52 protein-coding genes, 4 tRNA genes and 4 pseudogenes (2 of these 60 cut by a window edge) are annotated in these 56,308 nt (G+C 56.4%); 35 read left to right on the top strand and 25 right to left on the bottom strand.

Annotation, left to right across the window (positions count from 1 at the left end; genetic code table 11):
- The 7 genes and pseudogenes from ACTG2W_RS15665 to ACTG2W_RS15635 all read left to right on the top strand — a co-directional run.
- Nucleotides 1-387 carry the 3' portion of a site-specific integrase gene (locus ACTG2W_RS15665; protein ID WP_206525791.1) on the top strand. It extends 939 nt beyond the left edge of the window, so 387 of the gene's 1,326 nt are visible here — the last part of the coding sequence; the start codon falls outside the window, past its left edge; the stop codon is at nt 385-387.
- Nucleotides 380-1,948, top strand: a complete 1,569-nt coding sequence (locus ACTG2W_RS15660; protein ID WP_206525790.1) for a site-specific integrase — start codon at nt 380-382, stop codon at nt 1,946-1,948. The genes ACTG2W_RS15665 and ACTG2W_RS15660 overlap by 8 nt, the downstream gene beginning before the upstream one ends.
- Nucleotides 1,949-1,957: 9 nt before the next feature.
- Entirely contained in the window at nt 1,958-3,835 is a 1,878-nt protein-coding gene (locus tag ACTG2W_RS15655; protein WP_164535989.1) for an integrase, read from the top strand.
- The gene (locus ACTG2W_RS15650) at nt 3,823-4,302 is read left to right on the top strand and encodes a hypothetical protein (protein WP_164535988.1); all 480 of its coding nucleotides are present in this window, start codon (nt 3,823-3,825) and stop codon (nt 4,300-4,302) included. Before ACTG2W_RS15655 ends, ACTG2W_RS15650 begins: the two co-directional genes overlap by 13 nt.
- Nucleotides 4,299-4,739: a VPA1267 family protein gene (locus ACTG2W_RS15645; RefSeq protein ID WP_201909211.1), complete on the top strand. Its 441-nt coding sequence runs from the start codon at nt 4,299-4,301 to the stop codon at nt 4,737-4,739. Before ACTG2W_RS15650 ends, ACTG2W_RS15645 begins: the two co-directional genes overlap by 4 nt.
- Complete coding sequence (locus tag ACTG2W_RS15640; protein ID WP_164535987.1) at nt 4,736-6,898, top strand: AAA family ATPase; 2,163 nt, start codon at nt 4,736-4,738, stop codon at nt 6,896-6,898. The genes ACTG2W_RS15645 and ACTG2W_RS15640 overlap by 4 nt, the downstream gene beginning before the upstream one ends.
- Before the next feature lie 217 nt (nt 6,899-7,115).
- A pseudogene (locus tag ACTG2W_RS15635) lies at nt 7,116-7,277 on the top strand (IS5/IS1182 family transposase); the annotation flags it as partial.
- Nucleotides 7,278-7,386: 109 nt separating this feature from the next.
- On the opposite strand, the gene istB reads toward ACTG2W_RS15635, so the two are convergent.
- Together istB and istA are read right to left on the bottom strand one after the other, a co-directional pair.
- Complete coding sequence (istB, locus tag ACTG2W_RS15630; RefSeq protein WP_059296348.1) at nt 7,387-8,142, bottom strand: IS21-like element ISAs29 family helper ATPase IstB; 756 nt, start codon at nt 8,140-8,142, stop codon at nt 7,387-7,389.
- A 14-nt stretch (nt 8,143-8,156) separates the two neighbouring features.
- Complete coding sequence (gene istA, locus ACTG2W_RS15625; RefSeq protein ID WP_164535986.1) at nt 8,157-9,698, bottom strand: IS21 family transposase; 1,542 nt, start codon at nt 9,696-9,698, stop codon at nt 8,157-8,159.
- Nucleotides 9,699-10,053: 355 nt separating this feature from the next.
- Here istA and ACTG2W_RS15620 point away from each other — a divergent pair, with 355 nt between their 5' ends.
- Nucleotides 10,054-10,722 carry a hypothetical protein gene (locus ACTG2W_RS15620; protein ID WP_017780890.1) on the top strand — a complete coding sequence of 223 codons (669 nt, stop codon included), beginning with the start codon at nt 10,054-10,056 and terminating at the stop codon, nt 10,720-10,722.
- A gap of 87 nt (nt 10,723-10,809) precedes the next feature.
- Here the strand turns inward: ACTG2W_RS15620 and tet(E) are convergent, their stop codons facing one another.
- Nucleotides 10,810-12,027: a tetracycline efflux MFS transporter Tet(E) gene (tet(E), locus tag ACTG2W_RS15615; RefSeq protein WP_017780889.1), complete on the bottom strand. Its 1,218-nt coding sequence runs from the start codon at nt 12,025-12,027 to the stop codon at nt 10,810-10,812.
- Between the two features lie 80 nt (nt 12,028-12,107).
- On the opposite strand from tet(E), the gene tetR reads away from it, so the two are divergent.
- Entirely contained in the window at nt 12,108-12,743 is a 636-nt protein-coding gene (gene tetR, locus ACTG2W_RS15610) for a tetracycline resistance transcriptional repressor TetR (protein ID WP_017780888.1), read from the top strand.
- A gap of 331 nt (nt 12,744-13,074) precedes the next feature.
- Here the strand turns inward: tetR and ACTG2W_RS15605 are convergent, their stop codons facing one another.
- Nucleotides 13,075-13,266, bottom strand: coding sequence for a hypothetical protein (locus ACTG2W_RS15605; protein ID WP_017780887.1), 192 nt, complete (start codon nt 13,264-13,266; stop codon nt 13,075-13,077).
- 209 nt (nt 13,267-13,475) lie between these two features.
- On the bottom strand, nt 13,476-13,946 hold the full coding sequence (locus tag ACTG2W_RS15600; RefSeq protein WP_017780886.1) for a hypothetical protein: 471 nt from the start codon (nt 13,944-13,946) through the stop codon (nt 13,476-13,478).
- 98 nt (nt 13,947-14,044) lie between these two features.
- Between ACTG2W_RS15600 and ACTG2W_RS15595 the strand changes: the two genes are divergently transcribed.
- On the top strand, nt 14,045-14,353 hold the full coding sequence (locus ACTG2W_RS15595) for a helix-turn-helix domain-containing protein (RefSeq protein ID WP_047440196.1): 309 nt from the start codon (nt 14,045-14,047) through the stop codon (nt 14,351-14,353).
- 108 nt (nt 14,354-14,461) lie between these two features.
- On the opposite strand, the gene ACTG2W_RS15590 is transcribed toward ACTG2W_RS15595, so the two are convergent.
- Both ACTG2W_RS15590 and ACTG2W_RS15585 read right to left on the bottom strand, forming a co-directional pair.
- The gene (locus ACTG2W_RS15590; protein ID WP_113725460.1) at nt 14,462-15,208 is read right to left on the bottom strand and encodes a DinB/UmuC family translesion DNA polymerase; all 747 of its coding nucleotides are present in this window, start codon (nt 15,206-15,208) and stop codon (nt 14,462-14,464) included.
- 84 nt (nt 15,209-15,292) lie between these two features.
- Nucleotides 15,293-15,415, bottom strand: a pseudogene (locus ACTG2W_RS15585) (Y-family DNA polymerase); the annotation flags it as partial.
- A 474-nt stretch (nt 15,416-15,889) separates the two neighbouring features.
- Here ACTG2W_RS15585 and ACTG2W_RS15580 point away from each other — a divergent pair.
- Nucleotides 15,890-16,633 carry a substrate-binding periplasmic protein gene (locus ACTG2W_RS15580; RefSeq protein ID WP_106843531.1) on the top strand — a complete coding sequence of 248 codons (744 nt, stop codon included), beginning with the start codon at nt 15,890-15,892 and terminating at the stop codon, nt 16,631-16,633.
- 72 nt (nt 16,634-16,705) lie between these two features.
- Here the strand turns inward: ACTG2W_RS15580 and ACTG2W_RS15575 are convergent, their stop codons facing one another.
- On the bottom strand, nt 16,706-16,828 hold the full coding sequence (locus ACTG2W_RS15575) for a hypothetical protein (protein WP_005306071.1): 123 nt from the start codon (nt 16,826-16,828) through the stop codon (nt 16,706-16,708).
- A 464-nt stretch (nt 16,829-17,292) separates the two neighbouring features.
- Here ACTG2W_RS15575 and ACTG2W_RS15570 point away from each other — a divergent pair, with 464 nt between their 5' ends.
- The 8 genes from ACTG2W_RS15570 (at nt 17,293) to ACTG2W_RS15535 (ending at nt 24,976) form a co-directional block, all read left to right on the top strand.
- Nucleotides 17,293-18,195, top strand: a complete 903-nt coding sequence (locus ACTG2W_RS15570; protein ID WP_106843530.1) for a cation diffusion facilitator family transporter — start codon at nt 17,293-17,295, stop codon at nt 18,193-18,195.
- Nucleotides 18,196-18,341: 146 nt separating this feature from the next.
- Nucleotides 18,342-18,626 carry a DUF3811 domain-containing protein gene (yjbD, locus tag ACTG2W_RS15565; protein ID WP_005340165.1) on the top strand — a complete coding sequence of 95 codons (285 nt, stop codon included), beginning with the start codon at nt 18,342-18,344 and terminating at the stop codon, nt 18,624-18,626.
- A 595-nt stretch (nt 18,627-19,221) separates the two neighbouring features.
- A complete protein-coding gene (cspE, locus tag ACTG2W_RS15560; RefSeq protein WP_005316548.1) occupies nt 19,222-19,434 on the top strand; it encodes a transcription antiterminator/RNA stability regulator CspE in 213 nt (70 codons plus the stop codon).
- A gap of 303 nt (nt 19,435-19,737) precedes the next feature.
- A complete protein-coding gene (locus ACTG2W_RS15555) occupies nt 19,738-21,096 on the top strand; it encodes an NCS2 family permease (protein WP_005340164.1) in 1,359 nt (452 codons plus the stop codon).
- 238 nt (nt 21,097-21,334) lie between these two features.
- A complete protein-coding gene (gene dhaK / locus ACTG2W_RS15550; RefSeq protein WP_043822583.1) occupies nt 21,335-22,405 on the top strand; it encodes a dihydroxyacetone kinase subunit DhaK in 1,071 nt (356 codons plus the stop codon).
- 9 nt (nt 22,406-22,414) lie between these two features.
- On the top strand, nt 22,415-23,044 hold the full coding sequence (dhaL, locus tag ACTG2W_RS15545) for a dihydroxyacetone kinase subunit DhaL (RefSeq protein ID WP_236367707.1): 630 nt from the start codon (nt 22,415-22,417) through the stop codon (nt 23,042-23,044).
- Between the two features lies 1 nt (nt 23,045).
- Nucleotides 23,046-23,762 carry a dihydroxyacetone kinase phosphoryl donor subunit DhaM gene (gene dhaM / locus ACTG2W_RS15540; protein ID WP_421308486.1) on the top strand — a complete coding sequence of 239 codons (717 nt, stop codon included), beginning with the start codon at nt 23,046-23,048 and terminating at the stop codon, nt 23,760-23,762.
- Between the two features lie 131 nt (nt 23,763-23,893).
- Nucleotides 23,894-24,976, top strand: a complete 1,083-nt coding sequence (locus tag ACTG2W_RS15535) for a glycerol dehydrogenase (RefSeq protein WP_421308488.1) — start codon at nt 23,894-23,896, stop codon at nt 24,974-24,976.
- A gap of 93 nt (nt 24,977-25,069) precedes the next feature.
- On the opposite strand, the gene dhaR is transcribed toward ACTG2W_RS15535, so the two are convergent.
- Complete coding sequence (gene dhaR, locus ACTG2W_RS15530; RefSeq protein WP_421308490.1) at nt 25,070-26,971, bottom strand: dihydroxyacetone kinase operon transcriptional regulator DhaR; 1,902 nt, start codon at nt 26,969-26,971, stop codon at nt 25,070-25,072.
- 450 nt (nt 26,972-27,421) lie between these two features.
- Here dhaR and ACTG2W_RS15525 point away from each other — a divergent pair, with 450 nt between their 5' ends.
- Both ACTG2W_RS15525 and ACTG2W_RS15520 read left to right on the top strand, forming a co-directional pair.
- On the top strand, nt 27,422-28,309 hold the full coding sequence (locus tag ACTG2W_RS15525) for a hypothetical protein (protein WP_440016354.1): 888 nt from the start codon (nt 27,422-27,424) through the stop codon (nt 28,307-28,309).
- The gene (locus ACTG2W_RS15520; protein WP_139406951.1) at nt 28,293-28,706 is read left to right on the top strand and encodes a hypothetical protein; all 414 of its coding nucleotides are present in this window, start codon (nt 28,293-28,295) and stop codon (nt 28,704-28,706) included. Before ACTG2W_RS15525 ends, ACTG2W_RS15520 begins: the two co-directional genes overlap by 17 nt.
- 336 nt (nt 28,707-29,042) lie before the next feature.
- Here ACTG2W_RS15520 and ydiK read toward each other — a convergent pair whose 3' ends face one another.
- Nucleotides 29,043-30,128 (bottom strand): AI-2E family transporter YdiK, encoded by a 1,086-nt coding sequence (ydiK, locus tag ACTG2W_RS15515; protein ID WP_047437873.1) that lies wholly within the window; start codon nt 30,126-30,128, stop codon nt 29,043-29,045.
- Nucleotides 30,125-31,513, bottom strand: a complete 1,389-nt coding sequence (locus ACTG2W_RS15510) for a phosphatase PAP2 family protein (RefSeq protein ID WP_421308492.1) — start codon at nt 31,511-31,513, stop codon at nt 30,125-30,127. The genes ydiK and ACTG2W_RS15510 overlap by 4 nt, the downstream gene beginning before the upstream one ends.
- 185 nt (nt 31,514-31,698) lie before the next feature.
- Between ACTG2W_RS15510 and ACTG2W_RS15505 the strand changes: the two genes are divergently transcribed.
- From ACTG2W_RS15505 to ACTG2W_RS15465, 9 genes and pseudogenes are all read left to right on the top strand, one after another.
- On the top strand, nt 31,699-32,079 hold the full coding sequence (locus ACTG2W_RS15505; protein ID WP_005340143.1) for a hypothetical protein: 381 nt from the start codon (nt 31,699-31,701) through the stop codon (nt 32,077-32,079).
- Between the two features lie 256 nt (nt 32,080-32,335).
- Nucleotides 32,336-32,734, top strand: a complete 399-nt coding sequence (gene hslR / locus ACTG2W_RS15500) for a ribosome-associated heat shock protein Hsp15 (RefSeq protein ID WP_005340141.1) — start codon at nt 32,336-32,338, stop codon at nt 32,732-32,734.
- Nucleotides 32,735-32,811: 77 nt separating this feature from the next.
- On the top strand, nt 32,812-33,696 hold the full coding sequence (gene hslO / locus ACTG2W_RS15495) for an Hsp33 family molecular chaperone HslO (RefSeq protein WP_005340140.1): 885 nt from the start codon (nt 32,812-32,814) through the stop codon (nt 33,694-33,696).
- Nucleotides 33,697-33,845: 149 nt separating this feature from the next.
- On the top strand, nt 33,846-35,471 hold the full coding sequence (pckA, locus tag ACTG2W_RS15490) for a phosphoenolpyruvate carboxykinase (ATP) (RefSeq protein ID WP_005340139.1): 1,626 nt from the start codon (nt 33,846-33,848) through the stop codon (nt 35,469-35,471).
- A 193-nt stretch (nt 35,472-35,664) separates the two neighbouring features.
- On the top strand, nt 35,665-36,330 hold the full coding sequence (locus ACTG2W_RS15485; RefSeq protein ID WP_005340138.1) for a GntR family transcriptional regulator: 666 nt from the start codon (nt 35,665-35,667) through the stop codon (nt 36,328-36,330).
- Between the two features lie 33 nt (nt 36,331-36,363).
- Nucleotides 36,364-38,166, top strand: coding sequence for an aminopeptidase P family protein (locus tag ACTG2W_RS15480; RefSeq protein WP_005355029.1), 1,803 nt, complete (start codon nt 36,364-36,366; stop codon nt 38,164-38,166).
- A gap of 87 nt (nt 38,167-38,253) precedes the next feature.
- Nucleotides 38,254-38,658: pseudogene (locus tag ACTG2W_RS15475) on the top strand (nitrous oxide-stimulated promoter family protein).
- Nucleotides 38,659-38,770: 112 nt separating this feature from the next.
- On the top strand, nt 38,771-39,268 hold the full coding sequence (locus ACTG2W_RS15470) for a GNAT family N-acetyltransferase (RefSeq protein WP_005340127.1): 498 nt from the start codon (nt 38,771-38,773) through the stop codon (nt 39,266-39,268).
- Nucleotides 39,269-39,365: 97 nt separating this feature from the next.
- Nucleotides 39,366-39,833: a glycine zipper 2TM domain-containing protein gene (locus ACTG2W_RS15465; RefSeq protein ID WP_005340126.1), complete on the top strand. Its 468-nt coding sequence runs from the start codon at nt 39,366-39,368 to the stop codon at nt 39,831-39,833.
- A gap of 81 nt (nt 39,834-39,914) precedes the next feature.
- On the opposite strand, the gene amt is transcribed toward ACTG2W_RS15465, so the two are convergent.
- Entirely contained in the window at nt 39,915-41,342 is a 1,428-nt protein-coding gene (gene amt / locus ACTG2W_RS15460) for an ammonium transporter (protein ID WP_106843523.1), read from the bottom strand.
- Between the two features lie 505 nt (nt 41,343-41,847).
- On the opposite strand from amt, the gene ACTG2W_RS15455 reads away from it, so the two are divergent.
- Nucleotides 41,848-42,771 carry a GGDEF domain-containing protein gene (locus ACTG2W_RS15455; protein ID WP_106843522.1) on the top strand — a complete coding sequence of 308 codons (924 nt, stop codon included), beginning with the start codon at nt 41,848-41,850 and terminating at the stop codon, nt 42,769-42,771.
- Between the two features lie 90 nt (nt 42,772-42,861).
- Here ACTG2W_RS15455 and ACTG2W_RS15450 read toward each other — a convergent pair whose 3' ends face one another.
- Complete coding sequence (locus tag ACTG2W_RS15450) at nt 42,862-43,485, bottom strand: outer membrane beta-barrel protein (protein ID WP_106843562.1); 624 nt, start codon at nt 43,483-43,485, stop codon at nt 42,862-42,864.
- A gap of 252 nt (nt 43,486-43,737) precedes the next feature.
- On the opposite strand from ACTG2W_RS15450, the gene ACTG2W_RS15445 reads away from it, so the two are divergent.
- Nucleotides 43,738-44,376: an exopolysaccharide biosynthesis protein gene (locus ACTG2W_RS15445; RefSeq protein ID WP_181281619.1), complete on the top strand. Its 639-nt coding sequence runs from the start codon at nt 43,738-43,740 to the stop codon at nt 44,374-44,376.
- 6 nt (nt 44,377-44,382) lie between these two features.
- Here ACTG2W_RS15445 and ACTG2W_RS15440 read toward each other — a convergent pair.
- From ACTG2W_RS15440 to plsY, 7 genes and pseudogenes are all read right to left on the bottom strand, one after another.
- Nucleotides 44,383-44,556: pseudogene (locus ACTG2W_RS15440) on the bottom strand (helix-turn-helix domain-containing protein); the annotation flags it as partial.
- Between the two features lie 384 nt (nt 44,557-44,940).
- Complete coding sequence (locus ACTG2W_RS15435) at nt 44,941-46,113, bottom strand: CD0519/CD1768 family membrane protein (protein WP_106843520.1); 1,173 nt, start codon at nt 46,111-46,113, stop codon at nt 44,941-44,943.
- Between the two features lie 105 nt (nt 46,114-46,218).
- Nucleotides 46,219-46,294, bottom strand: a tRNA-Asn gene (locus ACTG2W_RS15430).
- A gap of 8 nt (nt 46,295-46,302) precedes the next feature.
- Nucleotides 46,303-46,378, bottom strand: a tRNA-Phe gene (locus ACTG2W_RS15425).
- A gap of 3 nt (nt 46,379-46,381) precedes the next feature.
- Nucleotides 46,382-46,457: transfer RNA gene (locus ACTG2W_RS15420), tRNA-Thr, on the bottom strand.
- Nucleotides 46,458-46,509: 52 nt separating this feature from the next.
- Nucleotides 46,510-46,585, bottom strand: a tRNA-Phe gene (locus tag ACTG2W_RS15415).
- A 47-nt stretch (nt 46,586-46,632) separates the two neighbouring features.
- A complete protein-coding gene (plsY, locus tag ACTG2W_RS15410; RefSeq protein WP_139428311.1) occupies nt 46,633-47,295 on the bottom strand; it encodes a glycerol-3-phosphate 1-O-acyltransferase PlsY in 663 nt (220 codons plus the stop codon).
- Between the two features lie 157 nt (nt 47,296-47,452).
- Between plsY and folB the strand changes: the two genes are divergently transcribed.
- From folB to ACTG2W_RS15395, 3 genes are all read left to right on the top strand, one after another.
- Nucleotides 47,453-47,824, top strand: coding sequence for a dihydroneopterin aldolase (gene folB / locus ACTG2W_RS15405; protein WP_040068960.1), 372 nt, complete (start codon nt 47,453-47,455; stop codon nt 47,822-47,824).
- Entirely contained in the window at nt 47,824-48,333 is a 510-nt protein-coding gene (folK, locus tag ACTG2W_RS15400) for a 2-amino-4-hydroxy-6-hydroxymethyldihydropteridine diphosphokinase (protein ID WP_128834305.1), read from the top strand. Before folB ends, folK begins: the two co-directional genes overlap by 1 nt.
- A 126-nt stretch (nt 48,334-48,459) precedes the next feature.
- The gene (locus ACTG2W_RS15395; protein ID WP_128834307.1) at nt 48,460-48,948 is read left to right on the top strand and encodes a YbaK/EbsC family protein; all 489 of its coding nucleotides are present in this window, start codon (nt 48,460-48,462) and stop codon (nt 48,946-48,948) included.
- Here ACTG2W_RS15395 and mdtD read toward each other — a convergent pair.
- The 5 genes from mdtD to acnB all read right to left on the bottom strand — a co-directional run.
- A complete protein-coding gene (mdtD, locus tag ACTG2W_RS15390; protein WP_128834308.1) occupies nt 48,920-50,332 on the bottom strand; it encodes a multidrug transporter subunit MdtD in 1,413 nt (470 codons plus the stop codon). The two genes, ACTG2W_RS15395 and mdtD, sit on opposite strands and share 29 nt — an antisense overlap.
- 68 nt (nt 50,333-50,400) lie before the next feature.
- A complete protein-coding gene (locus tag ACTG2W_RS15385) occupies nt 50,401-51,528 on the bottom strand; it encodes a CobW family GTP-binding protein (RefSeq protein WP_181281618.1) in 1,128 nt (375 codons plus the stop codon).
- Nucleotides 51,529-51,537: 9 nt separating this feature from the next.
- Entirely contained in the window at nt 51,538-52,932 is a 1,395-nt protein-coding gene (locus ACTG2W_RS15380) for a D-arabinono-1,4-lactone oxidase (RefSeq protein WP_335836902.1), read from the bottom strand.
- Nucleotides 52,933-53,094: 162 nt separating this feature from the next.
- Nucleotides 53,095-54,681, bottom strand: coding sequence for an EAL domain-containing protein (locus ACTG2W_RS15375; RefSeq protein WP_335836901.1), 1,587 nt, complete (start codon nt 54,679-54,681; stop codon nt 53,095-53,097).
- Nucleotides 54,682-54,961: 280 nt separating this feature from the next.
- Nucleotides 54,962-56,308 carry the 3' portion of a bifunctional aconitate hydratase 2/2-methylisocitrate dehydratase gene (gene acnB, locus ACTG2W_RS15370; RefSeq protein WP_139460945.1) on the bottom strand. 1,251 nt of this gene lie beyond the right edge of the window, so the window shows 1,347 of its 2,598 coding nt (coding positions 1,252-2,598); its start codon lies beyond the right edge, outside the window; its stop codon occupies nt 54,962-54,964.

Genomic DNA, 56,308 nt, shown 5'->3' with positions numbered 1-56,308 from the left:
ACACATAGGAAGGGAAAAACGCAAGGACTGCCAATCTCGACCAGTACATTTGATAGTATCATCGTGCCAACAATGAAATCTGTAGATGAGCGGTTCAAATCAATACACCCACATTATTTTAGGCATAACTGGAACCAGTGGTTCTCAGAAATAATTGACAAGAACAATGTTCTATCTAAAGACCCGAACAACAACCGTACTTTTATTTCACCTAGTGAAGAAGCAAAAAGCCGAATGCATCAAATGGGGCACACATCAGAAAGTTCTGCCAAACCATATGTTGAACGTCATATTCGCAAAAAAACAAACAAGCTCGTACTCGAAGAGCAAGAAGAACTACAGAGACAACTTATTGAATCTCAACGAATAGAGGGTACAAATGAATAAATATGATTACATTGAGGAAGAATATGACGATTTCCCATCAAGGTTTAGCTCAAAAAAATTAGTATCAAAAGATGGTTACAGCTTTGATTTTCACTCAGAGCGCTGGATGTTGAATAAAGATGTCAGCATTGCATTCATGCCGGATGTTTTATCTATGGAACCAGAACTACTGGATGGATTTAAAAAAACACTAGCAACTTATGCTGAAGAACAATCAGCACACCATACATCCAATATGTATCTATGCTTCCAACGACTATTGCGAGACACTAGATTCAAAAAACTAGATGAGGATGTATTACTCAATTGGCGAGCAATGCTTGATAAAAGTCATGAATGGTACTTAGGTTCACTCCGTGGCTTTCTTGTTAGCTGGAATGAATATGGCTATTATGGTGTAACAACAGAGATGGTGAAAACACTAGAAATACTAACTCTATCAGGAAACAAGAAAGGAGTGTCTGTTGCCAATCGTTGCCCTGAAACAGGTGCCTTTACTAACAATGAGGTACTTGCATTAAATCATGAACTTATTCGCTTATTCAGGGATAACTATATCTCATTTCAATGCTATGCATATGTGAGCTTATTGCAAGCTACAGCTAGACGCCCCACACAGTTACGACAAATAAAGGCTGTCGATTTATTTAAAGAACATGATCACAGTAAGAATGTGACAAATTTTTACCTCAATATACCGAGAGCAAAGCAGCGCGGTGGTGGATTCCGTTTCTCTTTTAAAAAATTTCCAATTACGGAAGAGCTCTATCTAACGTTGCGTAATTTAATCAGAGATGAAACAAAGAAGTTTGAATCAAAATTTTCAATAAAACTGACTGCTTCTCAAGCAACAAAAATTCCATTATTTATTGATTGGGAAATGGTTTTTGAGTTAGCGGCGCAAAGAACATCATTGACTGATGAGTTATTAGAAACTGACATTTTCAATATGTCATCAATAGATCTAAGAGAGCACCTGCTAAAAAATTTTCAAAGAAAACAAAAAGCTATTTCTGAAAGAACAGGAGACTATATTCATATAACGGCTCGGCGGTTTCGTCATACAAGAGGAACAAACCTTGGTCGAAAAGGTTTGGGGCCGTTGATCATAGCGGAGGCATTGGATCACAACGACACACAAAATGTTAAGGTCTATACAGAAAATACCGCAGATACCGTGACCTATATTGACAAGGCCATTGGCAAACAACTGGCTCCCTTTGCTAATGCATTCCTAGGTCGCATTATCGTTGACTTAGAGCAGGGTGAGCGAGGACATGACCTTGCTGCACGCATACCAAACAAGGATAACGATATCGTAGGAGCATGCGGCACCAATGACTTTTGCATTAAGGGGTATGAAAGTTGTTATACTTGTGAAAAATTCAGACCATTATTAGATGCTCCTCACGAGAAATTCTTATCCCATCTATATGCGGAGAAAGAGGTAAGGTTGAAAACGACAAAAAGTGAAGAGTACGCGGCAACAAAAGATAGGCTAATTTTAGCAGTTGAATGGGTTGTGCAGAAATGCTTTGAACTGAAACAACAACGAGCATGAGGATAATCAGTGGACAGTAACATTTTTCATTTTAAGCCTGCGATAGAACTGAATTCAGAAGCGAATCTAGAAAAATTCATTCAAAGTAGCAAAAACAAATTAACTGTTTTCGGTGAAGATTGCTGGGATCATAATTTATGGCACACTTTTCACAATACTCGCCGTGTTGTTGCCCGTTTCTCCACAAATTTAGAGCCATCAACTTCCTATAGTTTCTCTCCCCTAGGTGCACCATTTATTGATTTTGCAAAAGCATACATTCGCTACATTTACGCATTAAAACCCATAACAAATCTTCACAGACATTTCGAAGCTATTCGAATACTTGAAGAAGCATTGATTCTATCAAAACATAAAGCAGATATTCTGATGCTCGATGGCCTAGTTTTAGAAAGGCTAGGCGATATTTTTAATAGACGCATATCAAATCTGGCAGGTCGAAATAAAGCGGGCTATCAAATGGAGCTTCTTCTTAATTTCTGCCGTGACAACTTTATAACACCGAGTCTTCCTGGGTGGTCAAATCCATATCAAAAAGTAAAAGATTTAACTATTCAACTTGATGAGAATGGAAAAGAACATCGTAAAAATAAATTGCCCTCAGAAGAGGATATGATGTTATTTGCTAAGTTATTTCATGACGCACCTTCATTAGGTATTGAAGCAGAATATTTTACTTCTGTAATAGCATTGCTCATGCAAGCACCATCCCGATGCTCTGAGTTATTCTCATTGCCTATAGATTGTACTGTATGGGAGGAGAATCGCAGCGGAGAACTTAAACTTGGAATACGTTGGGTGCCAGCCAAAAATGGCAACGAAGGGATTAAATGGGTTCCTACTGTCATGCAAGATGTAGCTTTGGAAGCTATCGAACGATTGAAAAAAATTAGCATGCCTGCACGGGAGGCAGCGATGTATGCAGAAACGCATCCAGATAACAATGGGAGTATGGTGTATATCAGTAAATTGGTTAACTGGCCTTTTGTTGATAACGCAAAAAAAGTTAAGGCCTCAGAGGCTTTGTTACTATATAGAGACCGTGAGTTACATGCCGAACATGATGTTATTCAACACTCGTTTGTTATACCTACGGTGAACATAATTAATGCAAGGATTTCTAGGTCTGAGGCCAGAAAAGGAGTCCTCCTTTGGAAGAAACATAACATATTACGAGAGGATGGCTCACAACCCGATATAACATCCCATCAAGCTAGGCATTGGCTAAGTACCAAAGCTGAACGGGGTGGGATGGATGAGTTGACGCTTGCAAACTGGGCAGGGAGAGCAAGAGTTGCTGATAATGCCAGCTATGATCATCGCACAGAAGAAGAAAAGTCCAATGCAATTGCAGTTATTACTATCCCTGAAAATGCAAACACGTTGGACAAAATAAAATGTAACCTTCCAATTAGTTTCGAGGAAATCGGAAAGAACCTTACTGGTGCAGCGATAGTAACAGAGCTAGGCGTGTGTGAACATGATTTTGCCATGACTCCATGTCAGCGAAACGGTGACTGTGAAACCTGCAAAGAATTGGTCTGTATCAAAGGCCTCAGTAGCTCATTGGAGCTGTTGAAAGTACGAGAAGTTCAAGTGGCAGCTCAACTCGAAAAAGCACAGCAAAGCCATAAAATGGGGGCCTTTGGTGCTGACCGCTGGGTTAGCTCACACGGTTGGCGACTTGCTCATATTAGAACAAAGATCCGGCTATTAGAGGATGACAATATTCTTGATGGCACCCCCATTCGTATTCCTGATGTATATGATCCCTCGCCAGCCAAGGTTGTTCTTTTAGAGAAGGGGCTTAATATTGAAGTTCAATCGCCTGACTCTATCGATTCTAAAGCTTTTAATATTATGGGTGATTTGTTATGCCTAAAATAGTTATCACAGAAAAAAATCTGCCTAATATACTAGGTCTAATTAATACTTGGGAAGGAAAGTTAACTTGGGAGTTGCTCTGTCAAAAAGTTGCCATAATGATTGATGTTAAAGGTGGCGTCCAACGTCAATCATTATCCTCTTACAAAGATATTCAAGATGCATACTCGCGAAGGAAGACATTTTTAAAAGAACGTTCTTCTCAACCTGAGCCTACCAAAGAGCGTGATGTAACGCTTGAGTATCTTATAAAAAAGGTTGCTCTTTTAGAGAATGAATTGGCCAGATTAAATAGTTTGAATGATGCATACAAACAGCGTTTCATAGTATGGCAATATAATGCTTACATGCATGGTGTCAGAATGACATCAATTGATAACTTCCCAACAGATAGTACCGATCTAAAAAAATTACAGGATATGCTTGGAAAGCCGCTTATAGAAGTTAAACGCCGAACAGGAGGTCAATGATGGGGAGCGGTGCGGAGAAAGCCAAGGAAACCGTCAGGGCATTCGAACTATGGAAAGCAACACAAACCGATGATAGCTATCGACAGATAATTCATAGAGGAAATCTCAGTCGTGGTGAAATCGCCAAGGCGATCGATTGTGGTCGCTCCGCCTTGGTTCAAAATCCCGAGCTTCGTAAGAAACTACAGCACTTGGAAGACAGCTTGAGAGAGAAAGGGGTGTTGCCGCCAATAACCGCCCAAGTCAAAAAACATGCAGATGCTCCCAAGACTTACGACCCTACGACTCATCGACGCCTACTTGATACCAAACGGGTATCAATATTGGAGCAGGAGAATATTGAACTGAAAGCGCAGCTAAGGGAGCTAAAAGCCAGACTGGAGCGCTTCGGTGAGCTATCTGAGACATTGGCCGAAATGGGGATCTTGCCACGATGAACCAATCTCTCCATTCCGAACTATTTCGTGTTACCAGTATCCCATATAGCTCATCCAGCTACGTGATTTTCTCTGGAATACCACTTAATGACGAGACCAACCAGATCAAGGATGGCAAATACTATGTGACCATTAAGGCGCGGCCTGACACCCTTCCGGCACAACCGTCACAGGGCCAGCAATGGACAGTCCATGGAATACCCCTCATTGAGAGGGTCGAGATTGGTGATGTTGTTATGCAGCAGCATACCTACGAATCACCTGAGCATGTGATATGCACCCTGCCAGAGACCGGAGAGCAGTTGATCCAATTCATCGCCAAGGAGCCCGATTTCAAGGGGATTGGCCTTGGCAAGGCCAGAGCGCTCTGGCAGCGACTGGGTACACAATTTCACGCCACCCTGCGCACCGACACGCCAGAGTCTAGAGAGCGCCTCAGGGGCATTCTGAGTGATGTATCTATCGATGCCCTGTTCAATGGATACGCCAAATACAAGAACTTGAGCCATTGTAACTGGATGGCCGAATGCCGGATCCCCTCGTCCATTCAGCAGCGCCTATTGAAGTTCCATGGCGAAGGATCCGTTGAAGCAATCAAAGATAATCCCTACTTGTTGGTCGGCTTCGGAATGGAGTTTGAAGAAGTGGATACCCTTTCTCAAACGAAGTTTGAGGTAGAACTAAAAGATCCGAAGAGACTGAGTGCCGCCCTTGAGTTTGCCATCCATAAAGAAGTTGAAAAGGGCCACACCTACACGACTCAAACCAGACTTTTCCCCCTCCTGATCAAGCTGCTTGGCGATAAAGAGTTGGCTGCACAGGCATTTCAAGCGGGTTACAACCAAGCGCAATTTGTCCTAAATCCTCAGACAGGAACCTATCACCCTACCGCACAATTGCTGATGGAGACTGTTGTTGCCAAGCGGCTGTTGAAACTTGCTAAACAGCAAAATCGTTACGATGAGTCCACCAATGCTGCGTTTCTCGCAGCGGTTAATGAGCTGCCCTATGAATTGACCGCGATGCAAAATGAAGCGGTGCTCACCGCGCTAAACAATGCGGTGAGTTGCATCACGGGGGGCGCAGGAACTGGCAAAACCACAGTGCTCAGAACGGCACTGCGGGCCTATGGCAAAATGGGCTTTGAGGTGCATGCTGTCGCCCTTTCTGGACGCGCAGCAATGCGCCTATACGAGTCGATAGGCTTTAGGACGATGACCATTTCCGCCTTGTTGCGGCAAGAGCCCATAGAACCATCTGATGGGTTTCCCAGCCATCTGCTGGTAATCGATGAAGCATCCATGATCGACCTGCCCACCATGTATCGGCTCACCAACCATCTGCACCCCACCGTGCGGATCATATTCACGGGTGACCCAAACCAGCTACCTCCGATAGGATGTGGCAAGGTGCTAGCCGATATCGTTGCATCACAGGCCATTGCGAACGTGACCCTGGACATCGTTAAACGCCAGAAGGGAGCCACAGGCATTCCTGAATACTCTATGCAGGTCAATCAAGGTCTCATACCGGAGCACTTGAGCATGGGTAACGTCTATTTCCACGAAACATCCAAAGAGAGGATCGCCCAAGTCTGTGCCGAGTTATATCAGCAATCCCCCGAGAACAGCCGAGTGGTAGGTGCGACCACCGCTATGGTGGCGGAGATCAATAATCTTATTCAGGAGGCCGTCAACCCTGATGGTGCTCGGATGATATTTGAGATGTATGGCGAAACCTACCGCCGCAACGATTTGCGCCAAGGAGATGTGATCCTCTTCACTCAGAACAATTACGAGAAAGGCATTCAAAATGGCTCGCTCGGAACGCTAACTCGCGCTGTCGGGGCTGGAGATGACTACGGAGTGGTTGAACTGGACACAGGCGAGAGCGTGTATGTCACCCAATCCCTGCTGGACTGTATGAGGCTGGGCTACTGCATCACACTCCATAAAGCTCAGGGTTCGCAGTTCCCACGCATCATCATCGCGCTGCAAAAGGGGAGGATCGTTGACAGGGCCTGGCTCTATACCGCAATAACCAGGGCCGAGCATGAGGTCCATATCGTGGGCAGCACAGCTGAGTTTGCAGCCATCACCAAAGCGCCCAGCAATGCCCATAACCGGAACAGCTATCTGCGTGATCTGTTGAAGAAATGAGAGGAGATTGATTCCCTTGGGGAGCGACTACGGGTACAAGCGGAGATAAGCGGTGCGTCAACGCGCAGCGTTGTCCACGGCTTATTCCGTGCTCTTGCGTAGCAAGATGTGCCCGTAGCTGAGCGATCGGAAGGGCTAGAACCTTAAAAATCAATACCTTACAAGGCCTTGACATAGTACCACCAGAGTCTCTTTTGTACCAAGAACGAACTCCAACGTGAGTCATCAATTGACCTTCGCTGATTACGAGTTCAACAGCAAACGCCGCCAGACCCGTAAAGAAGTTTTCCTCTCTTGAATAGAGTAACTGCTTCCCTGGCCCTGGATGCTGGTCATCATTACGCCCATCTATCCCAAGGTCGGCAATGGCCGTCACCCCTAACCACTGATGCAAATCCAGCCATAAGATGCGTATTCCGGCGAAGTTGAACAGCCATTCCGGCCAACGTGAACACCCTGATCCTTAACGCGCTCACGTCATCCCGTTTCTAACTCGACTGTTCAGATTGGGTCAACTCACTTCTCCTCTTTCTCATCGATTCTCCCTTCAGTGACAGCCGGTGAGCGTTGTGCATCAGCCGGTCCAGGATCGCATCTGCCAGGGTGTTGTCACCCAAGCTCGCGTACCACTCTTCAGTTGGCAGCTGACTGACTACTACCGTCGAGTATTTCCCGTACCGATCATCCATGATCTCCAGCAGGGCGTTGCGCTGCTCGGCATTCACCGCTTCCAGTCCCCAGTCATCGAGGACCAGTAGCTCTATCCTGGCCAGTTGACCCAGCAGTCTGGCGTAACTGCCATCTACCTTGGCCTGGCTCAGCTCAAGTAGCAGACGCGGCAGCCGGTAGTAACGAGTGCTATGCCCTTGCTGACAGGCTTGGTAGCCCAGCGCACAAGCCAGGTAGGTTTTTCCACAGCCACAGGGGCCGGTAATGAGCAGGTTCTGGCCTCGGCGCAGCCACTCTCCTTGGGCCAGGTTTGCAACCTGTGACCGCTCCAGGTTGCGTGCAGACTGGTAGTCCACCTCTTGCACCGTGGCTTGGAGTTTGAGCCGCGCCTGCTTGACTAGCCGAGCTTGTTTACGTTGCTCCCGGCTCAGTTGTTCGTGTTCGACCAGCAGGCTTAGACGCTCGATGAAGGGCAGCCCTTCGTAGGTACTGGCCTGTTCCAGTTGTTGTTGCACTGCATCCGCCATGCCGGTCAGTTTCAGGTTTCTCAGGCGGGTCAGGGTTTGTTGGGTCATGGGGCGTATCCTCTTTAGTGGAAGCTCTGGGGGCCACGGATGTTCTCGTGCTCTTGCGGTAACTCTGGGTAGCTCAGCGGGCTTTCGGGCAGTTGGTCGCGGCCACTGGTCAGCACCGACTTGAGCTGTTTGAGTCGCACCAGTCCTTCCCGATTAGCCAACTGACAGCAGGCCTCGACCCGTGATGGCGGATACTCCCGGCTAAGACTCAGTAGCCCCAGGCAGAGTCGGTATGCCTGCTCGACATGGGCTTTCTCTTCCAGCCGTTCGCTCACCCAGCACAAGGTGCCCGGTCCGATATCAGCAGCCCACTGCTTGAGACGGCCTGGCGTCCAGCGTTGCTGCTTGCTGTGGCGTTCCGGCATGTGCTCCGGGATCGTGCTCATCCCCGGGATGGTTTTACGCGGATGGCTCGCGACCAGCTGTTGCTGGTGATAGACCTGAAGCAAAGTGTCGCCAGCATGGAGCTCCAGTTGCTGGCCCACATACTGGTGTGGCACCGAGTAGTGGTGCTGCTCATAGCTGACGTGATAGTCGATGTTGACCTTGACCGTTTTGATGGCGACATAGCGATAGGGATGCACCGGCAGTGGTCCCAGCGCCGGGCGGTCCAACTGCTCAAACGCCTCGCGCCGGTTACCGGGCAGTTGCTTGAACGGGCGCTCGTTGAGTTCGTCCAGCAAGGCCCGGATGCACTGGTTGAGCTCGGCCAGCGAGAAAAAGGTCTGGTGGCGCAAGCGGGCGAGGATCCAGCGCTCGACGATCTGCACACCCACCTCAGCCTTGGCTTTATCCTTGGGCTTGTAAGGGCGAGCTGGCATCACTGCCACCTGATAGTGCTCGGCCAACTGCTGGTAGCTGGGGTTGAGCTCGGGATCGTATCGGCAAGCCTTGCTGACACCGCTTTTGAGGTTGTCGGGGATCAGCAGTGCAGGTGTACCGCCGAAAAACTCAAAGGCACGGACATGGCTTTGCAACCAGTCCGGCAGTGACTGTGACCAGGTAGCCTCGGCAAAGGTGTAGTTGGACGCACCAAGCACGGCGACAAAGATCTGGGCCTGACGGACCTCCCCCGTGGAGAGCGAGGCGATGGGCACCGTGGGCCCGCAGTAGTCGATAAAGAGCTTTTCCCCCGCCTTGTGGATCTGGCGCATGGAGCGCTTTTGCAACTGACACCAGGATTTGTAACGGTCGCAGAACTGGGAGTAGCTGTAACAGCTGTTGGGATAGCGCTGGGTGTACTCCTCCCAGAGCAGTTGTTTGGAGACCCCCTTACGCTTGAGCTCCTGATGGACAGAGGGCCAATCCGGTACAACATGGCGGGCCGAGATGGTGGTATCGGCCTGCGGATAGAACAGGGCCGCCAGTTGGCCATCATCAAGCTGGCTAGGTAAGGGCCAGGTCAGGCCGAGCGTCTGGGCACTTTTGAGGAGTTTCTGGATGGAGCCAACGCTGACCTTGGTGCAGCAACTTATCTGGCGAACAGAGAGGTCAGCTTCCAGCCGCAGTCGCAGCACTTCACGAATTTTACGCATTGCAATCCTCTTGGCAGACATAGGCTCTTCCCTGGCAAAAGGGAGAGCGTATCAAAGGTTGTTAAATCAATGCGTTAAGGATGATTCCGGTGAATGTGAACAGTGATTCCGGGATGTTGAACACTGTTTCCGGAAAGGAGGAGCAAAGTGTTCAGGTTGAGCCGGAATGAGCGTTCACATTGGTCCGGAAATGGTGTTCACGTTGAACCGGAATCGGTGTTCATGATCGGCCGGAATATGCATAAGAACCTTCTCTAAAAAGGCTGGGTGCAAAGTAAGTGGTCAAGTCAGTGTAATTACCCACGAAAGGCCTCTCGCAATTATGATAGGCATGGCCCCGTGGGCGCGGGCATCGGACAGACTCAGGAGCAGTAACATGAAGCATCAAACCCTCACCGTGGAAAATAGCCGCATTCGCGTCACCGTCAGCCGCGAGATAGCCGATAAATTCCTGCCAACCGGAGTTATCGGTCGCGATGAGTCCCCCGGTCAGGCGCAACGTGGTCGTCTGCTTTCTGCCGCGATGGGCAAATTAGCCAGCGCAACCGAATTACGCCTTCGGCTCACTAACGATATCGAGCGGGCTGATGTCATCGCGCTGGCCCATAAGCTCCTTGTCCGTGACTATCTGGAGGAACACAGTCACTACAACGTCAACGAGGTGATCATGCGCCTCGAAGAGGGTCACCTCATGCACAAATACATGGCCCAGGAGGTCACTCTCGCCAATGAGTACGCTCGCGGTGTCTTGAAGACTATTTCGCAAGACGACGCCCGCCTTTACGTAGCGCCAAAGGTAATGGCCGGGGTACTCTCCCCCCATGAACGCAGGCAACTGGAGACCCGCGTTGAACTCCTGCTAAACCGCATTGGCATCAATGCAACTGAGGCACTAGATAAAGCCCGTCACGCCTTGCAAGCGCAGGCCAACATCGCGCACCATTATCACATGTGTCGGGCCAATATGACGGGTTGGAAGATTGAGGTCATCGGGGAACTACCGGCTCAAGTGGGCCTATCTCGGTTGCTGCCAAAGGATGATTAATGGATCGCAATCCCAGACCCACCTACCAGCTCACCTCTATCCACCGAGTAGGGCGCCAGAATTTACGGTGCTGTACAGCATTGTTGCTCAAATTCTCTGCTGTACATCGCTCTTATTTATCGGGTGGATTACCCTACCTGGATGGAAAAACCTCAGTATAATCAATGCAACTACATATAATCCGCAGCCAATTATCCATACCCATCCATTCCACGTTTCGCGGGTTGCACTATACAAAAATGCAAAAACAAGTGGACCGATTACACCTGTCAGGTGGGTCAAACTGGTCAGCACCCCTTGTAATTGTCCCTGTGCTACCTGACCGACACGAACAGATATAATTCCCTGCAAGGCGGGAAGTGTGATGCCACCACAAGCTAGTAACAGCAAAACCGGCCAAACCATCCAGCTTTGTGTAATGACCGCCAATAAAAATAGGCCACAACCGTCAGCCAAAATGCCAACCGCTATAGCTTTCCGTTCTCCCAAATGTTTAGCGATAAAACCAGCAGCAAGTCCTTGAAACAGTGCGTGTGTCAGCCCGAACACAGCCAATGAAACACCGACCATTACGCCATCCCATGCGAAGCGCTCTTCTCCGAATAAAACCCATAATGTTGCGGGGATTTGGCCAATCAATTGAATGATGAAAAAGACAACTAACAATCCCGATAATGGGGAGATCATCTCGCGTATGGAGGATGTGGTTTCATTGATTGTTTCATTCTTTAACTCGTCACTAACCTGATTAGCATTATGGGTCTCATGTAAAATGAATAGGGAGACCAGAAATGCCAGCCCGTTAATAGCAGCAGCGAACATAAACGGTGCCTGTACCGAAAGTTGACCGGCAAAACCACCAATGACTGGTCCAGCAATCATACCGCCACCAAAACAGGCACCCATCATACCAAACCAATGTGTCCTGGATTCCTCAGGTGTGACATCGGCAATTGTTGAGGCTGCAACAGCTCCAGTCGCACCGGTAATACCAGCAATTAAGCGTCCCAAATACAACACCCACACTACGCTGGCTGTTGCCATTAATGCGTAGTCCAGTGTTGCACCTAAAAGTGAAAGTAACAATACAGGGCGACGACCTATGCGATCTGACCAGCGGCCGAGAAGAGGGGCAAAAATCACTTGCATCATTGCATACAGCGCCAATAAAACACCGTAGTTCTCTGCAACATTAGCCTTTCCAACAAACTCCCGTAATAACGCCGGCAAGACAGGCATAATTATGCCAATCCCCATAGCATCTAAAAAAATGATGACCAGTGCCATCATCACAGTGCGGTTCATAGTTAACGTTCTCTATCGATGATAGGGTTTGAAAAATAACTCTATCAGTGATAGATTGTCAACAGCAAAAGGAGATAGTGATGGCACGACTAAGCTTGGACGACGTAATTTCAATGGCGCTCACCCTGCTGGACAGCGAAGGGCTAGAGGGCTTGACTACGCGTAAGCTGGCGCAGTCCCTAAAAATTGAGCAACCGACTCTGTATTGGCACGTGCGCAACAAGCAGACTCTTATGAACATGCTTTCAGAGGCAATACTGGCGAAGCATCACACCCGTTCAGCACCGTTACCGACTGAGAGTTGGCAGCAGTTTCTCCAGGAAAATGCTCTGAGTTTCCGTAAAGCATTACTGGTCCATCGTGATGGAGCCCGATTGCATATAGGGACCTCTCCTACGCCCCCCCAGTTTGAACAAGCAGAGGCGCAACTACGCTGTCTATGCGATGCAGGGTTTTCGGTCGAGGAGGCTCTTTTCATTCTGCAATCTATCAGCCATTTTACGTTGGGTGCAGTATTAGAGGAGCAAGCAACAAACCAGATAGAAAATAATCATGTGATAGACGCTGCACCACCATTATTACAAGAGGCATTTAATATTCAGGCGAGAACCTCTGCTGAAATGGCCTTCCATTTCGGGCTGAAATCATTAATATTTGGATTTTCTGCACAGTTAGATGAAAAAAAGCATACACCCATTGAGGATGGTAATAAATGATGCTATCTATGTGTCAACTCTAATTTATAGTTATGGATAGTGTTTTCAAATATATACATGTATCGTCAGTATTTTATCTATTAAATATTAAACCACTTCTGGTTAATATCATGGGTGTCACCGTCCCTCGATAAAATGGCATTGAGTCTCCCACAACTAAGCCACCCATTCGGTTTAAGGTCTTAACGATGATATCTCTTGCATCCATATGGATTTCATCTACAGATTGTGCGAAAAGTTCGTGCAGTGAAAACCGAGCCAAGCTAGAACCTATTTGATACCCTCTGAAATTTTGCATTGTTGCAAATCGCCCCCAATGAGTTTCATCGCATTATTTCCAGGCTGCAACGGCACCAACAATTGTGGAGTTCATAATTGCACACCACCATTGTGGCGATTTTTCAGCTGGAATAGGGATCAATTCGTCAGGGATCCCCTGCTCTCCCTTGAACACGGGAATTTGCAAACGCAGTATGTCGTCCATATCTTCATGCGTTGCTTTCCTCAATACAAGATTCTGCATCGGGTCATCCTTATCGTTGAGCCGTAACAGCAGGTATTTTCATTAGTAGCTCAGCACAAAATGCACATAATTTGTTCAAATCAATAAGCCGCCTAGGAACACAGTATCTATTGGCCACCGCCTTCCGTTGGCGGCATCGCTTCTTGCGCTATGGCCGACTCAGGTATGCTTCTTTTCGATAAAACGCCTCTTTCATTTATACCTTTTAATTACATCATCACCAATTGACTTACCGCTCTAATTTTCCCATTCAACCGGTAGATTTTTTCTGATGCATTTTTATGCAAACAAGTAATTTTTTGCTTCTCTTGAGGTAGTTTTTCAAGTATCTCGCGGTAGGCTTGTAACTCATAACGAGTCAACAGAAGCTCTTCTTCCAGAGACCTCAACTCACTTGCTAGATCATAATTATCGCCTTTGATTGATGCTTGTAAACTGCCCAGAAGATCATCTGAAAAAATATAATGCCGATTATTTTTTGGCCCATTAGCTTTCACTGCATCCTGTTTTTTCAAGCTATATACATGGCGGTCAACCAAGCCTGATGCCTGATACACAGCCAAGTCATTGACCTCCATAGCCAATCGTATCAGCTCTTTCCTGCTTATTTTTAGACCAGTCATTTTGAGTAAAACTTGATAAAACTTGTTACTGATTTTGTAAACATTTTTATTCTGCATAAAATTTCCACAACCACAACACTTAGGATTGCTAAGTATACAGAGACAGGTGAAACTTAGACAATCTATACATATGAGAACTTTGTGATGAACAAACATTGTACAAAAACCCATTCCCAGAGAGACTCAAGCAGGCGCGTAAAAAAGCAGGTATATCCCAAAAGGAGCTTGGGGTAAGGGCCGGTATGGATGATAGTTCTGCTAGTGGTCGCATGAATCACTATGAGAGAGGTCGCCACGTTCCAGACATTGATACAATGCGAAAACTTGCCAATGTACTGGGAAAGCCGCTGAGTTATTTTTTTTGCGAAGATGATCTTAGTGCGGAATTGGTTTGTCTATTTGAGCAACTTGATGAGGATGAAAAGTTAGATCTTCTCTTTAAGCTACGTGAAAATAAACGGTGATACCGCTAAGTAAGATACCTGCTCATGTTGCGGATTGACCACCAGAAGTTTGCAACGCATTGATAGTGGTTTGTAGCTAGGAGAGGAGGTTAACTTTCATGGTTGTGCTCATGCCTTCACCACCGGGATCCCTTTGATACTGGTGGTATAGCGGGGGCTGAGTTGTTCGCGTTTCATCATCCATTCGCTGGTATCTCGGCCTCGGGATGCAAAGTAGACCTTTCCCAACCGCCCCTGGTTAATCCTATCGATCACCTGCATGAGTGCATCGCTACGGGGATCCTGCTGTTCGCTGCCGAATAGACCCCCTTGCTGCATGCCTTTCGGGGAGAAGTCCGCCAGCATGACGCCGCCCTTCATATAGCGAACATCATCCAACCAGATCCTGCTCAGCAGCGGCTCGATCTGGGCTAGCAACTCACGGGTGTCGGCTGTGGGTATCGGCAACAGCATGGAGATCTGGTTGGCATAATGTGTTTCCCGCTCCGCAAACGGGCTCGAACGAATGAATACTGTGACATGGCGGCAGCACATGCCCTCTGTCCTGAGTTTCTCAGCTGCCCGCTCCATGTAGCCAGCGAGAGCCTCCCGCATGGGGCCGAAGGCGGTGATGCGCTCCCCAAAGGATCGGCTGCAAATTATCTGTTGCTTGGCCTGTGCCAGTTGCTCCAGCTCGGCGCAGGGGATCCCGCACAGCTCCTGCACCGTGCGCTCGACAACGACCCCGTAACGGTGCCGAAGACTCTTAGCATCAGCCGCTACCAGATCAGCCACGGTGTTGATGCCCTGAGCTGACAGCTTGGTGGTGAGTTTGCGACCAATTCCCCAGACCTCGTCTACCGGGGTGATCGCCATCAGTTTGGCGCGGCGTGTTTCATCGCGCAGATCGACCACCCCTCCGGTGGCGGGCCATTTTTTTGCGGCATAGTTGGCGAGTTTGGCTAGGGTTTTAGTGGGGCCGATACCAACACCGACCGTCAGCCCTGTCCACTGCTGTACCCGCTCCCGGATCTGGCGTCCATATGCCACTAGGTCACCCGCCCAACTCTCACTCAGCTCAGCAAAAGCTTCGTCTGTTTACCGGGACGGGTGCGAACAGCTTTGCGAGAAGGTCACTCAGCAACTCGGTGCGTGGTTCTCTCTTTTGAGCTGGTAAGGCTCATGTGGTGAGGGTTCTGGTGAGGACAACCAAAAAGTGTAAGAATAAACAGGTATGAACACGCATTTTCATACCTTTTCTTACATATCTTTAAAAAGTGTCATTTTAAGGTGAGCAACCAGAAGTGTAAGAAAAGGTGTTATGCATTGAAATATATAGTAAAAAATTCATTGCCACTCACTCAGTCACTCACTCAGCAGCGATTTTTTACATGTATTACCTTTTTAGGAACAGAATATTGAAAAGGCCCTGATAACTCAGGGTCTTTTTTTATGCACTCAGGCTGAACCTCTCAGCCCGAAAGGGATATAACGCTTTATGGTTGCCTCCCCTACAGTGATGGATATCCTCCACAGGAGCGCTTTGTGAAAAGTGCAATGAAACTGCTCACCCCTTTATTGCTAATGCTGACCAGCTTGCTCTCCGGCCAGTTGCTGGCAACGCCACTCAAGGTCGGGGTCAGCTTTGCCATCCCCCCTTATGTCATCGAAAGTAATCAGCGTGGCATTGAGCTGGATCTGCTGAAAGAGGCGTTCGCTGGCAGCGGCTATGAGCCCAGCTTTGAATTTCTGCCGCTGGAGCGTACCTTCCGCCTGTTCGATTCAGGAAAGCTGGATGCCATCATCAACGTCAGACCCGGTATGGTTGATCCTCACGTTCTGACCCAGCCCGTTATCACCTTCCATAACCGGATCTTCACCCTGCGCAGCAGCCACATCAGTACTCTGGACGACCTGCATTCAAAACGGGTCACCGCTTTTCAACGGGCAAGGATCATTCTGGGGGGCGCGTTCGCCACCATGGCCAACCAGAATCCCCACTATGAGGAGGTAGCCAAGCAGCAGGTGCAGGTACATCAGCTGATGCGCGGCAGGGTCGATGCAGTCGTACTGGAGGAGCGGGTGTTCTACTACTACCTCGACCAGCTGATTGCCACCGCCCAGGCAGGCGAGCACTACGAGCGCAATCAGGTCAGGCAAGCAGACCTCTTCCCGCCCACCGTCTATCATTTTGCCTTCCGAGCGGCCGATGCCCGCAATCTGTTTGATAAGCGCCTTGAGGCGATGCGTCAGGATGGTCGTTATCACCAGATTTTCGCGGCTTACGGCGCCACGCCGTGAGCCACAGACATAAAAGCCAGCCGGTAAGGGCTGGCTTTGTACTGGCTCCGAAGGAACAGCAGTAGGGGAGCGTTACTTCATTGCGCTGCCGTTTTTCAGTTCTGCTTTCTGACGTTTGGCTTCGCGTTTCTCTTTCAGTGACATCTGCGGTTTTTTCTTGGCATCTTTGCCGTTGTGATGTTCTTTGTTACTCATCATCAAACTCCAAAAATGTTACCCAGACAGTTGGTTCCTCATGGGAGCCAGCATGCCATCCGAATCATCAACTTCAGTACGCTTGGTGGGATGGTTCAAGACCATCACCAGACCCAGCATACCCTCCAGCGGCATCCGGATCCAGCCTCATTCTCGTCCAAAAGATGTCGCGTGCAGCCCCTTGAGCGGGGAAGCCAAACGACCTCGACAGGAAAGACCAAAAAAGAGTAATTCGCATTATTAAATGTTGTCACGCTTATATTAAGCCATCGTTACCTGGATATTTTCACGGATAAATATAAATCCCTCTCATTATTTATTGCCGCGCAAGAGGTCACCATTTTAATAAGCATTCGCAATATCATCGGAAGCATCAGGTTACAACACCGAATAGGTTATTTCCGGTCAGCCGGATATAATGCGCGCCGCACCGAAATATCCGTTTTTATTCAGGAAGCTGTGACATGAACAGAAAAACCAGAGCCGCCATGGTGTCGGTCTGCTCCAATATCAGTCTGATCATCATGAAAATGGTGGCCGGGTTCGCCAGCGGTTCGGTCAGTATCATCTCGGAGGCGATCCACTCCGCCATGGATCTGGTGGCGGCCCTGATCGCCCTGTTCGCGGTGAAAAAGTCCGATCTCCCGCCCGATGAGCGCCACCCCTATGGTCACGACAAGATTGAAAATGTCTCCGGCGTCATCGAAGCACTGCTTATCTTGCTGGCCGCGGGCTGGATCATCTTCGAAGCCGTCGACAAGCTGATCACCCCCAGCCCGATTGAAAGCATTGGCTGGGGCGTGCTGGTGATGGTGATCTCGGCGCTGGTCAACAGCGGCGTCTCAGCCTACCTCTACAAGGTGGCCCGAGAGGAGGAGTCGGTCGCGCTGGCTGCCGATGCGCTTCATCTCAAGGCGGATGTACTCACTTCAGCCGGTGTCGCCGTCGGTCTTGGCGGGATCTGGCTGGCCGATCTGTTCGGCTACTCCCTCGCCATCCTCGACCCGCTGGTCGCCATTGCGGTCGCCATCTTTATTGTCAGAGAGGCGATCAGCATGCTCAACGAGGCCTTCCAGCCGCTGATCGACCAGAGCATGAGCCCGGAAGAGCTGGCGATGACCAGCCGCATCATCACCGAATGCTGCCCTGCTGCCAGCGGTTTTCACGATCTGCGCAGCCGTCGTGCCGGTCGTCGCCGCCATATCGACTTCCACCTCACCCTGCCCCCTGAGATGAGCATCGGCGAAGCCCACGATATCTGTGATCGCATCGAACACGCCATCATGGCGCAACTGCCCCACGCCATCGTGCTTATCCACGTTGAGCCGGAGGAACAAGAGCAGCCCTCACCGCTCACCATAAATTGAAATGTGGCAAACAGGCGGGAAAGTGGCAGCGAAATAACGGAAAGTTGGCACAAACCCGCATTTTTACTGCCGGAAAGCCGATTGCATAAGAAGTGATCGGCACAACTGTGTTAGGGTGTCTAACCACCCTGCCGCAGGAGCGCGCCGTGAAAAAGCTGGAAATGAAAGATCTGACCGAGGCCGAAAAAGCCGAGATAGCCTTGTTATTGCAAAAGGCACAAGCCAATGCAGACCACCAGCTGACCAACGGAGAGCGGAACAAGATCCGCGAAGAGGGTCGCCTGAAAATTGTGGCCGACCGCGCCGAAGCGGCCAAGGCAGCCTCCAAGCTGGCTCGCGAGAAAGCCAAAGAGCGTGCCAAGAATCAGGTACTGCCGGAAACCTTCAGCTGGATTGATTCGGTCAGCAACAAGTTTCGCAGCAAGCGCTGATCCCTTCTTGCAAAACGCCCGCTGGCACTTGGTGCCAGCGGGCGTTTGCATGTCTGGGCGATGCACAATGCTCCCGATTTGGCGCAGCCATTGATTTGCAACTCAGAAGCTAATCGCAGCAGCAAAGAAGTGATTTACATTGTGAGTTAGAGAAAACGCCAACTGACAATCCCCATCTATCGCCAGCTTTTCATTTTTTCTCATATTTTTTGCCAGAGCTGGCTACATAGTCAGGACAAAAAAGCCGAATCCGGCTTGCAACAGGGTGATATGAGTCTGCACTGATTTTTCTATGCCATTGAAATGCATCATGTTTACTATAAAAAATGATATTTTTGGCTGTTACAAAACATTAATATCGAGATAAAGTTTGCTTTAAAAATGAGAGCGTGTTTTAATCTTTCTCGATGGTTCGGCAGTTCAGACCTGATTATGTTAGGCAGTCATTTTAGTAAAGCAGTGATTAGCATAAGCGTTATCCTCGGATAATTCTTATCAAATAATTCTCCTTCTTTAGTGCTCCCCATACGTATTGCTGACGAAAAATCAAAAATTGCCATTTAGGTGGCATTCAACACTATTTAAGGAAATTATTATGTCTAACAAAATGACTGGTACCGTTAAGTTCTTCAACGCTGAGAAAGGTTTTGGTTTCATCTCCCCGGCTGACGGCAGCAAAGACGTGTTCGTACACTTCTCCGCTATCCAGTCCACCAGCTTCAAAACCCTGGACGAAGGTCAGCGCGTTGAGTTCACCATCGAGCAAGGCCAGAAAGGCCCGGCTGCTGCCAACGTAGTTGGTCTGTAATTCAAGCCGGAGCATGCTGCTGATGGCTCATGCCAACTGCTGACAGCTCTGCAAGAATTTAAAAACCCGCTTCGGCGGGTTTTTTGTTTTTCCCCGCTTTTTCCTCACTGATCTCCCCTCCCCCGACAACTTGATCCCTCCCTTACACGCCCTCACCGCTTGAGTCTTACAATGAGCTCCGAATGGACTCAAAATGTAAAATAGTGACGAAAAAGTCCGGTTATCCGCTGTATTTGCCGCGAATTCTTGCTATTTTGCGCGCCACCAACGCAAACGATTTCCTTCACACTTTCAGGATTAGTTATGGCAAAGCAAGATATGGCCGCCCAAACAGGGACTGGCGGCTTTCTGGACTCTTATTTTTCCATTTCTGCGCGCGGCAGCAGCGTGCGTCAGGAGCTGGTCGCGGGGCTGACCACCTTCCTGGCGATGGTCTACAGCATCATTGTGGTGCCGAACATGCTGGGCGCAGCCGGCTTTGAGCAGGGCCCGGTGTTTGTGGCCACCTGTTTGATCGCCGCCTTCGGCTCCCTGCTGATGGGCCTGTGGGCCAAGCTGCCGATGGCTATCGGTTGCGCCATCTCCCTCACCGCCTTTACCGCCTTCAGTCTGGTGCTGGGTCAGGGGCTGAGCATTCCGGTCGCCCTCGGCGCCATCTTCCTGATGGGTGTGCTGTTTACCCTGATCAGTGTCACCGGCGTGCGCCAGTGGATCCTGGATAACCTCCCCTCCGGCATCGCTCACGGCACCGGCATCGGTATCGGCCTGTTCCTGCTGCTGATCGCCACCAACGGCGTTGGCATGGTGATCAAGAACGAAGGTGCTGGCCTGCCGGTACAACTCGGTGAAGTGACCGCCTTCCCGGTGATCATGACGGTGCTGGGTCTGGCCGCCATCTTCGGTCTGGAGCGTCGCAAGGTGCCGGGCGGCATCCTGATGGTGATCATCGCCATCTCCATCCTCGGCCTTATCTTCGACCCGAAAGTGACCTGGCAGGGCTTCTTCGCCATGCCGAGCCTGACTGGCGAGAAGGGCTCGCTGGTAGGCAGCATGGATCTGCTGGGCGCCCTCAATCCGGTAGTCATTCCGACCGTACTGGCGCTGGTGATGACCGCCGTGTTTGACGCTACCGGCACCATCCGTGCCGTGGCCGGTCAGGCTGGCCTCATCAACGAGCGTGGCCACATCATCAGTGGCGGCAAGGCCCTGACTGCCGACTCCGTCAGCAGCATGGTGGCAGGCGCCGTTGGCGGTGCTCCGGCTGCCGTCTACATTGAATCTGCCGCAGGCACCGCAGCAGGTGGCAAGACCGGTCTGACCGCCGCGCTGGTCGGCGTGCTGTTCCTGCTGATGATCTTCCTCTCCCCGCTCAGCTATCTGGTACCGGCTTACGCCACCGCACCGGCGCTGATGTATGTCGGTCTGCTGATGCTGGGCAACGTCACCAAACTGGACTTCAGCGACTCGGTTGATGCCCTCTCCGGCATGCTGTGCGCCGTCTTTATCGTGCTGACCTGCAACATAGTCACCGGCATCATGCTGGGCTTCGTGGCGTTGGTCGTTGGCCGCATCTTCGCTGCCGAGTGGAAGAAGCTGAACGTCGGCACCGTCATCATCGCCCTAGCGCTGGTGATCTTCTATGCCGGTGGCTGGGCCATCTAACCCGTCCGCATATTCCGGTTATACCGAAGGGCCCTGCAGGGCCCTTTTTCATGGCTGTGAGTCAGCTAACAGTTTCCCGCTCGCTAGCCCTGCGCCGTTTCAGATTGAAACACCGAGCCCCCTTCTGCTGTTTCAAATCCGAACCAAAACGCCCGTCATTTTTATCCCTTTTTCTGTCGTTAGACTGGCTCCATCAACCATTTGCCCACCCGTGCGGTGGCAAGCCAAGGAGTGAGCCATGAAGAAACTGATCAATGCCGTCGATGCCGTGGTCCGTGAACAACTGATGGGGATGGCAGCCGCCCACCCCGAGCTCAAGGTACGTATCGAACCCCACTACATCACCCGCGCCGACTCCCCCGTGATGGGCAAGGTGGCGCTGGTCTCCGGCGGTGGCAGCGGCCACGAGCCGATGCACGGCGGTCTGGTGGGCAAAGGGATGCTGGACGGCGCCTGCCCCGGCGAGATTTTTACCTCCCCGACGCCGGATCAGATGTACGAGTGCGGTCAGGCCGTTGATGGCGGCGCGGGCGTGCTGTTTCTGGTGAAGAACTACACCGGCGACGTGCTCAACTTCGAGACCGCAGTCGAGCTGCTGCACGGTGACGGGGTCAAGGTGGGCTTCGCCCTGATCGATGACGATGTGGCGGTCAAAGACAGCCTCTACACCGCCGGTCGCCGTGGGGTTGCCACGACAGTGCTGTGCGAGAAGCTGGTCGGTGCCGCCGCCGAGGCGGGCTACGACCTGGCACGTTGCGAGGCGCTGGCCCATCGCATCAACAACCAGAGCCGCACTATCGGCGTGGCCATGCATGCCTGCACCGTGCCTGCCGCTGGCAAGCCCTCCTTCACCTTGGCCGACAACGAGCTGGAGTTCGGCGTCGGTATCCACGGTGAGCCGGGCATCGAACGCCGCCCTTTCACCGACCTCAATACCCTGGTGGACGACATGTTCAGCGAGCTGGCTGACAATACCCCCTATGGCCGCACCCTGCGCCACTGGGATCGCACCAGCGGCAGCTGGCAGGAGGAGCACACCTTTATCGAACCACTCAACAAGGGTGATCGGGTTATCGCGCTGGTCAACAGCCTCGGCGGTACCCCCATCTCCGAGCTTTATGGCGTCTATGGTCGCCTCGCCACCCTGTGCGAAGAGGCAGGCATCCATCTGGTGCGCAACCTGATCGGCCCCTACTGCACCTCCCTCGACATGACCGGCATCTCCATCACCCTGCTCAAGGTAGATGACGAACTGATGACCCTGTGGGATGCCCCCGTTCACACCCCCGCCCTGCGTCGCGGCTGCTAAGGAGAACCCATGTTAAGCAAGCATCACATCGTCAACTGGCTGCTCGACTGCGAACACATCTTTACCGAGCAGCGTGACTACCTCACCGCGCTGGATACCGACATCGGCGACGGCGACCACGGCCTCAACATGCAGCGCGGCTTCGCCAAGGTGGCCGAGAAGCTGCCCGCGGTAGCAGACAAGGATATCGGTCAGGTGCTGAAAACCACCGGCATGACATTGCTCTCCTCAGTCGGTGGCGCCAGCGGCCCGCTCTACGGCACCTTCTTTATCCGAGCGGCGGCCAGTACCGACGCCTGCCAGAGCCTGAGCCTCAGCCAGCTGTGCAAAATGCTGAGCGATGGGGTCGAGGGGATCGTCTCTCGCGGCCGTGCCGAACCGGGTGACAAGACCATGTGCGACGCCTGGTGGCCAGCACTGGCCGCCCTGCAACAGGCGCAGCAGCAAGATCTGCCGCTCAACGAAGCGCTGGACAAGGCAGTGGTGGCAGCCGCAGCCGGTACCGAGGCCACCATCCAGATGCAGGCCCGCAAGGGGCGCGCCAGCTATCTTGGCGAGCGCAGCATCGGCCATCAGGATGCCGGGGCCACCTCGACCCTGCTGCTGCTGACCGCCCTGCGTGACAGAGCGAGGTTGTGACATGATCGGAATCGTAGTTGTCTCTCACAGCGCCATGCTGGCGGCCGGTTTGAAAGCGCTGGCCGACCAGCTCGGCAGCCCGGCCCGATTGCTGCTGGCGGCCGGGGTCGATGACCCCGACCATCCCATCGGCACCGATGCCATCGCCGTGATGAGTGCGATTGAAGAGGCGGATGACGGCAGCGGCGTGCTGGTGCTGATGGACTTGGGCAGCGCTCTGCTGAGCGCCGAGACCGCCCTCGAACTGCTGCCCCCCGAGTTAAGCGCGAGGGTGCGGCTCTGCCCGGCCCCGCTGGTCGAAGGTACTCTGGCCGCAGTGGTGGCGGCCGGTTCCGGCCTGACGCTGGACGAGGTGGCCGCCGAGGCGCTCGGCGCGCTGGGCCCGAAACAAGCGATGCTACCTGCCAGCCCAGCGCAGGCCGCCACCGAGACCGCCCCCGTTGCCGACGACGGCTGGCTGCGCTGCGAAGTGGTGGTGGATAACCCCCACGGCCTGCATGTGCGCCCCGCTGCCCGACTGGTGGCCGCCCTCAAGCCCTTTGCCGCTGAACTCAAGCTGCAAAAGGGGGATAAAGAGGCCAATCCCCGCAGCCTGACCCGGCTCGCCATGCTCAACGTGCGTCAGGGCGACCAGCTCACCCTGCTGGCACGCGGGGAGGATGCCAGCGCCGCACTGACCTGCTTCCAACAGTTGGCCGCCGAGCGTTTCGGCGACTGACGCCGCACGCCACTGTTTCAAGGGCTGCACTCGCTCGCTGAGCCTGTGCAGCTTCATTCAAGACGAAGGAGTCCCCGGCACTGCCGCCCCTTCGCCCCGATTCTTAATTAGTAAAGAGAGAGGGATAGAATATGGACCGCATTATCATCAGCCCCAGCAAATACGTGCAAGGCAACGGGGCCCTCGCCAATATCGGCAACTACGTCAAGGCGCTCGGCAGCAAGCCACTTATTCTGGCCGACGCCTTCGTCACCAAGCTGGTCGGCGATACCGTGGCCACCAGCTTCCACGGCGCCGGTATCAAGCCGGAGTTCGACTGCTTCAACGGCGAGTGCTCCCGCCCCGAGATCGACCGCCTGCTGGCCCGCTGCCAGCAGACCCCGTTTGACGTCATCATCGGCATCGGCGGCGGCAAGACGCTGGATACCGCCAAGTCGGTCGCCTTCTACCAGAAGGTGCCGGTGGTCATAGTGCCCACCATCGCCTCCACTGATGCCCCCACCAGCGCGCTGGCGGTCATCTACACCCCGGAAGGGCAGTTCAGCGAATACCTGATGATCCCGACCAACCCCAACATGGTCATCATGGATACCGGCGTGGTCTCCCGCGCCCCGGTGCGGCTGCTGGTCTCCGGCATGGGGGATGCGCTCTCCACCTACTTCGAGGCGCGCGCCAACAAGGTCTCCGGTTGCCAAACCATGGCCGGTGGTGCCTCCACGCTGGCGGCACAGGCCATCGCCGAGCTCTGCTACCAGACCCTGCTGGCCGATGGCTACAAGGCCAAGCTGGCGGTGGAGCAGGGGCTCTGCACCAAGGCGGTGGAGAACATCATCGAGGCCAACACTTATCTGAGCGGTATCGGCTTCGAGAGCAGCGGGCTGGCCGCCGCCCACGCCATCCACAACGGCCTGACCCAGCTGGCCGAGTGTCACCACCTCTACCACGGTGAGAAAGTGGCGTTCGGTACCCTGGTGCAACTGGTGCTGGAGAATGCCCCGATGGCGGAGATCGAGACTGTGCTGGCCTTCTGCCGCTCGGTGGGTCTGCCGACCAACCTCCATATGATGGGGGTCAAGGAGCTGGATATGGCGCGCCTGATGGAGGTGGCCAAAGCCTCTACCGCCGAGGGCGAGACCATCCACAACATGCCGTTCAAAGTCACTGCCGAGGATGTGCTGGCGGCCATCGTCACCGCCCACCAACTGGGGCTGTAGCAGCGCCACCACTGACCTTGCCATATAAAACGGCCCCGCAACTGCGGGGCCGTTTCGTTTTCTGCGGGCCGGTTGGCGACGACTAGGGCGGCGTCAGCCGTGATAGTCGGCGGGATCGATCTCGAGCAGTTTGAGCCGCCGCCACAGGGTGGTGCGGCTGATACCCAGATGCTGGGCCATCTGGCTCACCTGCCCCTTGCAGGCGTGAGCGCAGCGCAAGATGGCTTGCCGCTCCAGCTCCGCCAGCGTGAGCAGCGGTTGCCCCACAACCTCGTCCGCCACCCGCAGATAACCGTGGCGAATGGCGGCAGGCAGCGCCTCCGGCGGGATCGGACCCTGACCGGCGTGGAGCAGGGCATGCTCGACGGCGCTGCGCAGCTCCCCCAGATTGCCGGGCCAGGGGTAGGCGAGCAGACAGTCGAGGGCCGCCGGACTGAACTGGCGTACCGGCTCGCGCCCCTGCGCCGCCAACTGCTGGCTGATAAGGCCCGGCAGATCGGCCGCGCGCTCCCGCAGCCCCGGCAGCCACAGCTCGCACGCCTGCAAGGCATAGAGCAGCTGGCGGCCAAACAGCCCCTCCTGCACCAGCTGCTCCAGCGGGGCGCTGCTGGTGGCGATGATCCGCACCTTGAGTGGCAGAATGCGGGCCGAATCGAAGCGCTGAATGCGACCAGTCTTGAGCAGTTGCAGCAGCGCCGCCTGCATGGGGGCAGAGAGGCACTCCACCTGCTCCAGCACCAAAGTGCCGCCGTGGGCCAGCTCGAACTTGCCCGCCCGCTCCTGCCCCGCCTCGTCGGACCCCATCAGCTCCAGCGCCATCCGCTCGCTCGGCAGCGCCTTGCAGTTGAGGGTAATGAGCGGCCCGGCGGCCCGCTCGCTGCCAAAGTGGATCGCCTCCGCCAGCTGGGCCTTGCCCACCTCCTCCTCGCCACGCAGCAGGATCGGCCCCTGACTCTGGGCCGCCTGCCGGGCGTAGCGCAGCAGCTTGCGCATGGCGCTCGACTCCCCCACCAGCGCCGACAGTTCGGGCACCGTCTGGCGCAGCTGGTGAATAGCCCGCAGCCGATCGACCGGGTGCAGCAGGGCGATAAAGCTGACCCCCTCCGGCCCCGGCAACGGCTTGAGGCTCACCAGCGCATTGATAAACTCCCCCTCCTGAGCGCCGAGCCGCTCCAGCGTCACCTCCACATGGCTGAGCGGCGTCTGCCCCCTGATGGCGAGCTGCAACCGCTGCGGCAGTAGTAGGTGCTGCTCCAGCGGCTGACCGAGACAGAGCGCCGGATCGAGCCGAAGCCGGTTGGCCGCCAGCCCATTGAGGTAGCGCAAGCGCCCCTGAGGGTCCCAGGCCAGTACGCCGTCATCCATGCCATCAAGCAGGGCGTAGAGCTCGCTCAGGTGGTGCTGGGACTCCTGCATCAGGGTCTCCATCTGCAGCAGATGGGCCAGCTCGCGCCCCGCGCTGACGGTGAGCGCCAGATCGCCTGCGCTCGCCTCCTCCACCTTGCAGATCAAGGCGATGATGGCGACCTGACGGCCGTTGCTGTTGTAGACCGGGCTGGCGCAGCTGTGCCAAGGATGGAGTGTCTGGTTGAAATGCTGGGCACCGCTGACGCAGAGCGGCACTCCCTCCAGCGCCGCCAGATTGATGGCATTGGTGCCGATGCGCCCCTCGCTGAAAAAGGCGCCGGGGCCAAACCCCAGCGCCGCCAGCTCGCGCAGAGTGTCGGGGTGGCCGGTCTGGGCCAGCAGGCAGCCGCTCTCGTCGGTGAGCAGCAGGGCGCAGGGGCGCCCCTCCATAAATTCGTAGAGATCTTCGAGGGCCATCTCGCCAGTGGTGAGCAGGTCGCGCTTGCGCTGGCGCAAGCTCTGCAAGGTCTGCCCCTTGGCGCTGTGAGGCGGATGCCAGAGGGTGGCACTGGTCTGGTGGGCGCAGCGCAGCCAGGAGGCCTGCAGATAGTCAGGCCAAGCGAGCAGCGGCTGAAGGTCAGATGGCATGGTCACAGCAATATCCAGCAAGATGTGAGCCGACCATTTAACCACGCCAGCGCCCCCGATTCAGTGACCTGCCTCAGAGGGTGGCAAGCCCGCTCTGCTCTTGGTCGGGTTCGCCGTCAGCAAATTGCTGGCCGAGACACTCCTTCAATCTTTTGATATATAACCCCGCTCACACTACTGACTAGTTTGTGAAAAGGAGGCCGAATGGCGCTTTCCATTGCCGCCCCAAAAGTGTATTTTTGCCAGACGGCTAAAAATAGAGCCAAAGGAAAACGCTTAGTGAATGCGTTCAGCACCAGATATTGGACGGCAATGTTGTGATTTAAAATGAATTTTCGTGACGGTAATCAGGGCGAACCAGAGTTATACGGAAGGCTCTATTAACAGATTAGACTACCTTCCATCTAATCACTGTTTTAGCTACTTTTTAATTTCATCGTGAGGAGAATGATGTTGTACGAAAGTTCGTTTGAAATTCGGCTTGATTATAAACCCTCCACAGGTAAGCCGGAGAGAGTATTCCTAGCGATGGCGGCCTACGTTACTGCATTTGAAAACCTAACGTTTACGGTTGGCAAATCAATAGATGCCGACCTTAATTTTACTTATGAACTTGCTGGCATTCAAATCGGTTCACTTAAAAGCATTATCAAATGCACATCTGGCTTTGAAAAGGTTGCAAATGCTTTGGCTTCCATACCTAGATACATTGCCAATTCAATGGTTGACCTAGACAGTGTAGAGAGCGAGGAGCTGATTGATAATGTAGTGGAAGGTGTTGAGAATGAGCTTATAACACTTGGCGCTGTGGAATTTCCTAATCAGGTAAATATTGATCGCTATCAGTATGCCAAAGATATAAAAATCCTTTGCAAGGCTTCAGAGTTACTCGCCGATGGAGAAACTGTCGATATTCGTACACCTCAGGATAATAACGTTACATATCTAAATACGAAAGTTAAGTTTGAAAAAGAGGTTGATGAATTATTCGGTACAGATAGCGTCGAAGTAAAAAAAATTGAAACCTTACTAGTCAAAAAGCCCGTATTTTTAGGTGATTCCCAGTGGGATTTCAAAAGTGTAGAAAGAAATCTTTCATTTTCAGCTCCTATTGAGCACAAGGAATGGTTGGAACGCTATCAAAGTTGCAACATGGGACACTTAGATCCAGGAGATGCATTGATTGCTTATGTCGGCTACCAAGCGATTAGATTAAAAGGCTCAAAAACATATATTAATAAATTACACCGTGTCTTACATGTTGAGCGAGTCGTAAAAGGAAAAGAGCTGCAAATTCGTATTGAAGAAGCGGAGAGGTCTCGTGAAGAAAGCAAATAGTAATTTTCTTGCTTTAATTGCTGACTACATCTTCGTAATACTACCTTTTGTCATAATTCTGATTGTACGAAGCGCACAAGGTGCTAACGAATCTTTTTATATGTTACCCGATTGGGGTATTGCAGCAACTATTGTATATGGACAGTTAATCGTTAAACTTGCTACCGCATTAGCTAAAACGAATAAGCCAAAGAAAACTTCAGCAGTTAATTTTTATTTAACTGTACTAATTGCATTTGGTTTAGTGGTGAATGTTGTCATAAATATTCTAATGCTAGTTATTCCCAACGAAGTGTTAGGTAAAACTCAAATAATACTTTTTGGGCTGGCTACTACTTGTCACTTTGTAATCGGATCGGCTGTAAATTATATTGAGTCTGCAACCGAGAAAACATAGCCCGTAGGTTCGATTAGCCGTAAGGCGTAATCGGACGTTCGCGTAAATCAATTCCCCCGCTATAACGGCTACTCGAATTTCCCCTCTGCCAGATGCCGCTGACTCATGGATACAACCGGGACGGCGGCATCTCGATCGTCCGATTACGCTTCGCTAATCGAACCTACATCAGACGGTAATATGTGGGATATGGAGGTTGGCGAGGATCAACCAATCTGACGCCATCGCCATAATCAGAATCACCACAAATAACAGAGCCGCCCTTATGGGCGGCTCTTGGTATCAGCGATTGATGGCTGAATCGTCTTGTTACCGAATCGTCTTTTTACTGAATCGTTATTGGGCCTTGGGCGGTTCAACCGCAGCCGCCGCCGGTTGGTCATCTTCCTTGATCCAGGCATCCAGCAGGGTGTAGCCCACCGCCAGCACCACGGGGCCGATAAAGAGACCGATAATCCCCATGGTCAGCAAGCCACCGATTACCCCCACCAGAATCAGGATCAGCGGCAAGTCGGCGCCCCGCTTGATCAGGAAGGGGCGCAGGAAGTTGTCCATGGTGCCCGCAATCAGTGACCACACCAGCAGGAAGGTGCCCCAGGTGGTGTCACCGCTCCAGTAGAGGTAGCCGATACAGGCCAGCAGCACCGGGAAGGGGCCAATCTGGGCGACGATCAGCAGGAACATCACCACCACCAGCACCATGGCGTAAGGGATACCGGCAATCAACAGGCCGACACCGGCTACCGAGGATTGCACCAACGCAGTCACCACCACCCCCATCGCCACGGCACGGATCGCCTGTGAAGCGAGCACGGTAGCATTGTCACCACGCTGACCCGCCAGCCGGTGGGCGAAGCGGCGAATGCCGGTCGCCACCACTTCACCGGAGTGATAGAGCACACCACAGATACCGACCGTCAGCAGGAAGTGGACAAACAGCAGCCCCAGATTACCGGCCTGAGAGGCCAACCAGCGGGCGGTCTGGCCAAAATAGGGGGCTAGCTTGGCAAACAGCACCTGACCACCGCTCGCCAGAATTTGCTGCCAGAAGTCATAGAGCTTGTCGCCCACCAGCGGGATCTGTTGCAGCCAGAGCAGCTCCGGCGGCGGTGACTGGCTGATATGGGTACCCAGCTCGATCAGCATGGGGGCCTTCTCCGCCACATTGGCCAGCGTCATAAAGAGCGGGATGACAAACATCAACAGCAGCACCAGCGTCATAAAGAGGGCCGCCAAGGTGCGCTTGCCCCACAACAGGCGCTGCACCATCAGCATCAGCGGCCAGGTGGCGATGGTGATCATGGTGGCCCACACCAGCGCAGGCAGGAAGGGCTGCAACACCAGGAAACAGGAGATAATCAGGATGCTGAGAAACAGCACCCCCAGGGTTATCTTGGCCAAATCCACTTTTTTCACATTCATAGAGTTCCCTTGTCAGAGCCGTTGCCCTTGGGTCGTGTGTCGCATTTCAAGAAAGAGAGTATCCACCAGAGGCCAGCGCTCAACCAGAGCCCCAGCCCGAAAAAGAGCACAAACTGACCAAGCAGGATAGCCAGCGAACTGCTGGTCAGCAGCGGCAGCGCCCAGAGCCCCGCCCCGATCACCGCGCCCCCCGCCAGCGTGACCACGCCGGTCACAATGGGGGGATAACCGCCGCGGGTCAGGGTAAGCAAACCGCCAACCCAGAGCCCAAGGGCCGCCAGCCCGATCCCGGCCAGATGGGCCGACTGGGTCAGGCCCGCGCAAACCAGTGCTGCAGCAATCAGCAAGCCCCAAACGGATGAACGCTGATCCAGCCGCCAGTAGGGGCGAACCGCCAGCAGCAAGGCGCCGAGCAGCAGCCCCACCGCCACATCGGAGATAAAGTGCACCCCGAGCCAGACCCGCGCCAGACCTGTGGTCAGCGCCAGCAGCAAGGCCAGCGAATAAGCCAGCCCGCGCCGGGCAGGCCAGAACCAGCCAAGCAGCGCCCCCCAGAACAGCAGGGCCGAGGCGGTATGGCCGCTCGGCATGCCAAAGCCTTGGGCGCTCTGGGTTGCCAGCAGCGGTTGCAGATGGAAGGGGCGCGGCCAGCCGATCCCCTCCTTGCTCACCTGCACCAGCAAGCCAAGCCAGAGCATGGCGAACAGCAACTGGCGCAGCCGCGACCACCCCAGCAGCGGAAGCAGCAAAGGTATCAGGGCAAGCTGAAAGCCGCCTGAACCAAACAGATTGCTGACCGACAGCCACCAGACATCGGGCCCCAACCACTGTTGCAGGTGCAGCATCAGCGGGATCTCGGCCTGATGCAGCGCATTGCCCTGCGCCACAAAATCGGCCTGCCAGTGCACCTCGCTCTCGGGCACCTGATCAAGCCGGGATTGCAGCCAGTCGAGCTGATCCGGGAAGCGGCGCTGCTCGCGGGGGAGCTGGTCAATGGCGATCAGCCGGGCGTTAAGGATCTCTCCCCCCAGATTGGGGGCCTTCAGCAGCGAGACAAAATCGGAATTTTGCTGCGCGACAATCGGTTCCAGCGTGCGACAAGCGAAGATAACCGCCCGCTGCCAGCGACCCAGCTCCTGCACCACCTCCCCCCGCAAGCCGGTCTCTTCATAGAGCTCGCGCAGCGCCGCCTGCTCGGGGCGCTCGCCGCCATCTATATAGCCACCGCTCAGGCTGTAGCGGGAGGAGATGCGATCCTGCACCAGCAGCAGTTGATCCTGATGACGGATGGCGCAGGCCGCCGCCGAGGGAGCCGCCGGTTCGGTACTCAGGGCTGGCAGAGCGGCAAACAGCGCCAGCAAGAGTAAAAAGAGGGTTCTCGACATCAATTTGCTTTCCCTATGCACAATGGCGACAAGCCTCCCAGAAATCAGATAGTTGGGCAACGGTAGCGGCCGGATTGCCGCCGTTCCCGCCGCGCTGGCGGTGCACGGAAGATTGCGATGAAGCAGGGCACTCCCTACTATTGGCGGCTATCTTCAATTTCATGCAGCAACCGCTGGAGCCCTCCATGAGACAGTTCGGCTTTTTCCTCGGCATCGCCATCGGTGTCATTTTGATCCTGTTCGGCAGCATCGTCATCTTCCAGGCACTCCCTGCCGCACTGGATGTACTGGAGATGCCAAGCCGCATCCCGTTCGTGCGCGAGGTCTACACCTGGCTGATGACCAGCGCCAACGGCCTGACCGCCCAGCTGGAGCAGAACTTCCTGGAAGCGTTCCAGACCGTGCTCAAGCTGATCCTGCTCATCACCTTCATGTGGGTCTGCGTCAAGCTGGTCAACATGGGGGTGCTGATTATCCGTGCCGGGGTTGATCTGATCCGCACCGCCATCGCCCACAGCGAAGGCCCCCACGACCAGAAGAAGCCGGATCAGCACGATCACTTCTGACTAAGCAGTGGTCAACGGATGTGAACGCTGCCGCCCCCAACCGGGGCGGCAGCTTTATATGCGCGGTATGAAGGCCCCTCCCAGCCCCCATGAATACCCGATAAAGCAGCGGCTTTCCCTTGTGAATCAGCAAACTGCCCATATGTTGCATCACCTTGACATGGTTTGCGCCCCGCGCGGCGGCGGCCCGGTTTCTATCCCGACCCCGTGCTCTGGTATAATCGACCACCTCTTTTCCCCGTTATGGAGCCTGTTCATGCCCAATCATGCAGAAAGTGCCCTCGAGGTTCGTCTCGACAAGTGGTTGTGGGCGGCCCGTTTCTACAAGACCCGCTCCATTGCGCGGGATCAGATAGACGGGGGCAAGGTGCACTACAATGGTCAGCGCAGCAAACCGGGCAAGCAGGTGGAAGTGGGTGCATTGATCCGCTTCTGGCAGGGACAGGACGAACGCGAAGTGCGGGTGCTGGCCTTGAGCGAGCAGCGCAAATCGGCACCGCTGGCCCAGCAGCTCTATGAAGAGACCGCCGAGAGCCTGAAAAAACGGGCCGAGAACAGCGAGGCACGCCGCTTCAACAGCCAGTTTGCCCCCAGCCCCGAGCGCCGCCCCGACAAGCAGGAGCGACGCCAGTTGCTCAAGGTCAAACAGTACTGACCGACCCCGATTTGATACCGGGCTGGCATCAACCCCAGCCCGCCCGATTTACCTCACCGAAAAGCCAGGAATACATGATGAGCAACCAAGATCTGCTGTATCGCTATCTGTTTGAAGAGTACGAAGTGCGTGGCGAGCTGGTCCAGCTGGATCACACCTACCGCCACGTAGTGGAAGCCCAGAACTACCCGGTGCAGGTGCAAAAACTGCTGGGCGAGCTGCTGGTCGCCACCAGCCTGCTGACCGCCACCCTCAAGTTTGAAGGCTCCATCACGGTGCAGCTGCAGGGCGATGGCCCGGTGCGTCTGGCCGTGATCAACGGTGACAACAACCAGCAGCTGCGCGGCGTGGCCCGCTATGAAGGCGAGCTGCCGAGCGATGGCAAGCTGCAGAGCCTGATTGGCAATGGCCAGCTGATCATCACCATCACCCCGGAGCAGGGCGAGCGCTATCAGGGCATCATCGCGCTGGACGCCGACACCCTGGCGGGCTGCCTGGAGCACTACTTCGCCCGCTCCGAACAGCTGGCCACCAAGCTGTGGATCCGCACCGGCTACCACGAAGGTGCGCCGCGCGCTGCCGGCATCATGCTGCAGGAGCTGCCAGCCCAGAGCGAGGATCACAGCAACGATTTCGATCACCTGACCCAGCTCACCAGCACCATCAAGGATGAAGAGCTGTTCGGCCTGCAGGCAGAAGAGATCCTCTACCGTCTCTACCATCAGGACAAGGTGCGGGTGTTCGATCCGCAGGCGGTCGAGTTCCGCTGCACCTGCTCCCGCGAGCGCTGCGAAGGGGCCCTGTTGCAGATAGAAAAGGAAGAGGTCATGGAGATGGTGCAGGAGCTCGGCAAGATCGACATGCACTGTGATTATTGCGGCGCCCAGTACCAATTTAATGGGATCGATGTCGAAACCCTGTTCAGCAGGGCTCCCGGCAATGATGCAAACCAGTTACACTAATTAAAGGCGGGCAAAACCCGCCTTTAACTTTAATAACAAAAAAATACCCTATTTTATAAAGTTTGATGGCGATCGCTAAACTCTACCACCTAAGTGATAGGATGACCGTCAGATAGAACCCTACCAACCTCTGAACCCAGGAGAATACAATGACAATCGTGGCAGAACCCACCCTGGCCCAACAATTAGGACTGGACCAGTACGGCATCAAAAACAGCCAAGAAATCGTTCGCAACCCCTCTTACGAGCAGCTTTTCGCCGAAGAGACACGCCCTGACCTGGAAGGGTTCGAGCGCGGTGTGGTGACCGAGCTGGGCGCCGTCAACGTCAACACCGGTATCTTCACCGGTCGCTCCCCGAAAGATAAATATATCGTCAAAGATGCCACTACCCAGGATACTGTGTGGTGGTCTGACCAGGGTAAAAACGATAACAAAGCCATTACCCCGGAAGTGTGGTCACATCTGAAAGGGCTGGTCACCAAACAGCTCTCCGGCAAGCGCCTGTTTGTGGTCGACGGTTTCTGCGGTGCCAACCCGGATACCCGCCTGGCCGTGCGTATCATCACCGAGGTGGCCTGGCAGGCACACTTCGTGAAAAACATGTTCATCCGTCCGAGCGATGAAGAGCTGAAAACCTTCAAGCCTGACTTCGTGGTGATGAACGGTGCCAAGTGCACCAACCCGAACTGGAAGGAGCAGGGTCTCAACTCCGAGAACTTTGTTGCCTTTAACATGACCGAGAAGATGCAGCTCATCGGTGGCACCTGGTACGGTGGCGAGATGAAGAAGGGCATGTTCTCCATGATGAACTACTTCCTGCCCCTGCGCGGCATTGCCTCCATGCACTGCTCCGCCAACGTGGGTCAGGACGGCGACGTCGCCATCTTCTTCGGCCTCTCCGGCACCGGCAAGACCACCCTCTCCACCGATCCCAAGCGTCAGCTGATCGGCGATGACGAGCACGGCTGGGATGACCACGGCGTGTTCAACTTCGAAGGGGGCTGCTACGCCAAGACCATCAAGCTCTCCGAAGAGGCTGAGCCGGACATCTACCACGCCATCCGTCGCGATGCGCTGCTGGAGAACGTGACCGTTGCTGCCGATGGCACCATCGACTTCGATGATGGCTCCAAGACCGAGAATACCCGCGTCTCCTACCCCATCTATCACATCGACAACATCGTCAAGCCGGTCTCCAAGGCAGGTCACGCCACCAAGGTGATCTTCCTGACTGCCGACGCCTTCGGCGTGCTGCCTCCGGTCTCCAAGCTGACCAAGGAGCAGACCAAGTACCACTTCCTCTCTGGCTTCACCGCCAAACTGGCCGGTACCGAGCGCGGCATCACAGAGCCGACTCCGACCTTCTCCTCCTGCTTCGGCGCAGCCTTCCTCTCCCTGCACCCGACCAAGTACGGTCAGGAGCTGGTAAAACGGATGGAAGCGGCAGGTGCAGAGGCCTATCTGGTCAACACCGGCTGGAACGGCACCGGCAAGCGCATCTCCATCAAGGATACCCGCGCCATCATCGACGCCATCCTGGATGGCTCCATCGAGAAGGCCGAGACCAAGGTTCTGCCGATCTTCAATCTGGAGATCCCGACCGCGCTGCACGATGTGAACCCGGCGATCCTCGACCCACGCGACACTTACGCCGACAAGGCCGAGTGGGATGCCAAGGCCGTCGATCTGGCAGGCCGTTTCATCAAGAACTTCGAGCGCTTCACCGATAACGACGAAGGCAAACGTCTGGTTGCGGCAGGCCCGCAGCTGTAACAGGCTCGCTTCGTATCAGTGACATCATGCCGGTCAGCCACGCTGACCGGCATTTTTGTTTTTGTGGAGCCCCGAACGCCGCCATCGCTCCCATTAAAGGGGCCAAAACCTTGCCTTTGCCTGTTGTGACAGGTTAGATTCAGCCAAACTTTATACAATATACAATTCTGTAACGCCCAATCGTGACCCGACCATGACCCCACCCTACAAGACCCGAACCCAGATGGTGATGGAAAACCTCCGTGGCCGGATCCTCCGTGGGGAGTTCCCCGCTGGCGCCCCCTTGCGTCAGGATGCCATCGCCAAAGAGCTGGCCGTGAGCCGCATCCCGGTGCGCGAAGCCCTGATGCAATTGGAAGCGCAGGGGCTGGTGAAGTTCGAAGCCCATCGCGGCGCCGTGGTCACCATGCTGGACGCCTCGGCCATTGAAGAGCTCTTTTATTTGCGAGCGCTGCTGGAAGCCGATACCCTGTTTCACGCCGTCGACAAGATGACGGAAGCCACCTTCGCGCAAGCGGAGGCGATCCTCGCCCAGTTTGATCACGCCCTGGAGTCAGGCACCCAGATCGAACATTGGGCCGAGTTGAACCACAGCTTTCACGCCACCCTCTATCAGGCAGCCGGTCGCCCCCAGGCACTTGAACTGATCGCCCAGATCAATCTGAGCTGTGACCGCTATGTCCGCTTCGAGCTGCTGTTTGCCAGCGACGGGGTGGACAAGGCGGAGCGTGAACACGCCCAATTGCTGGAACTGTGCCGCGCCCGGCGCAAGCACGAGGCGGTGGTGCTGCTCAGGCAGCATATCGAAGCGGCAGGTCAGTCGATCAAGCGGATCCTGGCCAGCGGCCATAAAAACTGAACACTCATATAGCAACCATCTGGCACTAACGACATGAATAATTTCGAGATAATTGAAACCCGCGTCGCCCAAGTCAGGGCCGAGCTGGCCATGCAGGAGTTGGACGCATTTATCGTCCCCCACGATGATGAGCACCTCGGCGAGTACATCCCCGCCTATGCCGAGCGGCTTGACTGGATCACCGGTTTCAACGGCTCTGCCGGGGTCGCCATCATCATGGCCCAGCGGGCAGCCCTCTTTGTCGATGGTCGCTATACGGTGCAGGCGCGGATGCAAACCCCCGCCGAACTGTTCGAATTCCTCCACCTCATTGAAAATCCTCATGTGCAGTGGCTGGCCGAGCAACTGCCGTCAGGCTCCCGGGTTGGCTTCGATGCCCGCCTGCACAGCCTGACCTGGTACAAGAATGCCAAGGCCGTGCTGGCCGACCGCGGTATCGAGCTGATCCGCGTCGAGCAGAACCCCATCGACCTGAACTGGAGCGATCGCCCGGAGCCGACCAAGAGCCCGGTCATCCTCTACAGCGAGGAGCTGGCAGGCCAGTCCAGCCAGTCCAAACGTGAACAGCTTGCGGCCGACCTGCGCAAGCGCGGGCTGGATGCAGTGCTGCTGACCCAGGCCGAGCCCATCAACTGGCTGCTCAACCTGCGCGGCCGCGACATCGACCGGTTGCCGGTGGTGCTGGGCTTTGCGGTGCTCTACGCCAACACCAGCATGGATTTCTTCGTCGATACCGACAAAATTGACTGCTTCGCCTTTACCCAACACGTTGGGCAGGATGTCTCCGTCTACCCCATCGACAAGCTGGGCGACGTGCTGCAGCGCATCGGTGAAGATCAGCAGAAGGTGCTGGCCGATCCGGACAGCGCCAACGCCTGGACCCAGCTCGTCATGGAAGAGGCGGGTGCCATTCTGGTGGCTGGCCAAGACCCCACCATGCTGCCGAAAGCGTGCAAGAACGAAATCGAGCTGACCGGTATGCGTGCCGCTCACCTGCGTGATGGTGTGGCCATGACCCGCTTCCTCGCCTGGCTGGATCGGCTGGTCGCCTCCGGCGAGTTCGAGGGGGTGGATGAAGGCACCCTGGCCGATCAGGTGGAAGCGTTCCGCCGCGAGCAGGAGCACTACGTCGAGCCGAGCTTCGATACCATCTCCGCGCTCGGCCCCAACGCCGCCATGTGCCACTACCACCACACCAATGGCACCCCGCGCGCGTTTGGTCAGGACAGCCTCTATCTGCTGGACTCCGGCGCCCAGTATATGGATGGCACCACCGACATCACCCGCACCATCAAGGTGGGTGAGGTGAGCGACGAGCAGAAAGCGATGTTTACCCGGGTACTGCAGGGCCATATAGCGCTGGATCAGGCCCGCTTCCCCCGCGGCACCGCCGGCATCCAGCTCGACGTACTGGCCCGCATGCCGCTGTGGCAGGCCGGTTACAACTACGACCACGGCACCGGTCACGGCGTCGGCCACTTCCTAAGCGTGCATGAAGGCCCCCAGCGCATCGCGCCGAAAGGGAGCATGGTTGCCCTGCAACCGGGCATGGTGCTCTCCAACGAGCCGGGCTACTACCGTGAAGATGGCTTTGGCATCCGCTGCGAGAACCTGGTAGTCGTGACCGAGCTGGAACAGGTTGGCGAGCTGCCGATGCTGGGCTTCGAGCGTCTGACCTACGTGCCGTTCGATACCCGCCTGATCGACCGCAGCCTGCTGAGCCCGGCCGAATTCCGCTGGATCAACGAATACCATGTCGAGGTGTTCCGCCGCCTGAGCCCGCTGCTCGAAGGCGAGGATCTCGCCTGGCTGGAGCAGGCAACCAGCCTCATCTGATGACACAGGGCCTGCGGGCCCTGTTTTTTATCCCCCCTTTTGACCTGTATCAACACCCAAAGCGAGCAGGTCAGGAGAATGGCGGCCATGAAAAGTCATCATGCCAGCCCAGCCCGGGGCTCACACGCCGCAGCCAGCAAAAAGGCGAGTGACCATCCCAGACTCATGCGCGAGCAGCAGACGGTCAGCGCCATGATCCGCCTCTACTGCCAGCACCATCATCAGGATCCCCATTGCCGCCACTGTCGCCAGTTGCGGGATTTCGCCCATCAGCGCCTGCGCCGCTGCCGTTATGGCCACGGCCACAAACCCACCTGCGCCAACTGCAATATCCACTGCTACGCACCGGCGATGCGCAAACAGATCCAGCAGGTGATGAAGTGAAGCGGCCCGCGCATGTTGCTGCGCCACCCCTGGCTCACCCTTCGCCACCTGCTCGACGGCTTGCGCAAGGCCCCCAAACTACCCCAGAGCCGCCCCCTGCCGCCATAACCGCCAATCCCTTGCATCCGGCAGGGGATGACCACTACCCTATGACTCCTTTTTTGCCGTTGACCCCAAGGTCAGCGGCGTTGCCGATCCGTTTGCTGCCGATGGAGTCCTGATGCACCACAACCCGCCCCTGCTACGCACCGCTACCCACAATGACATGCACGCCATCTGGCAGATCGATGCCAAGGTGTTTGGCGAAGATGTCTATCCCGCCTTCTTCTTCCGTCAGGCGATGGATTTGTGGCCCGAGTTGTTGCTGGTGGCCGAATACGAGGGGCAGCTGGTGGGGTATGTGCTGGGGGGATTTGGTCAGGAGCGGTCGCAAGGCTGGGTGCTCTCGCTGGCGGTGCTGCCCGAGGCGCGCGGTTTTGGTCTGGCCGAGCGAATGATGCGCCAGATGGAGGCCAACCAGCAGGCGCTGCAGATCAGCGAACTGCGGCTCACGGTCGATCCGGCCAATCCGGCCCAGCGCCTCTACTACCGGCTCGGTTACACATTGCAGGCGGAAGTAGCCGACTATTTCGGCCCCGGAGAAGACCGTCTGCTGCTGGTTAAAACCCTCTCCGGTACAGCTGCGATTCAAGGACAAAACCGGTTACAGAACGCATAATTGGTTACATTTTGCCGATTTCATGTGTGACGGGGTTGGAGTAAAGTTCACTCATCAACCGGATTGTTCAAATTACGTGCAGCCCAGGAGGCCCACCATGTTGAAGCGTATGACCCTTATTGCCCTGCTGGCAGCGACCACCATCACCGGATGCGCCAACAGTGACGTTTACTCTGGCGATGTTTACACCAAAGACCGCGCCAAACAGGTGCAGACCGTCAGCTACGGCACCATCATCTCCACCCGCCCGGTGAAGATCCAGGCCGATGAGAACTCCCTGATTGGCACCATTGGCGGCGCCGTAGTCGGCGGCCTGCTGGGCAGCACTGTGGGTGGCGGCACCGGACGCGACATCGCAGCCGCAGGCGGCGCCATCGCCGGTGCAGCGGCAGGTAACGCCATCGGCAACAAGATGAATCAGGTCGACGGCGTCGAGCTGGAGATCAAGAAAGAGAACGGCGAAGCCATCGTGGTCGTGCAGAAAGCCAGCCCCACCTTCACCCCGGGCGCGCGCGTTCGCATGACCCAGGGCAATGGCAGCATCAACGTGGCCGTCGTGAACTAAGCGTGTGAACTCAGGCTTTGCAGCTTTAGAGTCATAAAAAACCGCCGATCCCGGCGGTTTTTTGTTGTCTGACATTCGGGCTTACATGCTGTAAGCCTTCTCGCCGTGGGAGGTGACATCCAGCCCTTCCCGCTCGGCATCGCCATTCACCCGCAGACCCACCAGCATGTCGACCGCCTTGAAGGCAATCGCCGCCACGGCACCGGACCAGAGCAGAGTGACACCGACCCCGATGGCCTGGATCTTCACTTGTCCAAGGATGGAGTACCCCTCGGCCACCTGATTGGTGACATAGTCCCACACCCCGGTGCCGCCCAGATCCGGGCTGGCAAAGACGCCGGTCAGCAGAGCACCGAGAATGCCGCACACCCCGTGTACGCCAAACACGTCCAGACTGTCATCGGCCCCCAGCAGGCGCTTGAGACCGTGGACGCCCCACAGACCCGCCACGCCACTGATAAGGCCCATCACCAGACCACCGCCCACACCGACGAAACCGGCTGCCGGAGTGATCACCACCAGACCGGACACCGCACCGGATGCCGCACCCAGCAGGGAGGGACGTCCCTTCATCACCCACTCGGCCAGCGTCCATGAGAGAGCTGCCGCAGCCGGTGCCACCCAGGTGTTGATAAAGGCGAGTGCGGCGATACCGTTGGCTTCCAGCGCGGAGCCCGCGTTGAAACCGAACCAGCCGAACCAGAGCAGGGAGGCACCGATCATGGTCATGGTCAGGCTGTGGGGGGTCATGGGATCACGACCGTAGCCCAGACGCTTGCCCACCAGATAGGCACCCACCAGACCCGCCACGGCGGCGTTGATGTGCACCACTGTGCCGCCTGCAAAGTCCAGCGCACCATGCTGGAACAGATAGCCGGCAGTGGCGGTCGCTGTGGCCGCAGCCTCGGCGCTGGTATAGGCATCCGGACCCGCCCAGTACCACACCATATGAGCCAGCGGGATGTAGGCGAAGGTGAACCAGATCACCGAGAAGAGCAGCACGGCAGCGAACTTGATGCGCTCGGCGAACGCCCCCACGATAAGGCCGCAGGTGATGGCGGCAAAGGCCCCCTGGAACACCACATAGATCAGCTCGCTGATCCCGACACCTTTGCTGAAGGTGGCAGCGATGGAGTCAGGGGTCACCCCCTTGAGCAGCACCTTGCTGAAGGAGCCGTAGAAATTTCCCCCCTCGGTAAAGGCCAGCGAATAGCCGTAGATCACCCAGAGCACGCAGATAAGGCAGAACAGGGTAAAGACCTGCATCAGCACACTCAGCATGTTTTTGGCCCGCACCAAACCACCGTAGAAGAGGGCCAGACCGGGGATCGACATCAGGATCACCAGCGCCGCCGAGAGCAGCATCCAGGTGTTGTCACCCTTGTTGATTGTCATGGCGGCAACCGGTGCCACCGCCGCCTGTACCTGAGCGACCTCTTCGGCCCAACTTGGGGTAACCAGCAAGGCAGGCAACATCGTCAGACCCGCCATCATCCATTTTTTGACCATAGAGCACTCTCCTTCCCTGTCGTACCGGTACAAGACCGGCTCCGTTTCCCTGATTGAATCTGTGGCGAACCGCAAGGTGTTGCTGCAACCCGCCAGAATCACACCCGCGCCCGGCACGGGGATGCCTCTTGCCACTTCCTCATCACTGCATCTGCCGTCGATGACCGCAAGAGACCGTCTGACATGTAAAAAGCATAAAGCGGGCCACAAATTTAAATTCTTTAAAATCAAGGTATTAATAGGAACACGTATCATCAATGCACCAATTTGGCGCATGAGCTGCGCTAACCTGCCCAGGGTCGCCCTGTCGCAGGGCAGGCGATACGTCACGCACCAGAAGTGCGCAAACCCTGAGCCAGCCCACAAGCTGACGTCATCGATATCGCGCGCTGCAGGCCCGCTCGTTTACACTGACAGACCAGCCGTTTCCTGTTATCCGACCACGGCATGCCATTACACAGCCCCTTGTTTGCAACCTGATGGCAGGCCCAATCCGAGGAACACCATGCAGTTCGATCGTCTCGACATCAGCCTCTCCCACTACCGTCATCTCGACCGGGAGCATCGCGCCCACATCGCGCTGCTGGGGATAGTGATGCTGGCCATCATGGCCCTTCATCTGTTGCTGCTGCCCCACTTCCCCTACGAGCGCTTTTACGCCGTCAGCTTTGGCTTCGAGGTGATCAACTGGCTCACCATGCTGTTCCTGTTCTGGGTGGTGCAGTGCGCCCACCTGCCCACCCACACCTACCGCATGCTCTCCTGCGGTCTGATGTTGTGGATCATGGGGGCCACAGCCGACATCATGGATGAACTGGTGGCGCAGCCACTCTGGCTCGCCATCTATGCCGAGGATCTGCTGCGCTCCAGCGGCATCCTGCTCAGCAGCATCGGTATCCTGAGCACCATGCACCACCTCTTCCACATCAATACCCAGCTCAGACAGCAGGCGCTGTTCGACGATCTGACCCGGCTGCCAAACCGGCGCTACTTTCATCAGCAGCTGTTTCTGGAACAAGGGATTTGCCACGCCCTCATCCTGCTGGATCTGGATCACTTCAAGGTGATCAATGACAACTACGGTCACGATATCGGGGATCGGGTGTTGCAGCAGTTTGGCGAGCTGTTGCAACAGCACTGCCCGCCCGGTGCGCTGGCGGCCCGTGTCGGGGGTGAAGAGTTTGCCCTGCTGCTGCCCGTCGCCCACGAAGCCGAGCTACAGCAACTGGCCAACACCCTGCTCACTGCGACCCGCACCATAGCCCCCGACCCGGCCCATACCATGACGGTCAGCCTGGGAGTGGGAGTACGCGAGCCCAGGGAGCCGGCAGTCTCGCTATTCAAACGGGTGGATCAGGCGCTTTATGGCGCCAAGGAGGCGGGTAGAAACTGCGCGGTATGGGCGACGCCGACTAACAAGGAGGCGTAAAGAGCTATCGGTGGATTGCCGATCACGGCGAAACATTGCTGCTGAAACAGGGGCCCAAGGGCCCCTGTTTCATGGGGAAAATCCCCCCGCCTAAAAGCGGAAGGCAAGACCGATATTGGCCTGCCACTGGGTTACCAGCTCCCCGCGCACCTTGAACACGCACTGCTCCGGGTTGCAGAGAAACTGGTTGTTGTCGTTGACCAGCGAGCCATAACCGCGCACCTCGGCCCGCAGGGCCAGATGCTCGGCGAGGCGCGGTTGCACCCCGAGCGCCAGCGACATGGAAGGGGTCACCTCGCTGTCGTAGGCGGCAAAGCGGGTCACCCCGATCCCGGCGCCGATGTAGGGCGCCATCAGGTTGTCAGAGAGGGTCAGCGCACCGGCAAAGTGCAGGGTGTCCACCGTCAGGCGATCCGGCAGGTCGGGAGAGAGGGTGGTGGACTGATGGCTGTAGAGCAGCTCAATCATGCCGGGATCATCCACCTCCTTGCTGATAAAGAGGCCCCAGCTGCCGGAGCTCTGCCCCTGCAGTGAATCAAACGATGCAGAAAGCGGCACCGGCTGCACCACATCGTCACTCTTCTCGAAGTCGATGGCTGAGCTGTAGCCGAAAAATGGCGTCACCTGCCAACCGGATGTGGTCGAGGCCTCGCTACTCCAGGCCTGCCCCAGTGGCAGCAACAGCCCCATCATCGCTATACCGGCTCTCTTCATCATCATCCCCTGTTCCCTTTGTGATTGTGCAGAAAGCATACCAGAGGCATCCTGCGCCCATCCTAAACGGCAGCTGTACCGGATCACTTTCATCGCGGGATTTCCCTCTCGCCGGAACCTCCGCCGAGCCTCCCCACTGGCACCGCTAAGCCCCCCCTGCCACCATTCATCGACGGTTAACCTCTGCCACGTATGCTGGCGCCAAATCGGGTCATCGGGGCCCGTTATCACTACTCAAAAGGACATCAGGGAATGGTTGCCGCGCAACTCAACGACCCCAAAACTACCCTCGCGGATACCCTGCGGGCCACCGCGCATGCCATCGACGAGAGCCACATCAGCCTGCGCCAGATGCTCGCGCTGGTGGGCGAGCAGGGCATGCTGCTGTTTTGCGTGCTGCTCACCGTCCCCTTCCTGCTGCCGGTCTCCATTCCCGGGGTCAGCACCCCGTTTGGCCTGCTGATCCTCTTTATCGGGATCGGCATCACCCTCAATCGGGTGCCCTGGCTGCCCGCCATGCTGATGGAGCGCCGCTTCGCTGCCGACCAGCTCAAGCCGACCCTGCACAAGGGGGCGGATCTGCTGGCCCGGGTCGATCGCGTTATCCGCCCGCGCCTGCTGGTGCTGACCGGCAGCAGCACGGTCAACCGCTGCAACGGCCTGCTGATCATGCTGGCCGCCCTGCTGCTGATGCTGCCCCTGGGCGCCATCCCGTTCACCAACGCCATGCCCGCCTGGGCCATCCTGCTGCTGGCCACCGGCATGTTGCAGCGGGACGGTCTGTTCATTGCCAGCGGCTATCTGTTGGTAAGTGCGACCCTGGTCTGGTTCAGCGTGCTGGCCATCGGCTTGCTGATGGCGGGCCAGAGCGCCACCAGTTTGCTCGGCTAACCCGACGGGCAATTTGTCGAGCAATCCCTCGGCGCCATAGGTCTGGTAATTACGGCGAATTTCGTAGAACTGCTGACGGCTGTAGCCGATGAGCTTGCAGGCTTTGCTGACATTATTGAGCTCTTTGGCAAGCTCTAGCAGGCTGAGTTTGCGACGTGCTACTTTCTCGTTGGTGGTCATACGGTGACTCCGGATAACACGGTAGGGGTACCGTTTTGTTATCCGGTTTGAAGCCGTATGACCACTCCCTTTTGTGGGCAACTGTCAGGTGAATACCATCTCCATACAGAAAAGAGGCTCGATAGTAGCAAAGAACCCCCTTGGATTCCTTGTTGGTCGTCACATGGTGCCTGTTGGCTTGAGCGTTAACTCAGCAGCAAAGACCAGCGAAATGGCCGGTCGACGAACACACCTATCTACTCATCTTTGTGACGCAGCGCTCCACGTACATACCCTGGCCACAAAGACCTGATATAGACCGTAACGGCTTATGGTACTGTAACTGACAACCACAAATGCAAAGAGGCTCTGAAGAGCCTCTTTGCATTTGTGTCTGAACCCGACTCAGCCCAGTAGCAGATAGAGCTGGTGCGCCGCCACACCGGCGCACAGGCCACCGATAGTGTGGGCGACGATGGCGCGGGAGGTGAGGTGGCGATAGCCGAGGGCATCGAGCATGGCGGTGTGGGTGCTCAGGAAGCCACTCCAGCACATCCCCATGGCGGTAAACACCGCGACCTCGTTACCGGTGATCCACCCTTTGGCAATAAAAGGCGGCACCAGCGACATGGCGGCACCGACCGCACCGAGGGAGGTAGCCGGGAAGGCGACCAGCTCCGGCTGCTGGAAGCCAAACAGCAGGTCAAACAGCCAGCTCACCTTGGCGGCCAGCACCGGCAGCAGGGCTACTCCCTGAAACGCTTCGCCGGTATAGCCCTTGTCGCTTGGACCGAAGGTCAGCAGCATCACGAAGGTACTGATGATCAGCACCCCGGGGATCACCGCCATCCCCAGCTCCACGCCAGATTTGCCGCCATCGAGTAGAGAGTTGAGGATCCGCAGCCAGCCGGGAGCCGCCTCTTTGGTCACCCCTACCTTGCGGCCGTCGGACGATATAGCGTCATCGTTCAGCACTTCCCCCACCAAGGGGCGGATCATCCGCTGCATCAGTCGGGTAGAGACCACCGAGCCTACCAGAGCACCGAGCAGACCAATCAGCGCCGCGCTGGCGGTGGATTCACCGCTCGGTAGTTGCAGGGTGGCCATAAAGGTGACCACGATCAGCCCCATGCCAAAGGCGGTGCCGAAGTTGGTGAGCGACACCAGTTGCCACGGGGTGAAGCCTTTGCGAAAGCGGCTGTCCTTGGCGAGGCTGATCACCGCCGGGTTGTCGGAGAAGAAGGTCATCAGCGCCGCCAGCGCGGTGCGACCGGGCAAACGAAACACCGGCTTCATCAGCGGGGCCAGCAGTACCTCCAGCAGGCGGATCACCCCGAACTCGCTCAAGAGCTGGCTCAGGGCACCGGAGAGCACCGTGATCCCCATGATAAAGAGCACTGTATTGAGCAGCAGCTGGTGGGCGGTATTGAACAGGGTGTTGACCATGGCAGAGAGGCCCATCTGGCTGCCGAGGTAACCGAACAGGCTGCCAAGAATAAGCAGTACCAGCACGGGTTCCATCCAGTTCCTAATGGCGGCAAGTCGCCCCTTTGACTCTATAACTACATGATTTTCCATATCTATCCTGCGGTTCATCTGTGCGTGTGTGGTTGTTTTTATGGTTAAAAAATGGCTGCGCCAAATAGAAAAAAGCCCTTGTCTTGCGACAAGGGCTTTTTGAATTGGCTCCTCCTACTGGACTTGAACCAGTGACATACGGATTAACAGTCCGCCGTTCTACCGACTGAACTAAGGAGGAATTGTAATTGGTGCCCAGAGACGGAATCGAACCGCCGACACGGGGATTTTCAATCCCCTGCTCTACCGACTGAGCTATCTGGGCAAATGGTGCCGGCTACCGGAATCGAACTGGTGACCTACTGATTACAAGTCAGTTGCTCTACCTACTGAGCTAAGCCGGCACACTTTAAACCATTGTGCATGAACAAATTTTTTATTTCATGGCACCAAAATTGGTGCCCAGAGACGGAATCGAACCGCCGACACGGGGATTTTCAATCCCCTGCTCTACCGACTGAGCTATCTGGGCGTGGGCGCTATTAAACGGATTTTAAGGCGGATGGTCAACGGGAAATTTCACTTTTTGTCTCGTTCGTCTCTTTTTTGCGCAACATCGTCCATTTCTGCCACTTCTTCGGCACAGGCCGCGCCTTTTCGCCCCCAGACTCTGGGTTCCTCCCCCTTGAGCAGGCGGGAGATGTTCTCGTGATGGCGGATCAGGATGAGGCAGGAGAGCAGGGAGACTGGCAGGGTATATTCGGGTTTGAGCAGGTAGGTAAAGAGCGGCGTCAGCAGCACGGTAATGATGGAGGCCAGCGAGGAGTAGCCGCTCACCAGCAACACCAGCAGCCAGGTGCCAATCACGGCGCCCCCCATGGTAAAGCCGATGGGCATCATGGTGCCCAGCGCCGTCGCCACCCCTTTGCCACCACGAAAATGAAAGAAGATGGGGTACATATGGCCGAGGCAGGCGGCGACCCCGATAAAGCCGAGGTAGACGGGTTTGATCTGCAGATACCAGGCGAGATAGACAGGCACAGTGCCCTTGAGCACATCGAGCAGCAGCACCACCAGCGCCGCCAGCCGGCCACCGAGGCGCAGCACATTGGTTGCCCCCGGATTGTGGGAGCCATGATCCCGCGGGTCGGGCAGACCGCTGCAGCGGGAGACCAGCACAGCACTGGATAGTGAACCACCCAGGTAGGCCAGAATAATCATCAAAATCGTCAGGGCCGTCATCTTGGTCGTTTTTACCACGATATGAATGGGGTATGATGCGGGCCACATACGCTGGCATGGGCCCATGCCCACCCAGAGCGCCTCGGCAAGCCTGTTGCCCGGCCAGCATCCCTGCGCTGTCATCACAGCCCATCAAGAGTAAAGAAGAAGTACAGTCATGGACAAGGTGTTTATTCGCGGACTCGAAGTTTTGACCACCATCGGTGTATATGAGTGGGAGAAGGGCATTCGCCAAAAGCTCCGTTTTGACCTCGAGATGGGGTTCGACAACCGCCCCGCGGCAGCAACCGACGACATCAATCTGGCACTGGATTATGCCGACCTCTCCAACAAGATTTGCGAGCATGTCAGCGGCAAAGTGGTCGAGCTGGTCGAGACCATGGCCGAGCAGGTCGCCATGCTGGTTCTGACCGACGAGCGGGTACAGTGGGTCAAGGTGACCCTCACCAAGCCGGGTGCCGTGCCCAATGCCGCCGGAGTCGGCGTCGAGATCCTGCGCCATCGCACCCCGGCCGCGAGCAGCAACTGATGACCACCATCTATATCAGCCTCGGCTCCAACATCGAGCGGGATCGCCATATCCGTGCCGGGCTCGATGCCCTGCACGCCGAATTTGGTGAGCTGCGGGTCTCCCGGGTATTCGAGAGCGAGGCGGTCGGCTTCAACGGCCGCCCCTTCTACAACCTGGTGGCGGCTGCCGAGACCGATCTGCCGCTGACCACCGTCTGCCAGCGACTGCGGGCCATGGAGTTCGCCCACGGCCGTGAGCCGGATGCCAAGAAGTTCGCCCCGCGCACCCTGGATCTCGACCTGCTGCTCTATGGCGATCTGGTCTGCGACACCCCGCTGGTGCTGCCGCGCGGTGAAGTGCTCACCAACGCCTTCGTGCTCTGGCCGCTGGCCGAGCTGGCCCCCAAACTGCGCCACCCCGTCGATGGCCGCTCCATGGGCGAGCTGTGGCAAGCCTATGACAAGGCTTCCCAGCAGCTGTGCCCCATTCCCTTTCACTGGGAAGCGTGCGAATTGCAGCATCACTGATCCGCAAGGGCGCCTCACGGCGTCCTTGTTGTTTTCACGGACAGGGTTGCTTATCACGGATAAGAAAGTGTCATTGGGCCTGACCCTGCGAGGCTGGCAGGATAGCGCCCACTACAGGAGAACCCCATGCCACTCGATACCATTCACCATTTCAACTGCCAGCTACTGGCCGAACTGCCCCACCAGCGCTATGAGCACGAGCCCATCCTCGACTACGCCACCGATGAAAAGGTCAAAGCCCGCCTCGGCTGGCAGGCTGAGTTCAGCAAGACCCTGTTTCTCAAGTTCAAGGATGGCCGCTTCGCCCTGCTGCTGACCCACAGGGACGGACGGCTCGACAACAAGGCGGTCAAGGCCGCGCTCGGTGCCAAGCCCTCCATCTGCACCGCCGAAGAGATGCAGGCGGAGATCGGCTGCCTGCCGGGAGCAGTCTGCCCCTTCCTGCCCCGTGCCGATATTCCACTACTGGTGGACCCGCAACTGCTCAACCACACCGCCTTCACCTGGACCCCGGGCCACCCGGAGCAGACCTTTCTGCTGACGACCGAGCATCTGGCCGAGGTACTGGCGCAGCTCCCCTGCCAAGTCAGCTATCTGCCCGCACCGACGGCGTAGCCCCATCGTGCGCCAGCTGGGCGAAGATCAACGCCGCCAGCATGGAGAGCAGCCCGACACAGAGGTAGGTAAGGTGGAACCCGGCCAGCCACTGGCCGTTAGCCGCTGAGGTACCCGCCGAGAAGAGCCCGAGCAGGCTGGCGGCAATCGCCACCCCCAAACTCATGGAGAGCTGCATCACCACCGAGAGCAGACCGTTGCCACTGCTGGCCAGAGTCGGGCTGAGATCTTGCAGCGTGAGCGTGTTCATGGCGGAGAACTGCAGCGAGTTGATGGCGCCGAAGATCGCCAGCCAGCCCAGCAAGACCCCGTAGGGGAGCTGGTTGTCGATGAAATAGAAGCTGGCGATCATCGCCCCCAGTAGCAGGGTGTTGCCGATCAGGATGCGGCGATAGCCCACCTTCGGAATAAGCTTGTTCACCAGCGTCTTGGTCAGCATGGCGCCAATCACGGTGGGGATCATGGTCATCCCCGCCTTGCTCGGGGAGAAACCGAGCCCCAGTTGCAGAAACAGCGGAGTGAGGAAGGGCATGGCGCCGCTGCCGAGGCGGGCAAACAGGTTGCCCCAGATGCCGATGGCAAAGGTGGCGGTCTTGAACAGGTTCAGGCTAAAGAGCGGCTGCGGTGCATTGGCGGCATAGAGCCAGTAGCTCGCCATCGCCGCCAAGCCGAAGATCAGTGCAAACAGCGCCCAACCGGTGGAGATGCTGTGCTCCCCCAAACCCTGCAAGCCGACCGACACCAGTACCATGCCGACGCTGAACAGCACAAATCCCTGCCAGTCGAACCGGGCGGTCTGCTGCCGCAGCTCCGGCATAAAGTGCCAGCTGGCGATAAAGCCGAGCAACCCCACCGGCAGGTTGATGAGAAACACCCAGTGCCAGCTCGCCACTTCCACCAGCCAGCCACCGAGCGCCGGCCCCATCAACGGGCCGAGCAGCCCCGGAATGGTGACAAACGACATCACCCGCAGCAGCTCGTGCTTGTCATAGACCCGCAGCACCGCCAACCGCCCCACCGGCATCAGCAGCGCACCGCCAATCCCCTGAAGCACACGGGCGGCCACCAGCATGGAGAGCGAATTGGAGGCGGCACAGGCGAGCGAGCCGAGCGTGAAGAGCGAGATGGCGGTCAGATAGATGCGGCGGGTGCCGAATCTGTCTGCCAGCCAGCCGGAGGCCGGGATCAGCAGCGCCACCGTCAGCATGTAGGCAATGATCACCGACTGCATCTGCAGCGGGCTCTCCCCCAACGTCTCGGCCATGCTGGGCAGGGCGGTGTTGAGAATGGTGCCATCCAGCGACTGCATGAAAAAGCCGACTGCCGCCAGCATGGGCAGCCACTTGCGCTGGGCCGGGGTCACCCCGAGTGAAACTTCCGCCATAACAGACCACCTCCACTTCAGGAATAAAAAGACCCGCTCTCGTTGTTACGGGCGGGTCATGTCAGACATCAGGCATCCGGCTGGCCAAGCATGGCCTTGAGCTGCTCTTCGAGGCTGGGCTCGGGTGCCTTGAGGGTATCAAGAAACAACCGCTCTATGCCCGCCTTGTCCTGACTTTTCACGATAAACACCAGTCGGGACTGGGCCTTGCCCTCCGGCCAGTCGCCCAGCGCCTGCAGCGGATAGAGCTGGCCGTGGACGCCGTGGATCACCACCGGCTGGCTCTCCCCCTCCAGCTGCAAGATCCCCTTGAGGCGCAGCAGGGCATCGCCGTATTGGGCCTGCACCGCATCGATGGCGGCCAGCAGGCGAGAGGGCTTGAGCGGCTCACCGATACGCAGGGAGAAACTCTCGATGTTGCCGTGCTCGAAGTGGGTGGGCGCAGCTGTGCCCACCTTGGCGGCGAACGGTTGCATCTTCGGCTGCATCGGTGACGCCAGCCCCTGCTTGGGGGATTCGGTGCGCAGCCAGGCCAGCAGCTGGCGCACATCGCGCCCCGCCGCTTCGTTGTAGGCGCCGAGCTTCTCCAGCACTGCTGGCGACAGCTCGCCATTGGTCACCTGCTGGATCGGGGCCGCCGGGTTGAGTGCCGCCAGCTGGGCTTCGACCCTCGCCAGCTGCTCGCCATCCACCAGATCCCCCTTGCTCACCACCAGCAGATCCGCCAGCGCCACCTGTTTCACCGCCTCATACTGGGCCGCCAACTGCTGCTCGATATGACCGGCATCCACCACGGTGACGGTGCCATCGAAGCGGTAGCGCTGGGCGATAAAGCCCTCTTCGCGCAGGGTAAAGAGCACGGGAGCAGGATCTGCCAGACCGGTGGTCTCGATAATCAGCCGCTTGAACGGTTTGATCTTGCGCTGGATGGCCTTCATAAAGAGCCCCTGCAACGCCTCCACCAACGAGCCCTGCACCGAGCAGCAGATGCAGCCGGAGTCGAGCAGCATCACCTGCTCATCCACCTGTTGCACCAGATGGTGATCCAGCCCCACCGAGCCGAACTCGTTGATCAGCACGGCGCACTCGCCAAGCTCCGGCTGCTTGACCCAGTGGTTGAGCAGCGTTGTCTTGCCGCTACCGAGAAAGCCGGTCAGCAGGGTCACTGGGATACGGGTATCTTGCATATCGGTCATGTCAGATCCTTACCGGTTGGCAAACAGGTCGCTGAGCCAGCGGTTTTCAAAGCGGCCGTGGGGGTCGAGCTCGGCTTTCAACGCCACGAAGTCGTTCCAGCGTGGCAACAGGGCCGGGAAGTCGTAGAGATCCATCGCCAGATGCTTGCCGAAGTGGGGAATGCCGCCAAGGGGCGCCAGCAGTTGCTGCAGCTCGCGCATCTGCTCCATGGAGCCGTTGACGAAGGTGCCGTCCGCCGCCAGATAGACCAGAAACCCGATCCAGCAGACCGGCTGGCCGTAAGCGGCACTTAGCCAGGCCTCGGAAGGGCCGGTGCAGCGCAGGATAAAGGGGTAGTGCAGTACGCCCGGATTGGCCTGCTGCCACGCTTGCAGAGTCTCCAGCGCCTCGTTCATGCGATGAAGCGGCACCGCCACCTCACAGTTGATCTGGGGGGCCGGGATCCCCTTGCAGAGAATTTGGTAGACGTTGCCCACCAGATCGGAGGCATCCTTGAAGCGGCGCACCGTCTCGAAGTGCTCGCCAGCCAGCGCCTCATCCTTGGTGTCTTTCGCCATCTTCTGCAAGGTGGCATCAATGGTGGCGTTCATGCGGGCGTCGATATCGCCATCCAGCAGCAGCGGCTCGCTGCCGCCGGCGCGGTAACGGGCCACCTCCTCATCGGAAGCGGGATCCACCAGCCAGATGTGGCTCTCGCCGGTCCAGGCAAACCACCAGCTCTTCACAAAGCCGTGCTCACGGTTGAGCCGCTCGTTGTGCTCCAGGAGGAAGGGGTAATCGGTGGTGAACTTGGTGCAGCGCATAATGCGATTGGGCACAGTGCGCAGGGTGACGTCGAGCAGTATGCCGAGCATGCCCATCCCCATCACGAAGGCCCCGAAGCGCGGGTCGGTGCGATCCACCCGGATGATGTCGCCATTGGCCAGCATCACCGTCATCGCCTCCACCGCATCGCAGAGGGCAGACTGGTGCAGCCCCTGACCGTGGGTGCCGGTGCTGAGGGCGCCGCCCAGGGTCTGAATGCCGATAACGCCCGGGGATGCGGGCAGCATCCGCTCCATGGCGATCAGCTCGGCATAAACGGTATCGAGCGGCGTCCCCGCCTGATATGTCACGGTATCGGCCGTTTTCGCCAGCTGGCCGCGCAGGTGGTGCAAGTCCACCAGCAGCGCCTGACTGCCCTCGGCATAGACGCTGTGGATGGGTTCGAAGGAGAGGCCGGAGCCGATAAGGCGCAGCTTGCGCTCGGGGAGTTCCCGCAGCAGCATTTGCAACTCGTCGCGGGTTTTCGGGCGCCACACCTGATCCAGCGCCCCGAGGGGATTGGTTCTAGACCAGTTGAACAGCACCTCCCGATTACCGATCGCCTTGATGCTGTGAAATGCCTGGAACTGAACCGTCATACCGCGCCTCATCTTTTACTGACGTCAAAATGAGCGCTGATTCTACCGAAAAGCGAGCCGCAAGGCATGAAAAACAAGCCCCTGCACTCGAGGGGGGATAGGGAGAGAGCACTCCCCTACCCTGCCAGACGGGAGCGTGGCCGCCCGTCTGTCACCGATAAATCAGGTCGCATTCGGGATGCCTCGCACCCCATCTGGCTGGCGGGTTTGTGCCTCTTCCGGCAGCAGCTCCTCGCAGAACTGGCGCAGCGGCATGGGACGGGCAAACAGGTATCCCTGTAAATAATCGACCCCTTTGGCCCTGAGGTAGTCAGCCTGACGCTCGCTCTCCACCCCTTCCGCCACCAGCGCCAGACCGAGCCGGGTCGCCAGATCGATCACGTTGTCCACGATATGTTCCGAGAGCGACTCGGTACCGATGCGGGCGATAAAGGATTTGTCGATCTTGAGGTAATCCACATGGAACTGTTGCAGGTAAGCCAGGCTGGAGTGGCCGGTACCAAAGTCGTCGATGGCGAGTTTGACCCCCATCTCGTCCAGCTGGCGGAACAGGGAGAGGGTCTGGGGATCTGACATCAACAGCTCCCGCTCGGTCAGCTCCAGCACCAGTACCACCTTGCCGGGGAGGAAATGCCCGAGGAAGGCGCGACACTCGGCCAGCAGGGCAAAATCGTGGCAATGGGCGGCGCTGATGTTGAAGCTGATATGAAACCCATCGGGCAACTGCTCCTGAGAGCGGTTCAACCGTGTCGCCACCTGCTTCATGATATGGGTGGTCATGGGAACGATCAGTCCCGACTCCTCCGCTTGCGGGATAAAGAGATCGGGCCGGATCACCCCTTCATTGACATGCTCCCAGCGCATCAGCACCTCGGCGCCCATCATCTTGCCGTCGTGGCTGGCAATCAGCGGCTGCAGGTAGGGAACAAACTCCCTGGCTCGCAGGGCCCGTCGCAATTCATCTGTTGGCGAGCCGGGACGCCCCAGTACCCACCACACCAGCCAAGCCAGCAAAAGCGAGGAAACAGCCAGCCACGACAGCGCCACATGCCGCGCGGCCCACAGCGACTTCCAGTAGACCGGCATGGCATAACCGGCATGGATGGTGAAAGGATAATGGGATGAGGTGAGGGCCTGGCTGATCCCGCGATGGAGGGTGGGCGCCTCGCTCAGATAGCGGCCAGACTCATTGAGCCAGGCCGACCCCACCTGCAGATAAAGCGCACTGGATTTTCCGCTCATGGAGAGCATGAAACTGAGCTGGGTACTGTCGATGGCGCTCAAGGCGGCATCCTTGCCCTGCTCGGTGCGCACCACCAGCAGCGGGTGATTTTGCCGCACCCGGTTGCCATGCATCAGCAACAGCTTGCGGCCGGTGTAGATGGAGCCGTCATCGGCATCATTGGCCTCACCAAACAGCGAAGTGCAATTGATGATGCCGTTTCGCACCAGATTGACCGAACGCAGGAAGGGCTCGATGGCGACCTTCTTGCGCAGCACCAGCAGGTTGTCGCGACAGGGAGCATTCACCAGAGGCAGCACGGAGCGATTGGCCTGCTCCGCATGATCCAGCATCGACTCCATCAGGGTTCTGGCCTTGTGGGCCGAGGCGCTGGATTCCGCTTTCAGCTCCTGCACATAATTGCTGTGGATGAGCCAAGCTCCCACCAGCAGCGGCAAGGTAAAGACCAGCAAGGCACCGCCGAAGCGTAACCCGGTTCGGGAGAGATCGATCCTGAACAGAAACATAAAGAACCACGCCGCAATTCGTCAGGCCTGCCAACGCAAGCACCCAGTGAACAGATATCCACTTTCCCTCGATAACGATGCCTCATCATTACCGCACATAACCGAACAACATAACCCAAAGCGTTTATAAAACGAACCACCAAACAGGTGGTTGGATCTCTCTAGCAAGGATCGTGCAAACAATCTTCAAAAAAGACGGTGAATAACACACAAATAAATAATGCCGCGTAAATACGCGGCATTATTGGCTTCTTATTGCGCAAATCGCGCAAGAACTCCGTTAAACGGCTTGCTGCAGGATCACCGCATCGGCCTTCTTGGTGTAGGAGGCGATCTCGTTGAAGTTGAGGTAGCGGTAAGTATCTGCCGCAGTGGCATCGAGCGCCTTGGCGTACTGCAGGTACTCCGCCACGGTCGGGATCTTGCCGAGGATGGCGGCAACGGCGGCCAGCTCCGCAGAGGCCAGATAGACGTTGGCACCTTTACCCAGACGGTTCGGGAAGTTACGGGTGGAAGTGGAGACCACCGAGGCTCCTTCCGCTACCCGCGCCTGGTTGCCCATGCAGAGGGAGCAGCCAGGGATCTCGATGCGGGCACCGACGCGACCAAAGATGCCGTAGTAGCCCTCTTCGGTCAGCTGATCCTTGTCCATCTTGGTGGGTGGTGCGATCCACATGCGGGTCGGCAGCTCGCCCTGATACTTCTCGAGCAGTTTGCCGGCGGCACGGAAGTGACCGATGTTGGTCATGCAGGAACCGATGAACACTTCGTCGATCTTGTCACCAGCCACGTCGCTCAGCAGACGGGCATCGTCCGGATCGTTCGGCGCACACAGGATCGGCTCCTTGATGGTGGCCAGATCGATCTCGATGATTTCGGCGTACTCGGCATCCTTGTCCGCTTCCATCAGGGTCGGGTTGGCCAGCCACTCTTCCATCCCCTTGATGCGACGGGTGATGGTGCGTACGTCGCCGTAACCTTCGGAGAGCATCCATTTCAGCATCACGATGTTGGACTTCAGATACTCGATAATCGGCTCTTTATCCAGCTTGATGGTGCAACCGGCAGCGGAGCGCTCGGCGCTGGCGTCCGCCAGCTCGAATGCTTGCTCTACCTTCAGGGTAGGCAGACCTTCGATCTCGAGGATGCGGCCGGAGAAGATGTTCTTCTTGCCCGCTTTCTCGACGGTCAGCAGCCCTTTCTGGATGGCGGCGTAGGGGATGGCATGAACCAGATCACGCAGGGTGATGCCCGGTTGCAGCTCGCCCTTGAAGCGCACCAGCACGGACTCCGGCATATCCAGCGGCATGACGCCTGTGGCGGCGGCGAAGGCCACCAGACCGGAGCCCGCCGGGAAGGAGATACCGATGGGGAAACGGGTGTGGGAGTCACCACCGGTACCCACGGTATCCGGCAGCAGCATGCGGTTCAGCCAGGAGTGGATGACGCCGTCACCCGGACGCAAGCTCACACCGCCGCGGTTCATGATGAAGTCCGGCAGGGTGTGGTGGGTCTGCACGTCGATGGGCTTCGGATAGGCCGCGGTGTGGCAGAAGGACTGCATGGTCAGGTCGGCGGAGAAGCCGAGGCAGGCCAGATCTTTGAGCTCGTCGCGGGTCATCGGGCC

Source organism: Aeromonas sp. 96A, from assembly GCF_051919165.1.
Lineage (GTDB): Bacteria > Pseudomonadota > Gammaproteobacteria > Enterobacterales > Aeromonadaceae > Aeromonas > Aeromonas veronii.
Note: the sequence above shows the minus strand (reverse complement) of the source record. Positions and strands in the feature narration are given on the sequence as shown.

What these genes read in the sequence shown, in the direction of transcription:
- ACTG2W_RS15660 (WP_206525790.1), top strand. Translation starts at nt 380, where the DNA reads ATGAATAAATATGATTACATTGAGGAAGAATATGACGATTTCCCATCA.
- ACTG2W_RS15650 (WP_164535988.1), top strand. Translation starts at nt 3,823, where the DNA reads ATGCCTAAAATAGTTATCACAGAAAAAAATCTGCCTAATATACTAGGT.
- ACTG2W_RS15645 (WP_201909211.1), top strand. Translation starts at nt 4,299, where the DNA reads ATGATGGGGAGCGGTGCGGAGAAAGCCAAGGAAACCGTCAGGGCATTC.
- ACTG2W_RS15640 (WP_164535987.1), top strand. Translation starts at nt 4,736, where the DNA reads ATGAACCAATCTCTCCATTCCGAACTATTTCGTGTTACCAGTATCCCA.
- istB (WP_059296348.1), bottom strand. Translation starts at nt 8,142, where the DNA reads ATGACCCAACAAACCCTGACCCGCCTGAGAAACCTGAAACTGACCGGC.
- istA (WP_164535986.1), bottom strand. Translation starts at nt 9,698, where the DNA reads ATGTCTGCCAAGAGGATTGCAATGCGTAAAATTCGTGAAGTGCTGCGA.
- ACTG2W_RS15620 (WP_017780890.1), top strand. Translation starts at nt 10,054, where the DNA reads ATGAAGCATCAAACCCTCACCGTGGAAAATAGCCGCATTCGCGTCACC.
- tetR (WP_017780888.1), top strand. Translation starts at nt 12,108, where the DNA reads ATGGCACGACTAAGCTTGGACGACGTAATTTCAATGGCGCTCACCCTG.
- ACTG2W_RS15605 (WP_017780887.1), bottom strand. Translation starts at nt 13,266, where the DNA reads ATGCAGAATCTTGTATTGAGGAAAGCAACGCATGAAGATATGGACGAC.
- ACTG2W_RS15600 (WP_017780886.1), bottom strand. Translation starts at nt 13,946, where the DNA reads ATGCAGAATAAAAATGTTTACAAAATCAGTAACAAGTTTTATCAAGTT.
- ACTG2W_RS15590 (WP_113725460.1), bottom strand. Translation starts at nt 15,208, where the DNA reads ATGGCGATCACCCCGGTAGACGAGGTCTGGGGAATTGGTCGCAAACTC.
- ACTG2W_RS15580 (WP_106843531.1), top strand. Translation starts at nt 15,890, where the DNA reads ATGAAACTGCTCACCCCTTTATTGCTAATGCTGACCAGCTTGCTCTCC.
- ACTG2W_RS15575 (WP_005306071.1), bottom strand. Translation starts at nt 16,828, where the DNA reads ATGAGTAACAAAGAACATCACAACGGCAAAGATGCCAAGAAAAAACCG.
- ACTG2W_RS15570 (WP_106843530.1), top strand. Translation starts at nt 17,293, where the DNA reads ATGAACAGAAAAACCAGAGCCGCCATGGTGTCGGTCTGCTCCAATATC.
- cspE (WP_005316548.1), top strand. Translation starts at nt 19,222, where the DNA reads ATGTCTAACAAAATGACTGGTACCGTTAAGTTCTTCAACGCTGAGAAA.
- ACTG2W_RS15555 (WP_005340164.1), top strand. Translation starts at nt 19,738, where the DNA reads ATGGCAAAGCAAGATATGGCCGCCCAAACAGGGACTGGCGGCTTTCTG.
- dhaK (WP_043822583.1), top strand. Translation starts at nt 21,335, where the DNA reads ATGAAGAAACTGATCAATGCCGTCGATGCCGTGGTCCGTGAACAACTG.
- dhaL (WP_236367707.1), top strand. Translation starts at nt 22,415, where the DNA reads ATGTTAAGCAAGCATCACATCGTCAACTGGCTGCTCGACTGCGAACAC.
- dhaM (WP_421308486.1), top strand. Translation starts at nt 23,046, where the DNA reads ATGATCGGAATCGTAGTTGTCTCTCACAGCGCCATGCTGGCGGCCGGT.
- ACTG2W_RS15535 (WP_421308488.1), top strand. Translation starts at nt 23,894, where the DNA reads ATGGACCGCATTATCATCAGCCCCAGCAAATACGTGCAAGGCAACGGG.
- dhaR (WP_421308490.1), bottom strand. Translation starts at nt 26,971, where the DNA reads ATGCCATCTGACCTTCAGCCGCTGCTCGCTTGGCCTGACTATCTGCAG.
- ACTG2W_RS15525 (WP_440016354.1), top strand. Translation starts at nt 27,422, where the DNA reads ATGTTGTACGAAAGTTCGTTTGAAATTCGGCTTGATTATAAACCCTCC.
- ydiK (WP_047437873.1), bottom strand. Translation starts at nt 30,128, where the DNA reads ATGAATGTGAAAAAAGTGGATTTGGCCAAGATAACCCTGGGGGTGCTG.
- ACTG2W_RS15510 (WP_421308492.1), bottom strand. Translation starts at nt 31,513, where the DNA reads ATGTCGAGAACCCTCTTTTTACTCTTGCTGGCGCTGTTTGCCGCTCTG.
- ACTG2W_RS15505 (WP_005340143.1), top strand. Translation starts at nt 31,699, where the DNA reads ATGAGACAGTTCGGCTTTTTCCTCGGCATCGCCATCGGTGTCATTTTG.
- hslR (WP_005340141.1), top strand. Translation starts at nt 32,336, where the DNA reads ATGCCCAATCATGCAGAAAGTGCCCTCGAGGTTCGTCTCGACAAGTGG.
- hslO (WP_005340140.1), top strand. Translation starts at nt 32,812, where the DNA reads ATGAGCAACCAAGATCTGCTGTATCGCTATCTGTTTGAAGAGTACGAA.
- pckA (WP_005340139.1), top strand. Translation starts at nt 33,846, where the DNA reads ATGACAATCGTGGCAGAACCCACCCTGGCCCAACAATTAGGACTGGAC.
- ACTG2W_RS15485 (WP_005340138.1), top strand. Translation starts at nt 35,665, where the DNA reads ATGACCCCACCCTACAAGACCCGAACCCAGATGGTGATGGAAAACCTC.
- ACTG2W_RS15480 (WP_005355029.1), top strand. Translation starts at nt 36,364, where the DNA reads ATGAATAATTTCGAGATAATTGAAACCCGCGTCGCCCAAGTCAGGGCC.
- ACTG2W_RS15470 (WP_005340127.1), top strand. Translation starts at nt 38,771, where the DNA reads ATGCACCACAACCCGCCCCTGCTACGCACCGCTACCCACAATGACATG.
- ACTG2W_RS15465 (WP_005340126.1), top strand. Translation starts at nt 39,366, where the DNA reads ATGTTGAAGCGTATGACCCTTATTGCCCTGCTGGCAGCGACCACCATC.
- amt (WP_106843523.1), bottom strand. Translation starts at nt 41,342, where the DNA reads ATGGTCAAAAAATGGATGATGGCGGGTCTGACGATGTTGCCTGCCTTG.
- ACTG2W_RS15455 (WP_106843522.1), top strand. Translation starts at nt 41,848, where the DNA reads ATGCAGTTCGATCGTCTCGACATCAGCCTCTCCCACTACCGTCATCTC.
- ACTG2W_RS15450 (WP_106843562.1), bottom strand. Translation starts at nt 43,485, where the DNA reads ATGAAGAGAGCCGGTATAGCGATGATGGGGCTGTTGCTGCCACTGGGG.
- ACTG2W_RS15445 (WP_181281619.1), top strand. Translation starts at nt 43,738, where the DNA reads ATGGTTGCCGCGCAACTCAACGACCCCAAAACTACCCTCGCGGATACC.
- ACTG2W_RS15435 (WP_106843520.1), bottom strand. Translation starts at nt 46,113, where the DNA reads ATGGAAAATCATGTAGTTATAGAGTCAAAGGGGCGACTTGCCGCCATT.
- plsY (WP_139428311.1), bottom strand. Translation starts at nt 47,295, where the DNA reads ATGACGGCCCTGACGATTTTGATGATTATTCTGGCCTACCTGGGTGGT.
- folB (WP_040068960.1), top strand. Translation starts at nt 47,453, where the DNA reads ATGGACAAGGTGTTTATTCGCGGACTCGAAGTTTTGACCACCATCGGT.
- folK (WP_128834305.1), top strand. Translation starts at nt 47,824, where the DNA reads ATGACCACCATCTATATCAGCCTCGGCTCCAACATCGAGCGGGATCGC.
- ACTG2W_RS15395 (WP_128834307.1), top strand. Translation starts at nt 48,460, where the DNA reads ATGCCACTCGATACCATTCACCATTTCAACTGCCAGCTACTGGCCGAA.
- mdtD (WP_128834308.1), bottom strand. Translation starts at nt 50,332, where the DNA reads ATGGCGGAAGTTTCACTCGGGGTGACCCCGGCCCAGCGCAAGTGGCTG.
- ACTG2W_RS15385 (WP_181281618.1), bottom strand. Translation starts at nt 51,528, where the DNA reads ATGACCGATATGCAAGATACCCGTATCCCAGTGACCCTGCTGACCGGC.
- ACTG2W_RS15380 (WP_335836902.1), bottom strand. Translation starts at nt 52,932, where the DNA reads ATGACGGTTCAGTTCCAGGCATTTCACAGCATCAAGGCGATCGGTAAT.
- ACTG2W_RS15375 (WP_335836901.1), bottom strand. Translation starts at nt 54,681, where the DNA reads ATGTTTCTGTTCAGGATCGATCTCTCCCGAACCGGGTTACGCTTCGGC.